The 57,671-nt window shown below is 33.1% G+C and carries 55 protein-coding genes (2 of these 55 cut by a window edge); 26 read left to right on the top strand and 29 right to left on the bottom strand.

Features of this window, described 5'->3' with window-relative positions; translation table 11 throughout:
• The 6 genes from ABJM36_RS05830 to ABJM36_RS05805 form a co-directional block, all read left to right on the top strand.
• On the top strand, positions 1–464 hold the 3' portion of the coding sequence (locus tag ABJM36_RS05830) for a gluconate 5-dehydrogenase (protein ID WP_348450133.1). Its footprint begins 331 nt before the window's first position; 464 of the gene's 795 nt are visible here — the last part of the coding sequence; its start codon lies beyond the left edge, outside the window; its stop codon occupies positions 462–464.
• A gap of 92 nt (positions 465–556) precedes the next feature.
• Entirely contained in the window at positions 557–1,738 is a 1,182-nt protein-coding gene (locus tag ABJM36_RS05825; RefSeq protein WP_348450131.1) for a DUF4861 family protein, read from the top strand.
• 9 nt (positions 1,739–1,747) lie between these two features.
• Positions 1,748–3,160 (top strand): glucuronate isomerase, encoded by a 1,413-nt coding sequence (gene uxaC, locus ABJM36_RS05820; protein ID WP_348450129.1) that lies wholly within the window; start codon positions 1,748–1,750, stop codon positions 3,158–3,160.
• Between the two features lie 23 nt (positions 3,161–3,183).
• The gene (locus tag ABJM36_RS05815; RefSeq protein ID WP_348450127.1) at positions 3,184–4,158 is read left to right on the top strand and encodes a TRAP transporter substrate-binding protein; all 975 of its coding nucleotides are present in this window, start codon (positions 3,184–3,186) and stop codon (positions 4,156–4,158) included.
• Between the two features lie 2 nt (positions 4,159–4,160).
• On the top strand, positions 4,161–4,652 hold the full coding sequence (locus tag ABJM36_RS05810; RefSeq protein WP_348450125.1) for a TRAP transporter small permease: 492 nt from the start codon (positions 4,161–4,163) through the stop codon (positions 4,650–4,652).
• A 2-nt stretch (positions 4,653–4,654) separates the two neighbouring features.
• Entirely contained in the window at positions 4,655–5,959 is a 1,305-nt protein-coding gene (locus ABJM36_RS05805; RefSeq protein ID WP_348450123.1) for a TRAP transporter large permease subunit, read from the top strand.
• 97 nt (positions 5,960–6,056) lie between these two features.
• On the opposite strand, the gene ABJM36_RS05800 is transcribed toward ABJM36_RS05805, so the two are convergent.
• Complete coding sequence (locus tag ABJM36_RS05800; RefSeq protein WP_348450121.1) at positions 6,057–6,527, bottom strand: hypothetical protein; 471 nt, start codon at positions 6,525–6,527, stop codon at positions 6,057–6,059.
• 160 nt (positions 6,528–6,687) lie between these two features.
• Between ABJM36_RS05800 and trxB the strand changes: the two genes are divergently transcribed.
• On the top strand, positions 6,688–7,668 hold the full coding sequence (trxB, locus tag ABJM36_RS05795) for a thioredoxin-disulfide reductase (RefSeq protein ID WP_348450119.1): 981 nt from the start codon (positions 6,688–6,690) through the stop codon (positions 7,666–7,668).
• Positions 7,669–7,745: 77 nt separating this feature from the next.
• Here trxB and ABJM36_RS05790 read toward each other — a convergent pair whose 3' ends face one another.
• The 5 genes from ABJM36_RS05790 to ABJM36_RS05770 all read right to left on the bottom strand — a co-directional run bounded on the left by ABJM36_RS05790 (position 7,746) and on the right by ABJM36_RS05770 (position 12,415).
• Positions 7,746–8,582, bottom strand: coding sequence for a DUF2807 domain-containing protein (locus ABJM36_RS05790; RefSeq protein ID WP_348450117.1), 837 nt, complete (start codon positions 8,580–8,582; stop codon positions 7,746–7,748).
• Positions 8,583–8,727: 145 nt separating this feature from the next.
• A complete protein-coding gene (locus ABJM36_RS05785; protein WP_348450115.1) occupies positions 8,728–9,456 on the bottom strand; it encodes a head GIN domain-containing protein in 729 nt (242 codons plus the stop codon).
• Positions 9,457–9,610: 154 nt separating this feature from the next.
• On the bottom strand, positions 9,611–11,398 hold the full coding sequence (locus ABJM36_RS05780; RefSeq protein WP_348450113.1) for a PspC domain-containing protein: 1,788 nt from the start codon (positions 11,396–11,398) through the stop codon (positions 9,611–9,613).
• Positions 11,395–11,736 (bottom strand): PadR family transcriptional regulator, encoded by a 342-nt coding sequence (locus ABJM36_RS05775; RefSeq protein ID WP_092851718.1) that lies wholly within the window; start codon positions 11,734–11,736, stop codon positions 11,395–11,397. The genes ABJM36_RS05780 and ABJM36_RS05775 overlap by 4 nt, the downstream gene beginning before the upstream one ends.
• Positions 11,737–11,968: 232 nt before the next feature.
• Positions 11,969–12,415, bottom strand: coding sequence for a DUF4870 domain-containing protein (locus ABJM36_RS05770; RefSeq protein WP_348450111.1), 447 nt, complete (start codon positions 12,413–12,415; stop codon positions 11,969–11,971).
• Between the two features lie 159 nt (positions 12,416–12,574).
• Here ABJM36_RS05770 and ABJM36_RS05765 point away from each other — a divergent pair, with 159 nt between their 5' ends.
• The 4 genes from ABJM36_RS05765 (at position 12,575) to ABJM36_RS05750 (ending at position 15,213) form a co-directional block, all read left to right on the top strand.
• Positions 12,575–13,030: a DUF4442 domain-containing protein gene (locus ABJM36_RS05765; protein WP_348450109.1), complete on the top strand. Its 456-nt coding sequence runs from the start codon at positions 12,575–12,577 to the stop codon at positions 13,028–13,030.
• Between the two features lie 124 nt (positions 13,031–13,154).
• Positions 13,155–13,955 carry a TIGR00266 family protein gene (locus ABJM36_RS05760; RefSeq protein WP_348450107.1) on the top strand — a complete coding sequence of 267 codons (801 nt, stop codon included), beginning with the start codon at positions 13,155–13,157 and terminating at the stop codon, positions 13,953–13,955.
• A gap of 226 nt (positions 13,956–14,181) precedes the next feature.
• Positions 14,182–14,499: a hypothetical protein gene (locus tag ABJM36_RS05755; protein ID WP_348450105.1), complete on the top strand. Its 318-nt coding sequence runs from the start codon at positions 14,182–14,184 to the stop codon at positions 14,497–14,499.
• Between the two features lie 516 nt (positions 14,500–15,015).
• Complete coding sequence (locus tag ABJM36_RS05750; RefSeq protein ID WP_348450103.1) at positions 15,016–15,213, top strand: hypothetical protein; 198 nt, start codon at positions 15,016–15,018, stop codon at positions 15,211–15,213.
• A gap of 85 nt (positions 15,214–15,298) precedes the next feature.
• Here the strand turns inward: ABJM36_RS05750 and ABJM36_RS05745 are convergent, their stop codons facing one another.
• The 6 genes from ABJM36_RS05745 to ABJM36_RS05720 all read right to left on the bottom strand — a co-directional run bounded on the left by ABJM36_RS05745 (position 15,299) and on the right by ABJM36_RS05720 (position 21,896).
• A complete protein-coding gene (locus ABJM36_RS05745; RefSeq protein WP_348450101.1) occupies positions 15,299–16,318 on the bottom strand; it encodes a cytochrome-c peroxidase in 1,020 nt (339 codons plus the stop codon).
• A gap of 76 nt (positions 16,319–16,394) precedes the next feature.
• Positions 16,395–17,273: an MbnP family protein gene (locus tag ABJM36_RS05740; protein WP_348450099.1), complete on the bottom strand. Its 879-nt coding sequence runs from the start codon at positions 17,271–17,273 to the stop codon at positions 16,395–16,397.
• A gap of 30 nt (positions 17,274–17,303) precedes the next feature.
• Entirely contained in the window at positions 17,304–19,289 is a 1,986-nt protein-coding gene (locus tag ABJM36_RS05735; RefSeq protein WP_348450097.1) for a TonB-dependent receptor, read from the bottom strand.
• Positions 19,290–19,293: 4 nt separating this feature from the next.
• Complete coding sequence (locus ABJM36_RS05730; protein ID WP_348450095.1) at positions 19,294–20,217, bottom strand: hypothetical protein; 924 nt, start codon at positions 20,215–20,217, stop codon at positions 19,294–19,296.
• 290 nt (positions 20,218–20,507) lie between these two features.
• On the bottom strand, positions 20,508–20,840 hold the full coding sequence (locus ABJM36_RS05725; protein WP_348450093.1) for a hypothetical protein: 333 nt from the start codon (positions 20,838–20,840) through the stop codon (positions 20,508–20,510).
• A gap of 114 nt (positions 20,841–20,954) precedes the next feature.
• Positions 20,955–21,896 carry a LysR substrate-binding domain-containing protein gene (locus tag ABJM36_RS05720; protein ID WP_348450091.1) on the bottom strand — a complete coding sequence of 314 codons (942 nt, stop codon included), beginning with the start codon at positions 21,894–21,896 and terminating at the stop codon, positions 20,955–20,957.
• 103 nt (positions 21,897–21,999) lie between these two features.
• Here ABJM36_RS05720 and ABJM36_RS05715 point away from each other — a divergent pair, with 103 nt between their 5' ends.
• Positions 22,000–22,482 carry a Dps family protein gene (locus ABJM36_RS05715; protein ID WP_348450089.1) on the top strand — a complete coding sequence of 161 codons (483 nt, stop codon included), beginning with the start codon at positions 22,000–22,002 and terminating at the stop codon, positions 22,480–22,482.
• 107 nt (positions 22,483–22,589) lie between these two features.
• On the opposite strand, the gene ABJM36_RS05710 is transcribed toward ABJM36_RS05715, so the two are convergent.
• The 3 genes from ABJM36_RS05710 to ABJM36_RS05700 all read right to left on the bottom strand — a co-directional run bounded on the left by ABJM36_RS05710 (position 22,590) and on the right by ABJM36_RS05700 (position 25,527).
• Positions 22,590–23,303: a LytTR family DNA-binding domain-containing protein gene (locus ABJM36_RS05710; RefSeq protein WP_348450087.1), complete on the bottom strand. Its 714-nt coding sequence runs from the start codon at positions 23,301–23,303 to the stop codon at positions 22,590–22,592.
• Complete coding sequence (locus tag ABJM36_RS05705) at positions 23,300–24,076, bottom strand: histidine kinase (protein ID WP_348450085.1); 777 nt, start codon at positions 24,074–24,076, stop codon at positions 23,300–23,302. The genes ABJM36_RS05710 and ABJM36_RS05705 overlap by 4 nt, the downstream gene beginning before the upstream one ends.
• Positions 24,077–24,540: 464 nt before the next feature.
• Entirely contained in the window at positions 24,541–25,527 is a 987-nt protein-coding gene (locus tag ABJM36_RS05700) for a kelch repeat-containing protein (RefSeq protein WP_348450083.1), read from the bottom strand.
• 266 nt (positions 25,528–25,793) lie between these two features.
• On the opposite strand from ABJM36_RS05700, the gene ABJM36_RS05695 reads away from it, so the two are divergent.
• The 5 genes from ABJM36_RS05695 to ABJM36_RS05675 all read left to right on the top strand — a co-directional run bounded on the left by ABJM36_RS05695 (position 25,794) and on the right by ABJM36_RS05675 (position 35,002).
• Positions 25,794–27,116, top strand: coding sequence for a DUF4270 family protein (locus ABJM36_RS05695; protein ID WP_348450081.1), 1,323 nt, complete (start codon positions 25,794–25,796; stop codon positions 27,114–27,116).
• Between the two features lie 12 nt (positions 27,117–27,128).
• Positions 27,129–28,364, top strand: coding sequence for a hypothetical protein (locus ABJM36_RS05690; RefSeq protein ID WP_348450079.1), 1,236 nt, complete (start codon positions 27,129–27,131; stop codon positions 28,362–28,364).
• A 444-nt stretch (positions 28,365–28,808) separates the two neighbouring features.
• Positions 28,809–32,012: a TonB-dependent receptor gene (locus ABJM36_RS05685; RefSeq protein ID WP_348450077.1), complete on the top strand. Its 3,204-nt coding sequence runs from the start codon at positions 28,809–28,811 to the stop codon at positions 32,010–32,012.
• A gap of 20 nt (positions 32,013–32,032) precedes the next feature.
• Positions 32,033–33,814, top strand: coding sequence for a RagB/SusD family nutrient uptake outer membrane protein (locus ABJM36_RS05680; RefSeq protein ID WP_348450075.1), 1,782 nt, complete (start codon positions 32,033–32,035; stop codon positions 33,812–33,814).
• A gap of 339 nt (positions 33,815–34,153) precedes the next feature.
• Positions 34,154–35,002 carry a prolyl oligopeptidase family serine peptidase gene (locus ABJM36_RS05675; protein ID WP_348450073.1) on the top strand — a complete coding sequence of 283 codons (849 nt, stop codon included), beginning with the start codon at positions 34,154–34,156 and terminating at the stop codon, positions 35,000–35,002.
• Between the two features lie 66 nt (positions 35,003–35,068).
• Here ABJM36_RS05675 and ABJM36_RS05670 read toward each other — a convergent pair whose 3' ends face one another.
• The 7 genes from ABJM36_RS05670 to ABJM36_RS05640 form a co-directional block, all read right to left on the bottom strand.
• A complete protein-coding gene (locus tag ABJM36_RS05670) occupies positions 35,069–35,458 on the bottom strand; it encodes a hypothetical protein (RefSeq protein WP_348450071.1) in 390 nt (129 codons plus the stop codon).
• Between the two features lie 55 nt (positions 35,459–35,513).
• Entirely contained in the window at positions 35,514–36,845 is a 1,332-nt protein-coding gene (locus tag ABJM36_RS05665; protein WP_348450069.1) for a DUF58 domain-containing protein, read from the bottom strand.
• Positions 36,846–36,967: 122 nt separating this feature from the next.
• Positions 36,968–37,327 (bottom strand): DUF805 domain-containing protein, encoded by a 360-nt coding sequence (locus tag ABJM36_RS05660; RefSeq protein WP_348450067.1) that lies wholly within the window; start codon positions 37,325–37,327, stop codon positions 36,968–36,970.
• Positions 37,328–37,395: 68 nt separating this feature from the next.
• A complete protein-coding gene (locus tag ABJM36_RS05655; RefSeq protein ID WP_348450065.1) occupies positions 37,396–38,466 on the bottom strand; it encodes a MoxR family ATPase in 1,071 nt (356 codons plus the stop codon).
• A gap of 2 nt (positions 38,467–38,468) precedes the next feature.
• Positions 38,469–39,674 carry a DUF4350 domain-containing protein gene (locus tag ABJM36_RS05650; RefSeq protein WP_348450063.1) on the bottom strand — a complete coding sequence of 402 codons (1,206 nt, stop codon included), beginning with the start codon at positions 39,672–39,674 and terminating at the stop codon, positions 38,469–38,471.
• Positions 39,674–40,339 carry a hypothetical protein gene (locus tag ABJM36_RS05645; protein WP_348450061.1) on the bottom strand — a complete coding sequence of 222 codons (666 nt, stop codon included), beginning with the start codon at positions 40,337–40,339 and terminating at the stop codon, positions 39,674–39,676. The genes ABJM36_RS05650 and ABJM36_RS05645 overlap by 1 nt, the downstream gene beginning before the upstream one ends.
• A gap of 56 nt (positions 40,340–40,395) precedes the next feature.
• On the bottom strand, positions 40,396–41,385 hold the full coding sequence (locus tag ABJM36_RS05640) for a stage II sporulation protein M (protein WP_348450059.1): 990 nt from the start codon (positions 41,383–41,385) through the stop codon (positions 40,396–40,398).
• Positions 41,386–41,409: 24 nt separating this feature from the next.
• On the opposite strand from ABJM36_RS05640, the gene ABJM36_RS05635 reads away from it, so the two are divergent.
• Both ABJM36_RS05635 and ABJM36_RS05630 read left to right on the top strand, forming a co-directional pair.
• Positions 41,410–42,129, top strand: a complete 720-nt coding sequence (locus ABJM36_RS05635; RefSeq protein WP_348450057.1) for an RDD family protein — start codon at positions 41,410–41,412, stop codon at positions 42,127–42,129.
• Between the two features lie 158 nt (positions 42,130–42,287).
• Positions 42,288–42,896: a trimeric intracellular cation channel family protein gene (locus ABJM36_RS05630; RefSeq protein WP_348450055.1), complete on the top strand. Its 609-nt coding sequence runs from the start codon at positions 42,288–42,290 to the stop codon at positions 42,894–42,896.
• Positions 42,897–42,971: 75 nt separating this feature from the next.
• On the opposite strand, the gene ABJM36_RS05625 is transcribed toward ABJM36_RS05630, so the two are convergent.
• Positions 42,972–43,676: a peptidylprolyl isomerase gene (locus ABJM36_RS05625; protein WP_348450053.1), complete on the bottom strand. Its 705-nt coding sequence runs from the start codon at positions 43,674–43,676 to the stop codon at positions 42,972–42,974.
• Between the two features lie 5 nt (positions 43,677–43,681).
• On the opposite strand from ABJM36_RS05625, the gene ABJM36_RS05620 reads away from it, so the two are divergent.
• The 3 genes from ABJM36_RS05620 (at position 43,682) to recQ (ending at position 47,383) form a co-directional block, all read left to right on the top strand.
• Positions 43,682–44,323, top strand: a complete 642-nt coding sequence (locus ABJM36_RS05620) for a CoA pyrophosphatase (RefSeq protein WP_348450051.1) — start codon at positions 43,682–43,684, stop codon at positions 44,321–44,323.
• A 78-nt stretch (positions 44,324–44,401) separates the two neighbouring features.
• A complete protein-coding gene (locus ABJM36_RS05615) occupies positions 44,402–45,199 on the top strand; it encodes a lysophospholipid acyltransferase family protein (RefSeq protein ID WP_348450049.1) in 798 nt (265 codons plus the stop codon).
• Positions 45,200–45,238: 39 nt separating this feature from the next.
• Positions 45,239–47,383 (top strand): DNA helicase RecQ, encoded by a 2,145-nt coding sequence (gene recQ / locus ABJM36_RS05610; protein ID WP_348450173.1) that lies wholly within the window; start codon positions 45,239–45,241, stop codon positions 47,381–47,383.
• A 16-nt stretch (positions 47,384–47,399) separates the two neighbouring features.
• Here recQ and ABJM36_RS05605 read toward each other — a convergent pair whose 3' ends face one another.
• The gene (locus tag ABJM36_RS05605; protein ID WP_348450047.1) at positions 47,400–48,542 is read right to left on the bottom strand and encodes a fibrinogen-like YCDxxxxGGGW domain-containing protein; all 1,143 of its coding nucleotides are present in this window, start codon (positions 48,540–48,542) and stop codon (positions 47,400–47,402) included.
• Between the two features lie 357 nt (positions 48,543–48,899).
• On the opposite strand from ABJM36_RS05605, the gene ABJM36_RS05600 reads away from it, so the two are divergent.
• The 4 genes from ABJM36_RS05600 to ABJM36_RS05585 all read left to right on the top strand — a co-directional run bounded on the left by ABJM36_RS05600 (position 48,900) and on the right by ABJM36_RS05585 (position 53,462).
• Positions 48,900–49,769 carry a 3-keto-5-aminohexanoate cleavage protein gene (locus tag ABJM36_RS05600; protein ID WP_348450045.1) on the top strand — a complete coding sequence of 290 codons (870 nt, stop codon included), beginning with the start codon at positions 48,900–48,902 and terminating at the stop codon, positions 49,767–49,769.
• A 15-nt stretch (positions 49,770–49,784) separates the two neighbouring features.
• Entirely contained in the window at positions 49,785–50,423 is a 639-nt protein-coding gene (locus tag ABJM36_RS05595) for a GNAT family N-acetyltransferase (RefSeq protein ID WP_348450043.1), read from the top strand.
• A gap of 170 nt (positions 50,424–50,593) precedes the next feature.
• The gene (locus tag ABJM36_RS05590; protein ID WP_348450041.1) at positions 50,594–52,885 is read left to right on the top strand and encodes a DNA topoisomerase 3; all 2,292 of its coding nucleotides are present in this window, start codon (positions 50,594–50,596) and stop codon (positions 52,883–52,885) included.
• Positions 52,872–53,462, top strand: a complete 591-nt coding sequence (locus ABJM36_RS05585; RefSeq protein ID WP_348450039.1) for a pseudouridine synthase — start codon at positions 52,872–52,874, stop codon at positions 53,460–53,462. The genes ABJM36_RS05590 and ABJM36_RS05585 overlap by 14 nt, the downstream gene beginning before the upstream one ends.
• A 220-nt stretch (positions 53,463–53,682) precedes the next feature.
• Here ABJM36_RS05585 and ABJM36_RS05580 read toward each other — a convergent pair whose 3' ends face one another.
• The 5 genes from ABJM36_RS05580 to ABJM36_RS05560 form a co-directional block, all read right to left on the bottom strand.
• Positions 53,683–54,324, bottom strand: a complete 642-nt coding sequence (locus ABJM36_RS05580) for a hypothetical protein (RefSeq protein ID WP_348450037.1) — start codon at positions 54,322–54,324, stop codon at positions 53,683–53,685.
• A gap of 4 nt (positions 54,325–54,328) precedes the next feature.
• Positions 54,329–54,823: an RNA polymerase sigma factor gene (locus ABJM36_RS05575; protein ID WP_348450035.1), complete on the bottom strand. Its 495-nt coding sequence runs from the start codon at positions 54,821–54,823 to the stop codon at positions 54,329–54,331.
• A 222-nt stretch (positions 54,824–55,045) separates the two neighbouring features.
• Positions 55,046–56,863 carry a hypothetical protein gene (locus ABJM36_RS05570; RefSeq protein ID WP_348450033.1) on the bottom strand — a complete coding sequence of 606 codons (1,818 nt, stop codon included), beginning with the start codon at positions 56,861–56,863 and terminating at the stop codon, positions 55,046–55,048.
• A 103-nt stretch (positions 56,864–56,966) separates the two neighbouring features.
• Positions 56,967–57,119 (bottom strand): SsrA-binding protein, encoded by a 153-nt coding sequence (locus ABJM36_RS05565; RefSeq protein ID WP_348450031.1) that lies wholly within the window; start codon positions 57,117–57,119, stop codon positions 56,967–56,969.
• A 378-nt stretch (positions 57,120–57,497) separates the two neighbouring features.
• Positions 57,498–57,671, bottom strand: partial view of a M56 family metallopeptidase gene (locus tag ABJM36_RS05560; protein ID WP_348450029.1) — the 3' portion only. It continues 909 nt past the right edge of the window; the window shows 174 of its 1,083 coding nt (coding positions 910–1,083); its start codon lies off the right edge, out of view — the gene reads right to left on this strand; its stop codon occupies positions 57,498–57,500.

Here is a 57,671-nt window from a genome sequence, read left to right as displayed (position 1 = left end):
ATTTTAAACAGGTTATCGATATCGATTTGGTAAGCCCGTTTATAGTTTCTAAACATGTTGTAAAAGGCATGATTGCTAGAAAAGAAGGTAAGGTTATTAATATTTGCTCTATGATGAGTGAATTAGGTCGAAATAGTGTTGGTGCTTATGCGGCAGCAAAAGGCGGACTAAAAATGTTAACCCAAAATATGGCAACAGAATGGGCAAAGCATAATATACAAGTTAATGGTATTGGTCCTGGGTATTTTGCAACATCGCAAACAGCTCCAATTCGTGTAGAAGGGCATCCTTTTAACGATTTTATTATAAATAGAACACCTGCAGCTAAGTGGGGAGATCCTAATGATTTAGCTGGTGCAGCCATATTTTTGTCGGCTAAAGCAAGCGATTTTGTTAACGGACATATTTTATACGTAGATGGCGGTATATTGGCAACAATAGGAAAACCATCAAACGAAGATTAGTGAATTTTGCGCATAATTCATGCTTTTTTTTATTGTTAAAAGCTGACTTATGCGCTTTACATTTTACTTGTAAAACACTTAAATTTAAACACATGAAAAACATACTATTTTGTGCTTTATTAACTGGAGCTTTTTTTACTCAAAGTTGTAAACAAGAAGCCTCGGGGCATATTTTAACTGTTAAAAATACATTGGATGTTTCACGTTCAAACGAAACGGTTGAGATTAAAAAATCAGATTTAACATTAAAGGAAGGTGAAAGCTTTGAGAAACTAGCGGTTCAAGATGCAACAACTAAAGCTATTTTAGTTTCTCAATTTGTAGATGAAGATCAAGACGGTAATGCTGATGTGCTTTTATTTCAACCAGAATTAGCAGCAAAATCTGAAAAGCAATTTAAGCTTGTATCATCTCAAGGTACTAAAGGGCAAGAAGTAACAGCGTATTGCTATTCTCGATTTGTTCCAGAAAGAACAGACGATTATGCTTGGGAAAACAACAAAGTAGCGTTTAGAACTTATGGACCAGTGGCTCAAAAAATGGTAGAAGATGGTACTAAGGGGGGAACCTTATCTAGTGGTATTGATGCGTGGTTAAAAAAGGTAGACTATCCTATTATCAATAAATGGTATGCAAAAAACCATAAATCCCCTGGAGCTTATCATTTACCTTCACCAGAAGGGTTAGATAATTTTCATGTTGGTGTAAGTCGTGGTGTTGGAGGAACAGCAGTGAAAATTGATACGACCTATTATGTTTCTAAAAACTTTACCGATTGGAAAGTTATTACAACAGGACCGATTAGAACGAGCTTTATTTTAGATTATGCAGACTGGGACGCTAATGGAAAAACGATTTCAGAAAAGAAATACATTTCATTAGATTACGGAAGTAATTTAACAAAATATGAAATTGAAGTAGCAGGTACAAACTCTATTTCTTCAGGTTTAACTTTACATGAAAATGATGGTGTACCAACAGAAAATACTGAAGCTGGATGGGTATCGTATTGGGAGCCACATGGTGATTCTGAGCTTGGTACTGCAATAGTAGTTCCTAATGGAAATATGATATCTTCAGAGTATTTTGTTACAGGTTTAACCGATCAAAGTAATTTATATGCTCAAATAAAAGTGAATCAAGGAAAAGTTGTATTCTATTCAGGATATGGATGGAAAGAAGCCAATGAATTCACTACAAAAGAATCATGGGAAAACTATGTAAAAGATTTTACCTTAAAAATTAATAATCCTTTAGAAATTTCATTGAATTAATAATTGGTTATGAGTACAACATCTTTTATTACTGAGAACTTTTTATTGCAGTCTGAAGTTGCTCAGGTGTTATTCCATGAGTATGCTAAGGATTTACCAATAATTGATTATCATAATCATTTATCTCCAAAAGAAATAGCTGAAAATTTACCTGTAAAAAATATTACTAACGCTTGGTTAAATGGCGACCATTATAAATGGCGTGGTATGCGAGCTAATGGTATCGAGGAAAGGTATATAACAGGTTCTGAAACATCGCAAAAAGAGAAATTTCTAAAATGGGCAGAAACAGTACCATATACCTTAAGAAACCCGTTGTTTCATTGGACGCATTTAGAATTAAAGCGGTATTTCGGTATCGATGATATTCTTAGCTCTAAAACGGCGGATGCCGTTTACGAAAAAGCGAATGCAATTTTAGAAAACAAAACTCCAGCACAGTTATTGCAAGATATGAAGGTTGAAGTTGTTTGTACTACAGATGATCCAACCGACGATTTAAAATACCATAAACAGATTTCTGAAAACGCTAGTATTTCTACCAAAGTGCTTCCAACTTTTAGAGCCGATGCTTTGTTTTTTATAAATACAGACAATTTTTTAAACTATTTGCAGAAACTAGAGGATAGCGCGAACATCAAAATATCTACTTTTACTGATTTTTTAAGTGCTATTGATCAGCGTATAGAATTCTTTAACACCCAAGGGTGCCGCTTATCCGATTTTGGTGTAGGTGAAGTACTAACTATGGTTGAATGCAATGAAGAAGACGTTTCGGGGGTTTTTAATAATAAATTAAAAGGAAGGGGGCTTACTCAAAATGAAGTGAATGCCTATCGTTCATTTTTATTTGTTTATTTAGGTAAAAAATACCACGAATACGATTGGATTCAGCAGTATCATTTAGGGCCAATTAGAAACAATAATTCTAGATTATTAGAGCAAGTAGGCTTAGATGCCGGTGTAGATTCTATTGGGGATTTTCCAATGGCTGAGTTTATGTCTAAATTATTTAATAAACTAAATTCTAGCGATCAATTAGCTAAAACCATTACTTATAATTTAAACCCATCACAAAACGAAGTATTTGCAACAATGATGGGGAACTTTCAAAATTCAGATGTTCCAGGGAAAATGCAATGGGGTTCTGGTTGGTGGTTCTTAGATCAAAAGGACGGCATGGAAAAACAGCTAAACACCTTATCTAACATGGGCTTACTAAGTCGTTTTGTAGGTATGTTGACGGATAGTAGAAGTTTCTTGTCCTTTCCTAGACATGAGTATTTTAGACGAATTTTATGTAACCTATTGGCCGAAGATGTTAATCAAGGGTTAGTACCAAACGATATTGAGTTTTTAGGAAAAATGGTTCAAGATATTTGTTATAATAACGCAGTAAACTACTTTAAATTTAAAAACTAAATTAAAAAAATACCACCACAATTATGATGAATAGAATTTTTTCTTGCCTATTACTGGTGTTTCTTTTTACGGGGTGTAAAGGGAATAGCGATGTGAAAGTTATGTATTTAGCGCATACTTTGCCGCAATCGCACCCTGTTCACAAAGGGATTTTAGAGTTTAAAAAAGCTTTAACAGAAAAGTCAGGAGGTAAAATGGACCTTAAGGTATTCCCTGATGGTCAATTAGGTTCCGAACGTGAGGTTCTAGAACTATTGCAAATTGGAAGTGTTGCGATTACAAAAGTGAGTGCAGCTACTTTATCTAATTTCGTACCTGAATATCATGTTTTAGGAATCCCTTATTTGTTTAGAGATAAACAACACCAATTTGATGTTTTAGAAGGTGAAGTAGGAAAATCTATTTTAGAAAAAGGAAGTAAGTTTTGGCTTAGAGGACTTTGCTATTACGATGCAGGTAGTAGAAGTTTTTATACATCCAATAAAGCTATACGAACTCCTGAAGATTTAAAAGGGCTTAAAATTAGAGTAATGAATAACCAAATGGCTATTAATATGGTGAATGCTTTAGGAGGTTCTGCAACACCAATGGCCTATGGCGAACTCTATACAGCTATTCAACAAGGAGTTGTAGATGGTGCGGAAAATAATCCGCCTTCTTTTGTGTCTTCAAATCATTACGAGGTTAGTAAATATTATACTTTAGATCAGCACTCATCAGTTCCAGATGTTTTACTAATTGGCACTAAATATTGGGAAGGTTTGTCTGAACAAGAAAAAGTTTGGGTACAAGAGGCCGCAGACATTTCAACTCAAGCTCAAAAGAAATTTTGGAGTGATTCTGTAGAGGAATCTATGGCTATAGCAAAAGCGGCCGGAGTAGAAATTATTATACCAGAAAAGTCGTTATTTCAAGAAAAATCAAAATCGGTTTTAGAAGCCTTTCAAAAAGAGCACCCAGAAATGAATGATATTATCAATAAAATAAAAAATCAATAATTATGAAAACAGCAGATGTTCTTTTTAATAAAGTGTGTAGAACTATGGAAATTATCCTGGTTGCTATTTTTGGATTGTTGGTTGTAGATGTATTAGGGCAAGTGTTTTCAAGGTATGTGTTAAATACATCCTTTGCCTTTACAGAGGAACTTGCAAGGTTCTCGTTAATATGGTTATCCATTTTAGGAGCAGCCTATCTTAATGCTAAAAGACAGCATTTATCAATGGATTTTCTTTATCAAAAATTCTCGGAGGGTGGGCGAAAAAAAGCTTTGTATTTTATAGAAGTTTGTATCTTTTTATTTGCATTAATTGTTATGGTAATTGGTGGGTTTAATCTAGTCTATACCACGTTACACCTGGGGCAGTTATCAGGAACGTTAAGAATTCCCTTAGGCTATATTTATGCCATTTTACCAGTAAGCGGTTTGCTTATAATGTGGTTTTCAGTCTATCACATCACAAAAATTAATGCTAACAAAATAACCGATTAAACATGAGTATAGAAGTAATAAGTATCATCGTTTTATTTGCAAGTTTTTTTATATTATTAATGTTAAAAGTGCCAGTTGCTTATAGTATTGGTATCTCTACCACATTAAGTTTGTTACTTAATATCGATAACCTGCCAGGATTAACAACCATTGCACAGCGCATGACAACTGGGATAGATAGTTTTGCACTATTGGCCATACCGTTTTTTGTTTTGGCTGGTGAAATTATGAAGCGTGGTGGAATTGCTAACCGCCTTATCAATTTTGCTAAATCTTTAGTCGCTAGTTTACCAGGAGGTTTGGCTTATGTAAATGTGCTAGCATCTATGTTGTTTGGGGCTATTTCAGGATCTGCAATTGCAGCAACATCTGCCATTGGAAGTATTATGACAGACAGAATGGAAGATGAAGGCTACCCCAGAGAATTTAGTGCGTCGGTTAATATTACCTCGGCAACAACAGGTTTATTAATTCCGCCTAGTAATATATTAATTGTTTACGCCCTTGCCAGTGGCGGCACAGCATCGGTAGCGGCTTTATTTATTGCTGGATATTTACCTGGTATTTTGTTAGGAGTAGCTATAATGGCATATATTGCTTTTGTTGCTATATCTCGAAAGTTTGCTAAAGGAAGTCGTGCGCCTTTATCATTAATATGGACTTATTTTAGAAAGGCCTTTTTTAGCCTTTTATTATTGGTTATTGTTGTAGGTGGTATTGTTGCAGGAATTTTTACAGCAACCGAAGCTTCTGCTATTGCCGTGTTATATGCTGCAGTTTTAGCCTTAGTTTATGGCGATGTAAGTACAAAAGATTTTCCTGATATATTACTTACAAGTGCTAAAACAACGGCAGTGGTTATGTTTTTAATTTGTACATCTATGGCTATGTCTTGGTTGTTTTCTTTTGAGGGTATTCCAGAACTTATAAGTAGCTTTTTATTAGAGCAATTCAGTAATAAAATAGTCATATTTTTAGTAATTAATATCGTATTATTAATAATTGGAACCTTTATGGATATGACGCCAGCGGTACTTATTTTTACTCCTATTTTCTTACCTGTAGTGGTGGCATTAGGTATGGACCCTGTGCATTTTGGTATTGTATTGGTATTAAACTTATGTATTGGTTTATGTACGCCTCCGGTTGGAACAATACTTTTTGTAGGTAGTGGTGTCGCCAATGTATCGGTAACTCAAGTTGTAAAGCCGTTACTGCCATTTTTACTTATTATGGTAATAGTATTGTTGCTAATTACTTATATTCCAGCAATATCAATGTATTTACCTAGGTTGTTTGATTTATAAAAGCCATTGTGCTTTATTTTAAATAATATAATAGGGACTATAAAATAATTATGGTCCCTATTTCTTTTTTAACGGTAATGGGTTTTATAAAGTTAATTTATTCCAATCGAATATAATTTTCAGAAAAAATAGGATGCCCTAAACTATCAATTTCGGTTTGGCTAAATTTATTTTCACCAATAGTAACATTAAAACTAAATTCAGTTCTGTCCTTTATTACTTCATTCATTGATTTAGAGCCGTATTCTAAAATTTCAGTTAATACACCATTGTCAATGGTATACTCGCCATAAGCAAACCAGTCAATGGTATCGAAAATTCTAGTTCTGCTCCACATCACTTTTGTTTTTGAATACATTTTTATTTGTTTATTGGTCTCAGAGGTTAATATGGTGTCTGGTATTCCGTTTTCACCGTAGTTAATAAAACTTACTAGTTTCCAAGCGCCTTCTAAACTATTAATATCATTAACAGCCATAGTAGGCATTTTTTCTGCGGTATCAACTTTAGGTTTGTTGTTACAAGAATATAATAGAATAATACAAATAAATAATGTGAGCTTTTTCATTGTCTTAAGTGTTAGAAGGTTATGTTACTAAAGTTACGAAAAAAACAAATAGGAAACTTTTTATAATTTAGTGTTATCTTATTATAGAAACTGTTGATAACTTAAGTGTAAGGTTTCAATCAAAAATTCTACTTTTGTACTACTAAAATTAATAGGAATTATGTCTGATACAATAGAAAAAGTTAAATGCCTAATTATAGGTTCGGGACCAGCAGGTTATACAGCCGCTATTTATGCTGCTAGAGCAAATATGAGCCCTGTTTTATATCAAGGTACGCAACCAGGAGGACAATTAACAACTACTAATGAGGTTGAAAACTTTCCGGGTTACCCAGAAGGTGTTACAGGTCCAGAAATGATGATGCAATTACAAGCGCAAGCACAACGTTTTGAAGCTGATATTCGCGATGGCTGGATTACAAAAGTGGATTTTTCTGGTGATGTTCATAAGGTTTGGGTTAATGAGGAGAAGGAAATACACTGTGATACTGTAATTATTTCTACTGGAGCATCTGCTAAATATTTAGGGTTAGATTCAGAACAGAAATATTTAAAATTAGGTGGTGGTGTTTCGGCATGTGCTGTTTGTGATGGTTTCTTTTACAGAAACCAAGAGGTGGTTATAGTTGGTGCTGGCGATTCTGCATGCGAAGAGGCTCACTATTTATCTAAGCTTTGTAAAAAGGTAACCATGTTGGTACGTAGAGATGAGTTTAGAGCCTCAAAAATTATGGCTACTCGGGTTAAAAACACCGAAAATATTGAGATTTTGTTTAATACTGAAACTGATGAAGTTTTGGGTGATGGGCAAGTAGTTACTGGTGTTCGCGTTATTAATAATAAAACGAATGAGAAACACGAGATTGAAGCTACTGGATTTTTTGTAGCTATTGGCCACAAACCTAATACAGATATCTTTAAAGGCTTTTTAGAGTTAGATGAAACTGGATATATTATAAATACTCCAGGAACATCTAAAACTAATATAGAAGGTGTTTTTGTGTCTGGTGATGCAGCAGATCACGTGTATAGACAAGCCGTTACAGCAGCTGGTACAGGTTGTATGGCAGCCTTAGATGCAGAACGTTATTTAGCCGCTAAGGATGCAACATTTGAAGTGTCTACGTCCTCTTATAATTAATAAGATTTATAATTATAAAAAAAAAGCCAAGGTCCATGACTTTGGCTTTTTTTTGTTTTAAGAATAAACTGAAAAAATCATTTAACCTTCTTTTGTAATTTTGAAGTATCTGCTAGTTTGTTAATAACAATCTTAGGATTCTGATAAAGATAAATAGAACTAGCTCCAGAGGCTTCAATGGTAATATTGTCTAAAACTTCAAGGTATGCATCGCTACTTATATTACAAATTACGTCACAAGTATTAATTGTAAAGTTTTTTCCATTAAATTCTGTGTGGTTATCTAATTCGGCCTTAACCGTTTTACTTGAACCTTCAACATTAACTGTAGCTCGTTGAAACAAGTTGGCCGAAAAGACAGACGTATTAATTAATGCGTCAATTTTGCTGTTACCGCTCATGGAAATTAAACAGGTTTCGCTAGTTAAATTTAGCTTTACTTTAGATTTATCATCCGTGTCAATAGTAAACATTTTGGATTCGATGGTTAGTCCTGCCTTAGATGATCCTCTAGTTTTTAAAGATCCATTTTCTATATCCATTGTAGATAACGATAATATTTCGGCATTATCAGTTGTCTCAATGTGTTTTAATGCATCATTGTAGGTTACTTTAATATTTAGCTTCTTTTTTGATGTAATTCTTGCCTTTTTATTAAAGGTAAGTACACTATCAATTACTTGAAATTGTATAAAATCATGTAGATTCTCATCCGTTTCAACTTCAACAAAAGGGTTGATATCATAAATTATTTCTACTTCAAAATCTTCATCTAATAAAATAGTGTGAAAAGATTCAATATTTGTTTGTTGTATAGTAACAGTTCTATTGCCCTTAACCTTCTCGGTACTTTGTCCTGAACATAAGGTTATGACCAGTAAACTAAAAAAAAATATGAAGAGAGATTTTTTCATTTGCAAACGAATTAATGGTTGTTAGTGGTATACGTTATATATAAGACCATAATACATGAAATAAGTCACTAACAAATATAGAACAAAAACCACCTCTATCCTTCAATATGGATTGAAATGGTTTAATAGTCAGTTGGTTTGATAGTTATTGTTGTTTTATACTGCCTGCCGAACTATCACTTTTATCTACAGTTTTAGGGTTACCGTAATATTTTACGTCGCCACCGCTAGTAGCTCTGGCTGTTAATTCTTTTGAGGTATTAACAGTTATATCTGCACCGCTAGTTGCTTTTACTTCACTCGATTCTGCCATTAAATCGGCTGCTTTAATGTCGCTGCCGCTTGTAGCTTCAGCATTCAATTTTATAGTTTTACCTGAGAGTTTTAAGTCACTGCCACTTGTTGATTTACAATTTAAAAACGATGTATTTACATCAAGTGTCATATCACTTCCACTGGTCGATTTTAAATCTAAACGCTCAACGCTAATGGTGTTTGTAGAATAGACATCACTACCACTTGTAGATGTAATACTCGATATATCTTTAAAGCTAACATGTACTTTTTTTGCTTTAGCTTTACCAATGGTTTCTTTGGTATGTATTTTTAAAACTCCATTTTCAACTTCGGTTATAATGATGTCGTGTAAGTTTGTGTCGGCTTCAACCCTTATGCTTTCAGTGTCGCTTTGTGTTAAGTAAACGTCCAAACCTTCGGTAGCTTTAATGGCTGTAAAAGATTCAGAAATGTTCCGGTCTTGAGTTGTAATATTGCCGTTTCCTCGAACGCCAGAGTTGTAATTTATATCGAAATTACAGGAAACAAGCATTAAGCTTAATACAGTGGCAACAATGAATTTAATTAGTGTGGTCATGACGATTCGTTTTTTGATTGATGATTAATTTATTGTTTAAATATCCTTTGAAATAGGGGGAGTTAAAAACTTAAATATCTGAAATGTCGATTTTTATTGATGAATTGTTAGTTGAATTAATCCCGACATTATATCGGGATCTTTATAGTATTATTTAATCTTCTGTGTCTATTTCAACCCCTTCAGAATTAATGTTGAGGTTTACTTCTTCAGATTCAGCCTTAATGCCATTTTTATCTATTTTTAAATGGCCTTCATTTGAGTGAATTTCGATGCCTTCGTCATTAATTTTAACGCGAGGCGTGTTCACTTTAATTTTAATATTTTCCTTTGGGCAATCTAAACATGTAGCATCTTCATATATAATTTTCATATAGTGGTTTGTATCATCTCTTGAGATTATATTTCCATTATATGTTCGATAATTTAAGTGCCCTTTTGCGCTATTATTAAAATAGGCCACCGTATTTTCAGGTAAATAAAGAACAACATCAACCTCTTGGTCGCTAAATTTATTATCTGGATGCGTGGTCAAATAAGAATCCAGTAATAAGGTGTTGTTTTTAAAACCGAAATTATAATTAATGTTTTTTGCACGTTCAATAGCACTATCATAATCTCTACCATCGGCACTTTTTCTAATAGCTACTCTAGCAACCGAATCTGTTGTCGATTTTACAATAATATCAATATCGGCAGAGTATAACACTTTATCTCCATTATCGTTATAGGCTAATTTAAAATTATCATGTCTGCCATAATCCGAGTTAAAATTATCATTGTTTACCATTTTAATACTAAGCGTATCGGTTGCAGTAATAGGGAGTTCGGTTTTTTCGGTATAACTTTCCTCGTATGCATGTTCGCTAGCTTGTCTTACACCAAAAATAATTAGCGCTATAATGGAGATAATCCATAAACCAAGTAAAGCGAATTTAGCAAGGTTACCAATCGATTTAAGGTTGTTTATTAAAATCTTTAAACCTAAATAGAATAAGAAAAAGAAAGGAATGCCAACAGCAAAAAAAGCAAATAAAGACACCAACCAAATTGGGGTTTCGCCTGTATTAGCAATTTCTACAAGGTCTAAGCCTGGTATGTGAATTACATCGGCAATACCTACAGAAAATAAAGCTACAATAAGCGCAATTAACGTTGCAGCACTAGCTATAATTAGTAACACTCCAATAAACTTTGAAAACACCTTAAAGAAGAACAAAATAATATCTCCAATGGTTTCAAAAAAAGATCGAGACGACGATTTTATAGAATTCCCCGTTTTCTTAACATCTATATTTTTAGCCGCGTTAGATACCGAGTCCGATACATTTTTTGCAACATCACCAACGGTTTCGGTTACCGTTTCAAAGCCGTCTTTAATTTTTTTTTCAATGTTACTAATGTTAACAGGTTCGCCCGTCATCATAATTTTTTCGGCGGTTGTTTTTGCTTCTGGAACTAAAATCCAAAGTAAAATGTAAAGTAATATACCGGTACCCGCACCAAAAATTAAAAGTATCCATGCCAATCGAATCCATATAGCATCAATACCAAAATAATGCGATAATCCAGAAGATACGCCACCAACATAAGAGTTGTCTGTATCTCTAAAAAGCTTTCTAGATGTGGCCGATTTTGCTCTGTAATTCGACTGTGGCTCATCTTCAAAAATCTCGTCGTCTACTAAGTAATCCTCGGGTTGTCCCATTACCGAGATAACTTCATCCACCTCGGCAATTCTAATAACCTGTTTATCGTTTTGCACGCGCTCATTAAAAAGTTCTGCAATACGCGCTTCAATATCGGCTATAATTTCAGATCGCCCTTGCGAGTCTGTAAACGAACGTTTTATAGCCTCCAGATAGCGTTGCAATTTTAAGTACGCATCCTCATCTATATGAAAAAATATACCTGCTAAATTTATGTTGACTGTTTTATTCATTTCTTTGGTGTTTTTTGGCTTGTTACTATAGTTACTGCGTTGTGTAATTCACTCCAAGTGGTATCTAATTCCTTTAAAAATAATTTTCCGGTTTCGGTTAAACCGTAATACTTTCTTGGTGGTCCAGAGGTCGACTCTTCCCATCTGTAATTTAAAAGTCCTGCGTTTTTAAGTCGGGTAAGCAAAGGGTAAATGGTTCCTTCAACCACCAGCAACTTGGCATCTTTTAAGGTGCTCAGAATTTCTGCTACATAAGCATCATCGTCTTTCAAGACTGATAGTATGCAGAATTCCAAAACTCCTTTACGCATTTGTGCTTTTGTGTTTTCTATCTTCATGTTCTAAAGCGTTTTAATGTTGTGAAACTGTTCATTTTTTGATTGATTTTATTGATGATTATTGATGAAATTTTATTTTGTCACTTCAGATGATTCTGATTTTTAATGGAATTGTATCGAGAATTAGGGCGGCTGTCTGCCTGCCGGCAGGTTACAACAAGGGGAGGGCTTTCCAATGCAATCCCTAAAGCGGGTTTATTCGCCATTCATATTTTTTTTATATCCCATTTATTTACTTTAAAAAATTAATTGTAAACGGGTATTTATAAACCTCACCATCTCTAGCCTTTAAACTAGCCACAACTATTAAGGCTAATTCAATTATAAACCCAATTACAGCAAGCGCTCCTAAAGCACCACCAATGTAAAGTAGGGGCGAAGGTTTGCCAATACTAATACGGAAACTCTCAAAAGCATTAAAATCAATAAAGTCTATACCGCTAAAAATTTTAAAAACAAAAAACGGAATCGTTATGGTCCCTAAAATAATAGCGTATAAAAACACACTTAACTGAAAATTAATAACCTGTTTTCCGTTTCTATCTATAAATTCTGATTTGTCCTTATTCACACTCCATAAAAGAATAGGGCCAATAAAATTCCCAAACGGAATAAAGAACCTACTAAACGTAGATAAATGAATAAAGGTGGCAATGTTTTTTTGATGATTGTCTAACATGATTTTGTTCGAGTTATTTAAAACATATAATAGTTGTTTATGCAAATATATGTCTAAAAGAAGGTACTTTGTTACGCATAGTACTAAAAATTAACATAAAATTAACATTTAGGAATGTGAATTATTTTCATAACTTAGTGAAAAATTAAAACTTATAGCATGGCGTTAACACCTAGTAAATTAAATACTTACACGATGTTTAAGCTTCCTTCGGCATACCTTTGTGGCGTTAGAACTAAACATATCGATTCAGAAAAATGTATAGTAGGTGTTAAATTTAAATGGATAAACCAAAACCCATTTAAGTCTATGTTTTGGGCAGTACAAGGTATGGCAGCAGAGTTTTCAACAGGCGCTTTAATGATAAGTAAGATTCAAGACTCCGGTAAACGGGTGTCTATGTTGGTAACCTCGAACAAAGCTACATTTACTAAAAAAGCTTTGGGTAAAATAATATTTACTTGTATAGATGGAAAGGCGGTAGACGATGTGCTTAAAAAAGCTATTGAAACAGGCGAAGGACAAACCCTTTGGATGGAATCGGTAGGCGTAAATGAACAAGGTGTTGTGGTATCTACCTTTGGTTTTGAGTGGAGTGTTAAGGTAAAGAGTTAAGAGTTAAGTTGTTTGTTGTAAAACCGTTTAGATGATTTACAACTTAACAAAAAACAAAAAAACAAAAATGTAACAAAACCCAAAACAAATCAACATATAAACGAATCAACAAAAAATTAAAAAAATGACATCACACGAAATAGACTATCGTATTTACGGCGAAGAAATGCAATACGTAGAAATTGAACTTGATCCACAAGAAGGCGTTGTAGCCGAAGCCGGAAGTTTTATGATGATGGACGATGGCATTAAAATGGAAACCATTTTTGGCGATGGCTCGCAAAATGATACCGGTTTTTTAGGAAAAATATTAGGGGCAGGAAAACGAATTTTAACAGGTGAAAGTTTGTTTATGACGGCTTTTTATAACGATTTAGTAGGCAAACGTAACGTTTCCTTTGCATCACCCTATCCAGGAAAAATTATTCCAATCGATTTATCACGTTTTGGCGGTAAATTTATATGTCAAAAAGATGCCTTTTTATGTGCAGCAAAAGGCGTAAGCGTAGGTATTGAGTTTTCTAAAAAATTGGGCCGTGGCTTATTTGGTGGCGAAGGCTTTATAATGCAAAAACTAGAAGGCGATGGTATGGCATTTGTGCATGCTGGAGGTACCATGGCTATGAAAGAACTTAAAGTTGGCGAAACGTTACGAGTAGACACAGGCTGCATTGTTGGTTTCGATCAAACTGTAGATTATGATATCGAATTTGTAGGCGGTATTAAAAACACGGTTTTTGGAGGCGAAGGCTTATTTTTTGCCAAATTACAAGGGCCTGGAACTGTTTATATACAATCTTTACCATTTAGTAGGTTGGCAGGTCGTGTGCTAGCATGCGCTCCAAGAGGTGGAGGAAAAGATAAAGGTGAAGGTAGTATTTTAGGTGGAATAGGCGATTTATTGGATGGGGATAACCGGTTTTAAATTATAATTATAAATTTTTATAAAAGGCTGTATTGTTTGATACAGCTTTTTTTTTAGCATGAGTTATTTAACGACGACTCTAAAACCCTAATTTCTGTGGAATTTTAAATGCTTAGATAAACCATTAATTTTATTTGTTTTTCTAATAACCTTGGGCTTGTTTCTCAAAATGAGCATGAAGGGATATATTTAAAATATATAGATTCTGCAAACAATGCGTTAGACAATGATCAAAAAAAAAGCCGCCGTATTTTTAGATTCAATTCCACTGCCTTTAAGTGAAAACATTAAAGGACACCTTTCCTGTTTTTATGAAATTAAAGTATTAATAAATGATAAAAACCAGGAAACGGCTAAACTTTATCAAAATAGCAAATTAGCTTTAAAATATGCCGAAAATGACAAGAATTATGAAATAGTAGGTTGGGCTTCATTTGAACTTTTCTATAATTCATTCTTTGTAAAAAAGACTCAAGTGTGTATAAATACTTGGAAAACGCTCAAAAGTATTACAAGCTTGGTAATAACATTGGTCAAAAAGTAGCTTCATGAAAAATTGATCGTAATAACCAATTATCGACTTAAAAAAATAATGCAAGTGGGTTTTATTTTATAAAAGTGAAAAGCCAAAATAAAGTGTATAGTCAGAAAATAATAATTGAATAGATAATAAGGCGTATAAACTTAGGTTTGCGTTTTGAAAATTATTTGATTGATTAAATTTTAAAGAATATTTAAATTTAGTTAAAACTCTTGGAATACCTTGTGTTGTGGTAGTTGGTTGATCGAAAACAGTTTTAGTTAATTAATCTTGTGTAGTGTACTATGCAAGATTTTTTAATGGAGTTATTAATGGAATAATATTCAAATGAGGGCTTTAATAAAGGTAGATTAGCGTTTGTTTTAAAGGTTTGTTAAGGAACCATAATAAGTTAAGTGTGTTAATTTTCCTTAAATTTATTAAAATTGAGTATTTTTTCACTAAATTTAAGCATGAAATAAGAAAAGGCCTATAAAACAAATTTACTTTTTTATTAAAACCTAAAACCCTGTAAAATTCATGGCAAGAGCAATGCTAGATTACACAAAAACTATACTTAATAAAGTTAGTTTTGACACATCGTTGTTTTGCAAAGAAGTACAAAAGGCATTAAATAGATTGCTGCCTTATGAGATTGAGGAGCTTAAAATTTATATTCATTCTCTTGTATTGCAAAATCCGAATTTAAATCAATGTTTAATTTATTTAAAAACATAAAACAAAAAGCGACTCTAGAGTCGCTTTTTGCATTAAATAAGTAGGTACGTTGAAGAGTTTTCAACGCAAGTTCTGGGATTATTACTTATTGCCCAATAAAATCAGTATCACTTAGTGTTTTCATAAATGAAATAAGATGGGTTTTTTCCGCTTCAGTAAGTGAAATTTTATTTCCATTATCTTTTAAAATAGGGTCTAAGTTTTCAGCTTCTATAACGCCGTTATCTAAATAATCTAGTACTTCTTTTAAAGTCTCAAATTGTCCAAAACTACCATAGGGCGCTGTGTATTCAATATTTCGTAATGAGGGTACACGAAAACGTAAATAATCATCTGCTTCTCTAGTAACTCGCGATCGGCCAGCTTCTTCGCTATCAGGATTTATTGGAAAGCCAATGTTTCTAAAACTTTGATCGGTAAATAACTCGGTACTGTGGCAGCTTATACATTTATCTTTAAAAATTTGATAACCTTGGGTTTCACTTAAGGTAAAAGTTGTACCTTCTTCTCGTATTACTTTGTCGTATTTGCTATTTGCAGAAATTAAAGTGTATTCAAACTGTGCAATGCTGTTAAAAATTCTATCATTGGTAACAGTTTCATCTCCAAAAGCTTTATTAAATAATTCAATATACTCTTGATCGTTTTTAATTTTACCAATAACTTCTAAAATGGAGGAATCCATTTCTTCGTGCGTTATAATAGGCACTAATGGTTGGTTTTCTAAAACTAATGTATTGCCATCCCAGTTATAAAATTGCATAAATGCCATATTTTGAATGGGTGGTGTATTACGTAACCCGATTCTGCCTTCAATACCTATGGCTCTTGTTAGGTTATCTGTAAAGGCATTTGCTTGTATGTGACAACTAGCACACGCAATGGTATTATCTGCACTTAGTCTTTTGTCGTTAAATAATTTTTTTCCGAGCTCTACACCATATTTTGTAGGTGCATTAGTTATTGCGGTAATATTTAAATCGGGAAAACCTTCCGGAATGTTTAGCACTATTTCTGGATTTTCATAAGAAATGGGTTGGTAATCATCATTACTACAAGATGCAAATAATAATAAAACATACATATTTCTTATAAAGTTTTTCATTTGGTAAACGCTTTTTAGAGCTATTAATAATAGCTTCAGCTCGATTTAATTGTCAAGCTGAAGCTGTATTTTAAATTTAATTTTCTACGTTCGTAATTGAGAACATACCTGTAGTATTAGTGTCTCCAGTTCCACCAATGTTGTCAACAAACTTCATCATTTCTGTTGCAGTATGTGCACTTGGTGTTGCGTTGTTAGAAATGTTTTCTGTTGTTACTAAAGTAATAGTATGCGTATCTCCGCTTAAAAATTTATTAAAATCGGCTTTAATAACAATTTTAGGCGCGCTATGACCTACAATTGCCATGGTTGGAAGGTTTAATGTAATATCTCTATACGCATCAACACCTTGAATAAAACTTTCGCCTGTAGTATCATCTGGATCTTCATCAATTGTGCTACCAGAGTGGAAAGACAATGTTTTATTATCGGTATCGTAAAAACCTTCAATTTTAGTAAAACGGTATCCAGTTCCCCATTCCCAGTGCATTTGCGTGTCGTTCTCACCAGCTGCTGCATAAAAGTTAGGGAAACTAACTTCATCTAGTGTGTTTAATGATGTTTTAACGCCTAAGCCAAATTTTATTTGACTATAATCAGCAGTTGGAATATCATTTAAAACGTATTTTAACGTTTCTGTTTTTGCTTGGTTTACTACGGTAGCACCGTTATCTAAATCGTTAACGTTATATGGAATTTCGGTACCATCTTCTTTAATGAGGCGGATGTTACTAATCACATATTTTAATTCTTCAAAGTGGTGTACTTGTCCTTCGGCAGAAGTGTTTCTAGTAGCTTCTGTCGAAGTGGCGTTGCCAAGTACTATAGTTTCATTTCCAAAGGTATTATTAAACTCTAAGGTTACATTGTTAGCTACTAGAGCATTATCATTACTACAAGAAATGATTGCTAATGCGCTAAAAGATAATAATAGGTACTTTTTAAAATTTTTCATTTTTATTTTGTTTGTTGTTATTTTTTTTGATTAAAAGTTTATTTTTAAAGACGTAAATATGTTACGTCCCATTCTAGGGATATTTCCCCAATCGGCATAGGTGCTGTAGTACTCGTTTAAAATATTTTCTGCACCTACTTGGAATACCGTTTTGTAATCTTCTATATAGAAGGTGTAATTTGCGGAGGCATTCCAATTATTGTAAGATGGTGTTTGGTCTTCTCCATATTCCGGACTGTAATTAATTTGCTTGTAATCGCCATTAAGGGACGTTGAAAATCCAAATGTTTGGTGAGAATAATGCAAAGACGTTTGGTAACTTAGCGGGCGTATAAACGGTAAATTATTTTTATTATCATCTAATCCTCGTGCATAGGTAAGCGTACCTTTCCAGTGTAAGCCCTTTAAAACAGTGTAGTTACCATTCAATGAAAAGTTAAATAGGGTAGCATTGTCTAAAGATGTATAACCTTTAACACCAACCGATTGATAGTTCATTGGACTTCCGGCACTTAAAATTCTTCCTATAATATAATCTTGTATATAGAAGTAATTTGCCTTAGCCAAAATGCTACCTTTTTTAGTTTTATAACCTGCAGTGGCATTAATCTCATAAGAAACCTCGTTTTTTAAATCTGGATTACCAATGTAGTCATAACGGTCAAAACTGTTATAAATATAATAGCCATAACCTTCTGAAACCGAAGGAGCTCTGTGCCCATAGCCACCACCAACTGAAAAATTAAATTGGCTGATGTTTAAGTTGTAACCTGCATGTAAACTTGGTAAAAACCTAGTTTTTTCTTGCGATGCACCTGGATGAAAAATTCTGTTAAACTCAATATATTTAGAATAGTTGTAATTAACACCTAAAGCGCCTCCAAAATTAAACTGACTTTTTTCGGAGATATCGTAAGAGTTACTTGTTGAAAGTCCAGCGTATTGTGTGGTAACCCAGGGCCAACTAAAAGCAAACATGGTACGTTCGCTACGGTCTTGTGGGTACATACGCATTTCTGCTATGGATAAATTATCATAAGCATTTAGTTGTATTTCTGAAGCAAACTTTTCCTTTTTAAGATTAATTTTAGAAACCAAACCGTAGGTTGTACTCCAACCAGGCATATCCATATGTACTAAGTTTTCTGGACGTGTGGTATCATCCATATAATGTTCTACTGCATTAAAGTATAATTTAGTATCCCATACTTTGATTACGCCTTTTTCAAAAAATTGTTTGTATGCTATAGATGTAATAAGTGCTCTAGATAAGGATAAATCCATAGGTAGTGCAGGGAAGCCAACATCTGTTGCTTTATCGAAAATGGCATCAACACGTAACGATGATAAATCACTTGTTTTGTACGCTAAGCCCAATGATGAATTGAATTTATCGTACTGCGAGTGGTTAACTTCATCGTTATTTCCATCAGAATAATTTTCTGCTTTTCTATACGATATGCTGCCTTCTGCCACTAGTCTTTCTCCTGAATATGACGCATTACCAAGGTTAAAGAATTGGTTGTTATTAAATTCAAAACCAGTTTGGTAGGCTGCATTCCATTTTCTACTAAGGCCAAACGATGTGCTTTTTCTTTTTAAATCGATACTTCCAGCAACAGTTGCACCATTTAGGCCTCCTGCTTGTCCAGATTGAATATCAATTTCCGCAAGATTATTACTTTCAATATACGATGTAACAGGGTCCATTTTATCTGTACAAGCTCCAAACACATGCATGCCATCAATAGTAATAATAGAACGCTCTGTACTCATATTGTTAAGTAAAGGTTCCCAGGCGTAAGCCCCACGTTTTATAAAGCTAATATTATCAGACGAGGCTAAAAACTCATCAACAGAAACCGCCATTTTCATTTCGGTTTCAATTTTCTTTTTCTTAGCCGCAATAATCACAATTTCATCCAATTGTACGTCCACACTATCCTGTTGCATTTGTAAGTTTTGAGCGCTCACAAATGTGCCAAACAAAAGTATTAGTAATGTAAATCCTTTCATTTTTTTAGAATAATATATCGATGTGTAATTCGCCTTTTTCACCTTCCACTCCTGGTGTAAACTCTGTTGAAACTTCGGTTCCTTTTATGATGTCATCATTTTCATTTTTTAAAATAAAATTCAAGGTCCAATTGCCAGTCATGGTGTAGTTAACAACCCCGTAATATAAACCATCGCTTTCTTGAGTGAGATCTTGATTGTTAGGCGATGAGTGATTTCCCATAGATGGTTCTGGCATTCTCGGGTCTAATAACAAACTGTGATTTTTAACCACGCTATACGAGTATTGTGACGCATCAGGAAATATCCCAGCGCTGCTAGTTGGCTGGTTGTATTTGTATATTCCTGCAACCAAATCGTTTTGTGATACACTTGGTCTTTGTGGGGATACTAACGCTATAAAATAGTGTTCGCCATCGTTACCTGTAAAAGCCGTCATGTTTAAATTTAAATTGTTTTGCTCCGCAATAGTAATAGCATGATTAACAGATGTTACTTCACCATTATCAATAATATCAATGTATAACTCCCAATTTACTATCGAGTCACTTTCGCTAGTAAACACCGCATAGCCTGTATAATAGTCTTCAATGGCGTTATAAACTAAATTATAGGCATGTGGGCAAGATGATTTGTTTCCATTAGCATCGGTTATTATAGGTAAAAACGTAACCTCGGCATCATCCAAACTTTCATTGGTTTGGCTATTGTTAATATTAAGGTGAATTTCGTTGTATCCTTTATATAACGTACCGTTTAAAGCTTCAATGCTAATGGTGTAATTCTCGCTAACTATGGCTGTTACTTCTTCAAATGCTATGAATTCGGTAGTTTCGGTGACTAATTCTGCTTCGTAATCTGTTTTGTCTAGTGTACAAGAAGTAACCACGACAAAAAGTACAAATACAGTAAATTGTATAAGTTTCATTGTTTATTGATTTTTATTTAAAAATGTTAGAGGCAGTGCCTAACTAAATTATACTGGTTATAGTACTGCGTTTAGTTAGTGGAGTACAACTAATATAATTGTATGTTTTACCGCTAAATGAAATCATTAAGGGAACATATTAAATCATGAGTATACACCATAAATGACACTTATAAGCGTGCGTTTTTTGCATGTTAAGTAGTTATATTCTAATTAAGTTTTAAATTAATAGAATACGATACTAGATAATTATTCTGGATTTTTTTTGAGTCCCTTATTTCATGAAGAAACTATGCAAGAGGTGGGTGAAAAATAAAGTTCATATAGTGATACTTGTATATCGTATTATATGACGCGTTTATTTTTGGATTTTGTTCTTCAAGAATAACAAAATCACCGTAATTAATTGTGTTTTGAAAGAACACTATAGATTGCTCAGCTGTGATAGAATGACTATTTTCATTACCAGTTTCAGAATTTGAAGCTTTAGCTAATTCCTTTTTAAGATGGCATTTCCCGTTACAAGCTAACTCTGGCTTGTCTTGGTTTATACAAAGCTCATTTTTTATATAATCGTAAAAAGCAGCATATTCCAATACTGGAATTATAGGCTTGACTAGCAAGAATAAAGCGAATATAAGTGCTGTTGTTTTCACAGAGTCAAAGGTCTTGCTAAATTTTAAAATTTCCTAATATTAAAAATGTATTTATGTTAAATTGTAGATGTTTTTATTCTTTTATTTTTTAGGTAAAGGGCTAATTATTTTTACATTTTGAAATGCAATAGCACCTCTAATAATTCCTGAAATGACATCTTGTAAGGCTTCTATAATTTGCATTTTTAATTCGCTTTTATGATATAGTAAGCTTACTTCCCTTGCAGGCGTAGGTTCGTTAAAGTAATGTAAGTTGGCTTTTTCAGCATCATTAATATCTAAAGTATGCAGGTATGGTAACAGGGTCATGCCTAAGCCTTCGTTGGATAATTTTATAAGGGTTTCAATACTTCCGCTTTCTAATTGGAAATTATCATCCGGCTGATGTTTAAGTGCCTTACATAAATTAATAACGCCATCTCTAAAACAATGCCCATCTTCAAGTAGTAGCATGTCATCAATATCTAAATCGGTAACATCAATTTTGCTATTTGTATGGAGGCGATGTCCTTTTGGTATATAGCTTACAAAAGGTTCAAAATAAAGTACGCGCTCTTTAATGCTGTCATCCTCCAAAGGTGTTGCCGCAATGGCTGCATCTAAATGGCCATCTTTAATTCTGGCAATAATTTCTTCTGTAGTTAACTCTTCAATTTTAAGTTTAACTTTAGGGTGTTTCTTTATAAAACTCTTTAAAAACATAGGTAGCAAAGTAGGCATAACCGTTGGTATAATTCCTAATTTAAATTCGCCACCAATAAAGCCTTTTTGTTGATCGACGATATCTTGTATACGGTAAGATTCGTTAACAATATTTCTAGCCTGATTTACTATTTTTTTACCAACCTCGGTAAGCTCTATGGGTTTTTTACTTCGATCGAAAATTAAAACATCTAATTGATCTTCAAGTTTCTGGATTTGCATACTTAAAGTTGGTTGAGTAACGAAGCATTTTTCGGCTGCTTTAGTAAAGTTTTGGTTTTCGGCAACAGCCAAAACATAGTATAATTGGGTTATGGTCATCAGTATCAATTTAGGCTATAAAAATATAAAAAGTATCAATAAAACTTATAGAAACAGGTGTTAATTATAAATTAAATTTGTGGTAAGAAAATAAATAAAGATTATGACAACATTAAATAGTATAGGATTAGATACCAACAAAACAAAAGGATTAGCAGAAGATTTGAATAGCCTATTGGCTAATTTTCAGATTTATTATCAGAATTTAAGAGGCATTCATTGGAATATTAAAGGTAAACGTTTTTTTGATTTACATGTTAAATTTGAAGAGTTATACACAGATGCGAACGTGAAAGTTGATGAGATTGCAGAACGTATATTAACTTTAGGAGAAACACCTTTACACACGTTCGAAGATTATTCGGCTAAAGCAAGAGTTCCTGTTGGGAAAAATATTTCGGAGGATGAAAAAGCAGTGCGTTTAATAGTAGAATCACTTACCGAACTTTTAAGTATTGAAAGAGCTCTTTTAGAAAAGGCAGGAGATGCCAATGACGAAGGAACAAACTCCATGATGAGTGATTTTATTACTGAACAAGAAAAAACTGTTTGGATGATGAAAGCTTGGTTAAATGAAACCGTCTAACTAAATGGTTAGTTTTTACAATTTACAACTTGATTACTAGCTATTAAAGCGATCTTATTTTAAGGTCGCTTTTTTTATTTTAAAATGTAGAGTTTAAGAAAGTTAAACTAACAATTAATCTTTTTGATAAAATCGTTTTTGTAACTGAATCCTATAGGAATCCATTTTTCGTCGATTATTATTCGATTACGTTGTACCGAGTGAATGTGGTTTATAGATACTATATACGATTTATGGACACGAATAAAGTTTGCTAACCCTAATTTTTCTTCAAAATTCTTAAGGCTGTTTAAAGTTAAAATAGGTTTTTTGTTTACCGTGTGTATTTTAATATAATCCTTTAAACCTTCTATATATTTAATTTCATTAACATTAACCTTTATGTTTTCGTACTCCGATTTTACAAAAATATATTCGGGTTCGCTTCTTGGTTTTTCAATAATGGTGGTTTTTGGCTCTATTTTTTCCGTTATCAGGTTTAACGCTCGCGTGGCCGCTTTTAAAAACCTATGAAATGGTATTGGTTTTACTAAATAATCTATTGCATTTAGGTTAAAACCTTCAACAGCATAATGTGAATAGGCAGTGGTGAATATAAAATGCGGTTGGTATTCTAAGGATTTAATAATGTCGATACCCGAAAAATTAGGCATTTCTATATCTGTAAATATTAGGTCTATTTTTTGTGAATGTAAAATGTTGGCGGCCTCGAAACCGTTGGAGCATGTCGCTACTAATTTTAAAAAGGATATTTTTGAAATAAAATCTTCTAATAACTCTAATGCTAGTGGTTCGTCGTCAATAATAATACAGGTTATCATAGGTTTTTAAGTTTTAAAATTAAATTGACTTCGTAACTGTTTTGCTCTCTATTTATATTGATAGTATGTCGGTTTGGATAGAGTAGTTTTAATCTGTTCTTAATATTTTCTAAGCCTACACCCGAGTTTTCTGTTTTTTGTTGCTGATGCGAAACAGAATTCTGCACATAAAGTTTTAATAAAGCGTCCTCAATAGTAATTTTTATTAAAATATTAGTGTTGCCTTTAAAGTCTGTTCCGTATTTAAAAGCGTTTTCAATAAATGAGATTAATAGTAATGGCTCGATACTAAAGTTTAAATTACCGTGAATATTCATTTTTACATTACTGGAGTCTTTTAAGCGAAGTAGTTGTAATGACATGTAATTTCTTATATAGTCAATTTCTTTTTCTAATGGGACCAAGTCTTTATTGGCTTCATAGATCATATAGCGCATTAAATCTGCCAAAATAACTATGGCATTAGCGGTGTTTTTTGATTGTTTATGTGCTAAAGAATAAATACTATTTAAGGAGTTAAATAAAAAATGTGGATTAAGTTGTGCTTTTAAAAACGATAATTCTGAATTAACTTTTTGCGATTCAATTTCAATACGTTCTTTTTCAGATTTAAACCACTCTAGTCCTAATTTTATACTCGTACTTAATGCGAAAATTAAAAGTAATAAGCCTCCAGAAGGAAAAAAACCTCTAAAATTTATAAGAAAAGGGGAGGAGTTTCTTGGCAACATTGCATTTCGGTTTTCTAGTCTATGCAAATTAATTGGTCGCATAAAATTTGGTTTTGGTAAGAAAACCTCCATAATATGCATGTAAAACAGTCCGAAAGCAAATAGGACAAGGAAAAAAAGTGTTGTTTTTTTATTTAATAATAAATGTGGTACTAATAAGCTGTAATTAAGATAAAAGGCAGATATAAGCAGTCCTGAGCGTACTATAAAGTCTTGCGGTATTATGCCAATTCTAAAATAAATTTGACTGGCGATTATAACCAAAAAAATTATCCATATAAGTATATGGATAATAGTTGGGGGTATCTTTTTAAATTGACTCAATATTAAAAATTTGTTCAAAATTAAGGCGCTTTATTCTTAATAAAATGCTAACAAGTGTTATTCTTTTTATAAAAGAAATAAGGTTAAACAAGTTTTTAATTTATAACACAAATTGTATTTCAAGTTTAACCTTATTATCAACATTAATTAATATTGCTATTAATCATCAATTAATCCTGCTATTAATCGTCCTCGTTTTCTAATTCGTTTGGTCTAAATTCCCAAACATCATCAAAATAATAATTACTACTTCTTCCCATTAAAACAAACGCTTTAGTGTCGAAAGAAAAAGATGACGCGTCTTGTCTTGATGAACCTTCAAATTCAGGTTTTTCTTCCCATGAGTCTGAAAGTGGAGAATATTCCCAGCAAACATTTGTAATAGAACCACTAATACCAGTGGTTAAGTAACCTTTTCCGTTTAATGAAAATGCAGTGCTACTTGTAAATGTTATATAATACTCGTCATCGTCGTCATCTAAATCGGTTAAACTTGTCCAAGTTGTTCCGTCAAAAGAATAAAAATCGTATTCAACACTACCATTGTGAATTCCTGTAGCTATATAGGCAATATCATCTATAACAAAAACCGAGGCATTTTGGCGTTTTTGCCCACCAAAACCAACAACTTGTTCCCAAGTATTTGTGCTAGCATCATATTTATAAAAATCTTTTTGCTCGCTACCATCGTAACCTGTACCAATGTAACCGTATCCATTTATTGAAAAGCCTATGGCACCATATCTTGCAGTACCTCCAAAATCAGCTTTTTGTGTCCATTGGTTGGTATCTGGGTCATATTCCCAAAAATCTTTTAACTCATCGTTACCATCGTATCCTGTTCCCAAGTAACCTTTACCATCTATTGTAAAACCTACGGCTCCACTACGCGCAGTACCAGGGAAATCGGCTTTTTTAATCCAATAATCGCCTTCCGAATTGTACTCCCAAGTGTCAGATAAATAATCATCACCATCATATCCTGTTACTAAATAGCCTTTATCACCTATAGTAAAGCTTACAGCGTTTCCTCTAGAATCTCCATCAAAAGATGAACTTTCTACCCAGTTTCCATACTCATCAGAATCATCATCATCATTGTTACATCCAACAAATAAAATTGATAGGATTGCAAGACATAAAATGCTGCTCTTTTTTAATACATTCATTATTGTTACTGTTTATATTTATTATTAATTCTTCGTTAAATACGTGGCAAATCTATTGGCTACTTGGTTTTAAAACACCACAAAATAGACCAACATGAGATTTTTATCTATGTTACGGCTATTTACATCTATGAAGTGTTTAATGGGTTGAATATTAATATTTTAACATAATATTTACAGTTTCGTCTATAAAATACCTCGATTAGTCTATTTTGATGTGTTAATGGCTTGTGCTACCAATAGTTTTGCTCTTTAAAAAATGGATAATGAGGTTATTTTTGATTAGTAGTTTGAGTTTGTTGTTTATGTTTTCTTGTAGCGAGGAGGTAAATAACTATCCGGTAGGCACCGATTTTATTGATAATGATATAAATATAGTCATAGTCGATACCTTTTCGGTTAAGGCTTTTACTTTTAAGATAGACTCGTTAGTTACATCTAGTACAAGCCGTATGCTTCTAGGAAATTTAAAAGATGAATATTTTGGAGATTTAAATGCCCAAACATATTTTCAAGTAAATAATTCGAATTTTTCTATAAGTTCAGATGCGGTTTATGATTCCATTGGATTAGTGTTAAATTACGACACTTATTATTATGGCGATACGTTACAACCACAAACCTATAAAGTACATCGTGTATTAGAATATTTTGAGCCAGAGGAAGATGTTGATTTTTACAATACATCTAAACTTAAATACGACGAAGAAGCTCTTGGCGAAGTAACATTTACGCCAAGACCTAATAGTGCTACAGATTCTATTTATATTTCTTTAAACACAGTTATCGGTGAAGAAATTTTTAATAAAATTAGAGATAATGAAATTAATAATACCGATGATTTTATCCGGTATTTTTATGGTTTAACAGTAATTCCAGATGCCACAACTAATAGTCATGTGTTAGGATTTAATTTTAAATCGTATTCCGATTTAAACGAAAACAGCTCTATGCGTATATTTTATACCGAAGATAATGGTGATAGTAGTGAAGATAACGATCAAGTTCTAGATTTCTTTATCCCAGATGCTAGTAAACAATTTAATGCTATTTCTACAAATTTAGATAATACGATTATTAGCAGTTTATCGGGTACAGAAGTAAATATATCCAGTGAGGATACCGATCAATTAATTTTTGCACAGGCAGGAACCGGTATATCGGCAAGGATTGAAATGCCTACAATAAAAGACTTAAAAGCACTCTCTCAAGAAAGTACATCTTTAAATGCAGAACTAACCTTTAAACCACTTAAAGGAAGTTACGATGCTACTAAGCCACTAAAGGAGTCACTTGTGGTTTATGTTGTTGATAGTAAGAACAGAATTGTTAGTCAGCTTACCGATTTAGATTCCAATGCAAGTTATGCCGTTTTAAATCAAGATAACAGTGAGTTTGATGAAAACACCTATTATAGTATTGATATGAGTGGTTTTGTTGAATTGATTTTGAATTCTGAATTTGATTTGGATTATGCTATCATGATTCAATTTGAAGATTACGACACGGTGGTTGATACTTTAATAATTGACAATCGAGATGAAGACAACGACAATATTAAGCTAAGCGTAACTTATTTAAATTATTAAATAGCCTTTTAAATGAATAAAATACAAACATTGTTATTGTTAATAGCAGTTATACCCTCATGTTTTTCTCAAAATGATACGAGTACACCTTATTCGTTATTTGGATTGGGGGTAGAAAATAAAACCGCTACAGGAGGATTAACCGGTTTAGGAAACACAGGGATATCTCAAAATAACCCGGGGGAAATAAATTTAATAAACCCTGCTAGTTTAGGAAATATTGAGCAAAAAACTTTTTTATATGAGTTTGGTATTAATGGCGTATATTCTACCCTTGAAACTAGTAATGTAAGCGATAATACTTATGATTTTAATATGTCGCATGCTGTTATGGCATTTCCTATTACCAAAAATGTAGGAATGAGTTTTGGGCTTTTACCATATACCAAAGTAGGCTACGATATTGATATTGAAAACCCAATTGAAGGCTCTACCGATATTTATATTTCTAGAATAACAGGCTCTGGAGGATTAAATAAATTTTACCTATCTAGTGGCGTTCAGGTATTTAATAAGTTGTCGTTTGGTGTCGATTTAGCTTATCTTTTTGGGTCTATAAACCAAGAAACCAATTTGTATTACGACTCTTTTGTAAATATTACAGATGTTAATTATTACCATGGTTTTAAACTAAAAACAGGAGTACAGTATAACCTTGTTAAAAGCGATAATAAAGAAATTACACTAGGTGCCATTTTAGAATTACCTGCTAATTTAGGTGGAGATCAGGTTAGTGATTCGTATAAAACGTCTCTTGGAGGCACTAAAGTAATTATGGATGATAATGTTGAAAGTGATTTGGAAGATTTCGAATTGCCTTTAACCCTAGGGGTTGGTTTAACCACTAAATTAAATAACAATTTAACAACAAGTTTCGATTTTACTAAGTTATATTGGGACAATACAAACCAAGTTCAAAATAGTGAAAGTTACAACAATCAAGATATTTATGCTTTTGGTGCAGAATATTTACCTTCCGATAAAAATAAGTATTGGAGTTTTGTTAAATATAGGTTTGGTTTAAATTATAATACCGGTTTTTTAAATATCTCGAACCAAAAAATTGATAGTTATTTTGCATCCATAGGTTTAGGCTTGCCTTTATCTAACCGATCTACACTAAATTTATCATATTCTTATGGTAGAGAAGGCTCAACAAGTAATAGCCTAGTTCAAGAGAATTTTCATAAAATAACCTTAAACTTAAGTTTTATAGGAAGCTGGTTTAATCAAAGAAAGTACGATTAATAATAATGTTTAAGAGTTTACCTTTAAGTTATATTAAATAAATAACTTTTATTGGTTGCCTATAATAAAATACTACCTTAAAAGTGACCAATTATGGTCACTTTTTTTGTTAATTATTTAATCATTTTATTAACTCTTCATTCTTCAAGGTTTATTTTTGTTTCGATTTATTATCATACATTCATTGGTGGTATAGTCCTACATTGTATTGCTGATTAAATGGTATGTGTTAGTTACTAGTTACACTCAAAATGTGTTGAAAAAATTATAAGAAAAATAATATAATAAAAAAATCAATTATGCTTGGAAAATAGGGGCGTTTAGCTGCTAAATGAATAATATTTTATACGTATTGAGTCATAGTTTATATGTTATAAATCGAATAGAGATTATTTTTGGTTTTAAATAACTTTAAATTATTAAATAACATTTAAAAAAAAATTTATGACTAAACTTAATCAGTTAAAACTGAAATTTTTTGCAAGTCTATTTTGGATAATGGGCTTTCTAACAATGAGTGCATCATCCAATTTGTATGCTGCATCTATTGAGCAAAACAAGACCATTACCGGTACTGTTATAAGTGCCGATGATAATATGGGAATTCCTGGTGTAAATGTATTAGTAAAAGGTACTAATACAGGAGCGGTAACAGATTTTGATGGTAATTATTCTATCGTTGTACCATCAAATGATGCTGTTTTAATTTTCTCATATATAGGATATGTAACCAAAGAAGTTGCTGTAAACGGCAATTCAACAATTAATGTAACATTAGATTCTGATATTGCGGCATTAGACGAGGTTGTGGTAGTTGGTTATGGTTCTGCAAAAAAGGAAACATTAACTGGCGCTGTAGAGCAAGTTAAAGCCGAAGCCTTTGAAGATTTAGCGGTTGGAAGTCCTGCTTTAGCACTGCAAGGTAGAACACCAGGGTTAGTTGTTACACGTACGTCTTCTAGACCAGGAAATGAGGATGTTAACTTCCTTATTAGGGGAACATCGTCTGTTAACGGTATAGACCCTTTAATTGTTATTGATGGTGTGCCAGCAATAAATTCGGCATCTTTTAATGATATGAACCCAAATGACATTGAAAGTATTAGTGTATTAAAAGGTGGTTCTGCATCGGTTTACGGTTCTAGAGCAGCAGGTGGTGTAGTATTAGTTACTACTAAAAAAGGAAAAGGTGAAGTAAAAGTTGATTTTAGCTCTGTGTTAAGAATGGGTACTATAGGTATTAGACCTCCAACACCTACAATGACAGAGTATGGACAAAGTTATCTTGCAGCCGTTGATTCGGATATTGCAGCAGGAAAGGCACCAAGATATTTCTTTTGGAATGATCGTCCAACTTTAGAAAGAATAGCAGCGGGAGAAGAAGGCTATTACGACTTACCAATAAACGGTACAGTATGGTTAGCTGAGGGTAACAGATTTGATGATCTTTTTGGAAATTCATTTTCTAGCCAACACAATTTTAGTGTGTCAGGAGGATCAGAAACGAGTAACTTCCGTATTTCGGCAGGATATGATGAAAATGTTGGTGGACTAAAGGTGGCAGATGATTCTTCTGATAGATATAACTTTGCAGCAAACTATAATGTAGATATTAGTGATAGATTAAGTTTAAACACAAACATTACCTATTTTCATAGACATTTTTCAGGGCCACTAGGAGGGCTAGCAGCAGATGCAGCAGCCTACGATGCGCCATTATTCCCGGCTTACAATGACCAAGGTCAATACTATTCTGTTTTTGGAGGTGTTGATATTGCAGGTCAAAGAAATGCCGTAGCACAGGTTATAGACGGTGGTCGCCAAAACTTTATAGATGAGCAGATGAAAATTTTTGCACAAGCAACCTATAAAATAACAGACAATTTAAATATAGCAGGTTCTTACGCGTTTAGTAAACAAAACAGCGAAGATCAGGAATACAAATTATCAGTTCCACTGTATAGCTGGCAAGGAGATTTTGCAACTTATATTAATGCGCCAAGTACAACCTATATTGAAGAAGAAACAGGTAATGTTACCTATAAAAATTATAAAGGATCTTTAAATTATAGTAACACATTCGGAGACCATAATGTATCAGGATTATTAGCTGTTGAAGCTGAGAAAAATGAAAGTAATGGCCTTAGAGCTAGAAGAACTGGTTTTGTAGATTATGGTGTTTACGATTTAAACTTAGGTGCAACAGACCAAAATATTGTTACCGAAGGTGGTGGTAATACTTGGGGTGCTTACGGTTATATTGGACGTGTAAATTATGATTACAAATCTAAATACTTATTCGAACTTCAAGGTAGAAGGGATGGATCGTCTAGATTTGCTGAAGGTCAAAAATGGTCTAACTACTTTAGTGTTTCTGGTGGTTGGGTTTTAAGCTCTGAGAACTTTTTAAGTAACAGTGATGCTATCTCCTTTTTAAAATTACGTGGTGGTTATGGAGAGTTAGGTAGTACATCTGGCTTTGGTAACTTCGGTTACTTATCAACAGTAGGTTTTGGAAATACGGTTTTCGGACAAACTAATGCTGGACAACAAGTAACATCTATAGCAAGTAGCTTGTTTAGTAATACTACAACTTGGGAACGTATTATTACCAAGGAAATTGGTGTAGATTTTAAATTGTTTAATAATTCTGTTTTTGGTTCTGTAGATCTTTATCAAAAAGATAATAAAGACATGTTAATTAGTCTTGTTTATTCTGATGTACTTGGAACAAATGCTCCACTTACAAATTCTGGAGATTTGCAAACAAAAGGTTGGGAAATTCAATTAGGATGGAGAGGTCAATTAGGTGATTTTGATGTAAGTGTTGCTGCTAATATGAGTGATTCTCGAAATGAAGTTACAAGTTACGATGGAGCCGAAGCGGTTGTAGCAGGTTTAAACCTTGTGGATACTAGTGATAATAATGATGAGAGAGTGGTTGAAGGTAAACCTATTAATTCTTTTTACCTTTATGATACAGATGGTTATTTTGCTAATCAAGCCGAGGTTGATGCCTATTATGCAACCTATTCAGGTGGTATTTTACCAGCTCAAGGTACAAGTGCAGGCTTGGTGCCAGGAGATACAAGAATTGTAGATTCTAATGAAGATGGCGTTATCGATACTAAAGATTTAACTTACCATGGTGATTCTGCGGCACATCATGTTTTTGGATTTAATTTTGATGTTAAATATAAAAACTGGGATTTGGGAGCGTTTTTCCAAGGGGCATTAAATCAAAACATAGTAAGAACAGGTTACTGGGCTGCTCCTTTTCAACAAATTTGGCAAAATCAATCGGCAACTTGGTTAGGAAGAACCTGGACAGAAGATAATCCAAATGCAGAATTCCCTAGATTATCAACACAGGCAAATGTTGCTAATTGGAACTATATTAATAAAGATTTCATGAAACAAAACAATCGATATATGAGATTAAAATCTTTAATAGTAGGATATAATGTAAAAGGTTTGAAAGTAGGAAATACGCCTATTGATAACTTTAGAATTTATTTCTCAGGGAATGATTTATTTGAGTTGACTAGCGTAAAAGATGGTTTTGATCCTGAGTCACAAGCGAGCTCAAATAATGCTACCTATCCGTTTATGCGTACTTGGGCATTAGGATTAAAAGTTTCATTATAACTAATAAAATACAGATACAAATGAAAAAGATATTATATATAATAGTACCATGCATAATGGTGTTTTTTACGTCTTGCGAAGACGAGTTTATAGATTTAACACCGCCAGCTTCAATTACAGATGATGTATATTACAATGAAGCAGAACACTTTTTAACGGGATCAAATAGGTTCTATTCCTATTTAATGGGATGGGGAGACCAAGGTATTTACTCGGATCACGGTTCGGATTTAGTTGGTTTTTTTGAAGGTGGCGATGCACAAGAATATGCTAGAGGCGAAACTCTAGCTCCAGTGGACGACGATTACTATACCGATGCCTACAGTTATATTCGTGATATAAATCTGTTATTAGATAGAGCAGAAGCATACAATGGCGAAGAAAGTATTGCAGAATATGTTGCAGCTTCTAAGTTTCATAGAGCTTATCAGTATTTCTTTTTAGTGCAACGTTTTGGTGGTGTTACTTTAGTAACATCTCCTTTAGATGTAAGCTCAGAAGAATTATCTGCTCCTCGAAATAGTAGATATGAGGTTGTTGCCCAAATTATTGCAGACTTAGATGATGCTATTAATGGCTTACCAAACGAAACAAGTATTGGAGGAGAAGACAAAGGTAAAATTAGTAAAGAAGCTGCAATGGCTTTTAAGGCAAAAGTTTTATTACATGAAGCTACCTGGATGAAATATGTAGGAACTACAACAGATGGAGATGGTGTAAGCTCTGGTGCAGGTAGTGCTGGGTTCGATGCTGCGAATATTACACCTTATTTAGAAGAAGTTGTAACGCTTACAAACTCTGTAATGAGTGCAGATTTTGAGTTATGGAATTACAACGACGTTCTTGATAATTTAAGTTCAAACTTCTTATTTAACCTAGAAGATGGAGGATCTAATCCTGGAGGATTAGATAAGGCAACAAATAAAGAGTATATTTTATATGGTAAGTACGATTTTACATTCAGACAGGCTAATACACTTGTAAGTCATGTTTACGAAGGTAGATTAAAGCCTAGTAGAAAAATGATGGATTTGTTTTTATGTGACGATGGGTTACCAATAGATCAATCTGTTAAATTCCAGGGGTATGCTAATACACCAGATGAGTTTCAAAATAGAGATTACAGAATGAGAGCTTATTTTACGTACCATAAAAACCTAGGTGAAATACCACAGAATGGAGATGTGACTTTAAGCGGAACAAATAATTTTGGTTACTTTAATTCAAAGTTTATGAGTTGGAATTGGAGCACAGAAGATGCTTACAGAGTAACAAAAACCGAATCTTATGATATTCCTTTAATACGTTTAGCAGAAGTATATTTAATGTATGCAGAAGCACTTTACGAATTAAATGGAAGTTTAACTGACAATCAAATGGATGAATCTATAAATCTAATTAAAGCTAGAGCTGGTTTACCGGCAATAAACAATGCTTTTTTAGGAGCTAATAATATGGATATCAAAACAGAGATTAGAAGAGAGCGAGCTATTGAATTATACGCTGAGGCTAATTCTAGATTTAGTGATTTAAAACGTTGGGGAATAGCAGAACAAGAATTAGGTGAAGCCGTTTATGGTGCCGTTATAGAAGGAACTATATACGAAGGTAATGACGAATTATACACTCCTGGTTCTTACAGTCATACTCCAGAAAGCACTATGACAGGAGTAGGTCTTAGAGAATGTTTGGTTGTTCAACCTGCCTCTACGCGTAACTTTAGTAGAGATAATTACTTATTCCCTTTACCAACTTCGCAAGTAGAGTTAGTTGACGAATTATTACAGAATCCTGGGTATTAAGATAATTGGATATTAATTTTTTTAGTTACCAAAACAGCTATAAGTTTTAAACTTATAGCTGTTTTTTTATAAGCTAGTTTTTGTAAACTAAAGCCTTAAATATTATGTCCAATTCTATTTCATCGGTATAAACTTCAAATTTTACTTTGGCAGATCTAAAGGAGCCAAAACTCATCAAATTATTTTATGCTGCACAGAATGTTTTCGGCAAACTATTTTAGCAACAAAAGAGTGTCTATTCAATGAACTACTTGACATTATAAAAAATTTCAGCTACTTTCGTTTCTTGTCCGTTATAGTCACAAAAACTATTTTTGTTTTTAGTCTTAAAACGATGTCATGTCTGAGGAAGCATTAGCACCTAAAAAAATAAGAAACACAATAATGAAACAAATATCAATACTAGTAGTCCTATTTTCAATTACAATTGCTTTCTCATCGTTTCATTATAAAGACGATAAAACATTCGGCGACTATAAAATGAAAGAATTTTCATTTCAAGGGCATGCAGCTAAAATTGTTTTTCCTAGTAAAAAGAACCAAGATAGCAACTGGATTTGGAGAGCAAGATTTTGGGGTACAGAACCGCAAGTAGATAAAGCCTTATTAGATAAAGGGTTTCACTTGGTTTATGTTGATGTCGCCAACTTATTTGGAAACCAAGAGGCTGTAGACCTGTGGGATGATTTTTATGCGTTTTGTACTTCTGAGTTCGGCCTAAATAAAAAGGTTGTTTTGGAAGGTATGAGCCGAGGCGGATTAATAGTCTATAATTGGGCCTCGCAAAACACAGACAAGGTTTTCTGCATTTATGCTGATGCTCCAGTGTGCGATATAAAAAGCTGGCCTGGTGGCCTATTTAACGGAAAAGGTAATGCTCTAGCTTGGAAGACTTGTTTAAATGCCTATAATCTAGATACGACTTCTGTTAAGACGTTTAAAAATATTCCAATAAACAACAGTGTACATCTGGCAAAAGCTGGCATTCCAGTTATTCATGTGTTCGGCGATATGGATGAAGCTGTACCTTATAAAGAAAACACAGCCTTGTTGGCAGAAAAATATAAAGAAGCAGGAGGTTATATAGAGCTAATAAAAAAAGAAGGCGTTGGACATCATCCACATAGTTTAGAAGATCCAAAACCTATTGTAGATTTTATATTGAAACATGTTGGATATAAAGAATAGCAATCAGTATTGTTATAAATAGTATGTCCCTAGTTTTAGGAAACTTGACACTATTATTGTTGCTTTTTATAAATCGCTCTTAGCTTCAATAACGTTTTGGAATGTTGGCGCGTTTTCGGTAATTTTACCTATGCCTTTTTTATTGATTTTTAAAGTGATATCTTTTGTTGTTGTAAATAAAAGCACAGACGAAAAATGGGTTTTAAGGTAAGGTTTTAAAAAAGTGAAAGCCTCATCGAGTGTGAGTTCGCTTTCTTCGTCTTCGGTTTCTCTTGATTGGTAACGTAATTTTACTAAAACTTTAAGGCTTTTATCGGAAGATAATGGTCTAACAAAGATATTTTTTAAGTTAGGTTTACCAATGGTTTTTGCTAAAGTTAATTTGGCAAAACGACCTTCTTGGTAACTTTCTTTTACTTGTTCCCAGAATTCAATAAAGGTTTCTTGATATGGCATAAACTTAGGTTTAATAAAATATTATTTTGAAGCCTCAAAAATAGCATTAAATATTTTATAATAAACCACGAGCCTTAATTTCTAAATATTTATTAATCGTGTCTATGGTCAAATTTTCCGGCGTAGTTAAAATGGAATAAATACCATATTTTTTTAACTCGGTTACAATAAGGCGTTTTTCGAAGGCAAATTTTTCGGCAATGACCTTATCGTAAACTTGCTCGATAGTTTCGGCTTTGTTGTTAATAAGGTTATTAAGCTCGGTGTTTTTAAAAAATACAACCACTAGTAAATGACTTTTTGAAATTGCTTTTAAATAGGGGAGTTGGCGCTCTAAACCATCTAAAGTTTCAAAATTAGTGTACATTAAAATAAGACTGCGTTGAGTGATGTGGCGTTTTATGCTGCCGTATAAACGGCTAAAATCGCTTTCAAAAAAGTCGGTTTTTACATTGTAAAGGGCTTCTGAAATGAGTTGCATTTGCGAACTACGTCTTTCGGCAACTACAACATTTTCAATACGTTTAGAGAATGAAAGCATTCCGGCTTTATCATGCTTTTTTAAAACCACATTACTCATTACTAAGGTTGCATTTATGGCGTAATCTAGAAGACTTAAGCCGTTAAATGGCATTTTCATAATACGGCCTTTGTCGATAATGGAGTAAACGGGTTGCGATTTTTCGTCTTGAAACTGATTGACCATAAGCTGGTTTTTCTTGGCCGTAGCTTTCCAGTTTATAGTGCGTAAATCGTCGCCTAAAACATAATCTTTAATTTGCTCAAACTCCATGGAATGGCCTAAGCGGCGTATTTTTTTTAAGCCGTATACTAATGAATTTTTATTGATGTTTAAAAGCTCGAACTTTTTTAATTGTTTAAAACTCGGGTAGGTTGGCACCATGGATCCGCTATTAAAAGTGAAGCGTTTAGCAACTAAATTTAATACAGATGAAGCGTAAACATTTAAATCGCCAAAGTAGTATTCGCCGCGTTCTGTTGGTTTTAAATGATACCGAATGGATCTTGTTTTACGGGATGAAACAGGTTCTTTAATTTTAAAATCTCTTATTTGAAATTGCTCGGGCACTTCATCAATTACTTCTAGATGAATAGTAAATGGATAATTGTTAGTAATATCAATATGAATCTGATTTTTATCCCCATTTGAGAACTTATCAGGAAGATTTCTTATGGCTTCAATTTTATTTTTTCCTATAAAAACAATTAGGAAGTCTATTATAAATAGTAAGATTAAAACTATAATGGATAATTGAGCAACATTAAACAAAATAGGAGTAAAATAACTTAATGCAAACAAAATTACAATGGCAATGCCAGCATAGAAAAAACGTGCTTGTATGTAGAATGGTTTGAATAGTTTCAAAATGTTTTTTTATTGTTTATAAGTTGTTACGCTGAGATTAGCCGTTACCCAACCGAATTGTGCCGTGGTTTTTTCGAATCTCAATTTCTCTTTACGTATCTCTGCGGTATATTTTTTTTATGTTATTCGTTATCGATTGGTTTTCCGATATCATTTATTTCGTCAAGATTACCAATACCTTTTGGGTTATTTCCATACTCATTTGGCCCTGTATCCCCATCTCCAAAAAGCATCCACAAGCCATAAAATGGTATAATTTGGTACCAACCGCTATTGCTTCTGTCATGGCATCTTTTTGTGCCTTGAGCTAAAAGAAACCATATTAATGGCACCCATATAACAAGAAGTAAAATTGAAAAGGATTCATTCATATTTGCAATAAGAGCTCCGCCCCCTAAATAGAGTAATAAATAGATTAAATAGCTTAATCCGTATTCTGTTCTTCTTATTCTGCCTTCAAATGAAAATGGGTTTTTAAACATATTGTTGAGTTTTAAATTTATATTTAATTGTTTATTTGCTTTGTACCGATTACTACAATTCTAAATTATTAACGTGGTATTTCAACCGTTTCAATAATTTGTTTGATAATTTGCTTGCTAGAAACACCTTCCATTTCGCGTTCTGGAGTTACAATTACTCTATGATGTAAAACAGGAATGGCCGCACGTTTAATATCTTCGGGAGTAACAAAGTCTCTGCCGCTCATAGCTGCAAATGCTTTACTTGATTTTAAAATGGCAATAGATGCTCTTGGCGATGCACCTAAATACAAAAATTGATTGCTTCTTGTGGCTACAATTAGTTGTGCAATGTATTTTAGTAAATGCGTTTCAACTAAAACTTGAGATACTAAATTTTGGTATTCTGTAATTTTTTGGGCTGTTAAAAAAGATTCTATTTTATCGGTTTTAACTCCGTCCTTTAACTCCTGTTCTCGAGATAAAATTTCAATTTCCTCTTCTAAATTAGGGTAGTCAACATCTATTTTAAATAGGAATCGGTCTAGTTGTGCTTCGGGCAATCTATAAGTGCCTTCTTGTTCTATAGGGTTTTGTGTTGCTAATACCATAAATGGAGAGTCTAACTTAAACTTATTACTATCAATCGTAATTTGCTGCTCTTCCATTACCTCGAATAAGGCGGCTTGGGTTTTTGCAGGTGCTCTATTAATTTCGTCTATAAGAATCATGTTAGAGAAAATAGGCCCTTTTTTAAATTCAAATTCAGAATTTTTAAGATTAAAAACCGAAGTGCCTAAAATATCACTCGGCATTAAATCGGGTGTAAATTGTATTCTGCTAAAGCCAACACTTAAAGACTTTGCCAATAATTTGGCGGTAACCGTTTTTGCAACACCAGGAACACCTTCTATTAGGGCGTGTCCATTGGCTAAAAGCGACGCAATAAGCATATCTACCATATCCTTTTGGCCAACTATAATTTTACCAACCTCCTGCTTTATTTTTTCAACATTTGCTTGTAGTTCCGATAGATCTAAGCGGTTTTTAAATTTTATATTTTCGTTTGCATTTAACACGCTATTATCGATGGATGATAATGCATCTTCAGGCTGAATTGGCGTATTTTGTGGTTCTAGTTGTTCGTGGTTCTCGTCCATAATTATTTGGTGTAAAATGCCTCAATGTGTCTGTTGAGCTGTATTAAATTTTCTTCAAAAAACTCATTTTTAGATCGCATTAAATTAATATAGTTTATTAACTTTTTAATGTCTTTTAATTTTTTACCTGTTTTAGCGGCTAGTTTTTCGGTGAATTGGTCATCTAAAACATCGGTGTTTAAATTTAAATCGTGACGGATTTTTTCTAAAAAGTACGTTATTTTTTTATCGATTAAATTTTTGTGGTCTTTGGTGTCAAAGTATAAATTAGAAACCGTTTTTACGAAGGCTACCGTTGTGTTTTGTAGTGGTTTAACTATTTTAATAATGCGTTGCCTGCGTTTAGCGTTAAAAATCATAAATAGTATCCCGAAAACTATAGCTGTATACCACGCCCATTTAAAGGATAATTGCTCTAAAAACCACCCTAGGTTCGATTCCTTTTCAACATCGCCATCGTAACCTGTTTGTATTTTGGTGTAAGAGTCAAAATACACATCATTATCTGGTAAATACGATAAAGCGCCTTCAATATATTGGTAGCGATCTTCTTTTAAAAGATGATAATTAGTAAATATTTTAGGCTCTAAATGCAGAAATATGGTGCCTTCTCCAAAGGGTACTTGTAAAAAGTTAGGGTGTTTGTAATCAATTTTGGAATGCCCTAATACGCTATGGTTTGTTGCATCGAATTCAGAAAAATATTGGTCACTTACATTTCTATCTAGCGTTATGTCTGCAATGTTTACATGTTTTAGCGATAAAAAAGAAATACTATCCTTTTCGTTTTCAATATATTTAACACTGACATTCAATGTGTCATGAATTTTTTGAGGAAAGTAATAATCTGAAAGAAATAGCGTGTTTCCTGCATCAACAAAACTTAGTAACTCATCAATAGAATCATCTTCTAAATAATCAGAATTTCCAATAAGAATATAACTCCCTTTGGCAACATGCTCACCATAACCACCTTCAGAATTGGCACTTAAATAACTTGAAGGTTGGTGGTAAACCGTTCTTACTTTATAACCTTTAAATAATTTAGGGAGCTCCTTATAAAGTACGCTAACACCATAAGGTTTGTTGCTTTTTTCATCAAAAGATTCTTCCCAATCCACTACTTTGGTGCGTTTAACCCCAATAACAATCGATGCTGAAATAACTAGCAAAACAAGAATAAGTATAACAGGTAGTATCTTTTTCATTAATTTACCTGTTTTAAAAAATCAGAGAAATTTTCTTTGGCCTTGTTGTATTTGTCTAGGTTTAGTGGGAATTCGCCATACCAAATGTAATTGTATAAATAAGAGGTGTATTCAAAATTTTTACTAAATGGTTTGTTTTTTACTTCGTTTAAATATTCGTTATTTGTTTTATCATCTTCAAATTTTATATGGTTTTTTAAGCTTAGTGTTTTTAAAACCAAAAGGTAATAGTACCGAATGGCAAGACGGTAATCATTATCGTTTTCGGCATGTTTTATTAATGTTTGAATGTCTGCGTTTTCAATATTTTCAGCTGTTATTTCGCTATAGGTGTTAAGGGCTTTTTTTCTCTTTGAAGTAAATAAACCTGTACCACCTTCGTTAAGTAAAATGTAGACTAAAAACACTACGGCAATAGCAATGGCTATGTAAAATAACCAAGAAATCGGACCCAGATTTAAGCTTAAAGCATCAGTGTTATTTTGCTCCTCTCTTTTAACATCTCCGTTTTTATAATCTTCATAGTCACCAGATCCGGATGGTGTTTTAGAAACTATTTCTGTGCCTTCATAATTATAATTACTACTGTTGTAACGGGTTTTAAAGTCGTTATCAAAAGTTCTTATATACTCTGGTGTTTGGGTAGGGTTTAATCCAAACGACACCTGAAAAACGTTAGTTGTAAGGCATAAAAAAAGAAAGATATGTAGGTGTTTTGTTTTCAAATATGCGACAAACTTAAATTTGGGGTTTTAGTAATTTGTTTTTGTATTTTAAAAGGATAAATTAAATAGTAGTAGCTAATACTACTAAGTGTAATTAAAATAATAGCAATCGATAACCAATGTGGCATAATGTTAGAATAGCGGGTTATAAAGCCCTCTAAAAAACCTGCAGCAAAAGTAAACGGAAAGGTGCTTATTAAAATTTTAATACCTGTTTTGGCGCCTAATTTAAAGGAGGTGTATCTAGAATGTGTTGCCGGAAATAAAATACTAGCACCTAAAATTAAACCCGCAGCACACTCCATAACAATGGCAAAAATCTCCATGGCGCCATGTATCCAAATACCACGAACACTTTCCCAAAGCACACCTTTATCGTAAAAGAAATACTGGAAAGAGCCCAACATTATACAGTTTTTAAACATAATATAAAGTGTACCAATGCCTAAAAACACGCCTAAAACAAAGGCGATTATACCAACTTTTAAATTATTTATGGTAATTCCAATAAAACTGCCCCAATTACTACCACTTTTATAAACAGCTACGGGATCGCCAGCTTCAATGTTTTCTAACGACATATTTACATAGTTATCGCCTAAAACAGACCGTACAAATTCACCATCATTAGCAGCCGAAATAGCACCAATAAAGGTAAATGCAGAAAAAATAATAAAAGCGATATAAATAAATTTTCGGTAATGATAGCAAATTAAAGGTACTTCGGTTTTCCAAAACGAAATAATCCTATAGGTATCTGTACTTTTTGTTTTGTAAATTTTCTGGTAGGCATTTGCCGAAAGCTGATTTAAATAGTCAATTACCTTGCTTTTAGGATAGTAAGTTTGCGCATAGGCCAAATCATTTATAACATGAATGTATTGCGAAGCCAGTTCATCGGGATTGTCAAAATCATTATTAACGATTGCTTTTTCAAAACTCAACCATTTTTCCTTATTTTGCTTGATAAATGCAACTTCTCTCATATATTTGATAAATTAAAATATAAAATGTCAGAGTTACAAATTAACACGACTCAAAATGTAAAAATAAGGTTCAATGCAGCAGGAGCCGGCGAACGCTTATTAGCTTTTATAATTGACATGTCTATTAAAATTGGCTATATGTTGATTTTAAATAGGACATTTGGTGCCTTCGACAGTATGGATCAATGGTCGAAAATAGCTATAAATACGGTGCTTAGTTTTCCTGTTATGTTTTATACCTTGGTTTTAGAATCCGTTTTACAAGGGCAAACCATTGGTAAGCGCCTTCTAAAAATAAGAGTGGTGAAAATTGATGGGTATCAAGCTTCATTTTCAGATTACGTGGTGCGTTGGTTTTTCAGAATTGTTGATGTCTATATTTTCGGACTCGGTTTTTTTGTTATGTTGTTCAATAAAAAAGCCCAACGTCTTGGTGATATGGCTGCCGGAACAGCGGTTATAGCACTAAAGAACAATGTAAATATAAGCCATACCATTCTGGAAAATTTAAAAGACAATTACAAACCAACATATCCAAACGTCATTAAATTGTCCGATAACGATGCTCGAATTATAAAAGAAACCTTTCAAGTGGCACGAAAAGCTAGAGATTATCCAACGTTAATTAAGCTGCGTCAAAAAATTATAGAAGTAGTAGGAATAAAAAATGTTATTCAGAACAACGATATGGAGTTTATTGATGTTATTTTAAAAGATTATAATTTTTATACCCAAAACATGTAATTAGTGAGCGCCTTTTTATTTTTAGGGAGTAACGACAAAGGACGGGTTTTATTTATCGGTTAATTTTATAAAATATTAATCAAAGATTAATTCCTAACGCAAACAATAATCATAATTAATTTAAGTAGAATCAAAATTTTAATACCCAATAAAAAGGAATGTTTTATACCATAGATATTTTAGGAACCATAGCTTTTGCTATTTCGGGCGTATTAATAGCTATAAATAAGCGCATGGATTTATTTGGTATTCTTATTATCGCATTTGTTACGGCCGTTGGAGGTGGGACCCTGCGCGATTTGTTAATAGGAAATACACCAGTGGGGTGGATGAAAGACATCACATATACGTATGTTATTTTAGGGGCCTCCGTTTTTGCAATTCTATTAAGAAGTAAAATTAATTATTTAAGGACCTCACTGTTTTTATTCGATACTATAGGTATTGGTTTATATACGTTAGTAGGTATAGAAAAAGGACTTAACGCAGGCTTGCATCCTGTAATATGTATAGCATTAGGTACTATGACAGCTAGTTTTGGAGGTGTAATTCGAGATATTCTATGTAATGAAATCCCAGTAATTTTCAGAAAAGAAATTTATGCAACCGCCTGTATTTTAGGCGGGGTTACTTATTTTGTTTTGCGAGAATTTCCAATACAGTACAATTATGTTTTTATAATAGCTGGAATTGTGGTTATAGTAACAAGGTTATTAGCTGTTAAATTTAAAATTGCATTGCCTAGAATTTATTCAGATAAAATGTGATTATTTCGTTGCAGATTAAGTACTCAAATAGTTTTTTTAACTTACACCTGCTGGCTTCAGCTTTCCGCTTTACCCTCAATCAATAATTTCAACATTTCTAATAAAAATATTTTTATCAGGCCAATCGCCATCATCGGTCTCAACAGCAGCAATTTTATCAACCACATTCATGCCGCGAATTACGTGCCCAAAAATAGTATAATCACCATCCAAATAGTGGGCGCCACCTTTTTGGCAGACAATAAAAAACTCATAAGGCGATGCTAATTTATGCGGATTTCTAATTTCACTACTTGGCATAGAAATAACACCTCGGTCATGCTTAAACCCGCGTTTAGTATCAGGTGGTAACAAGTATTTTCCAATATACGAACGCTTTCTAGCAGTTTTTATATCATCGCTATTTCCGGCTTGTATCATAAAATTATCTATAACACGATAAAACTGGGTGTCATTAAAATAGCCTTGTTTTGTTAACCAAATAAAGTTAGAACGATGAAATTTGGTTTCGTTATACAACAGAATATCAATTTCACCAAAATCTGTAGTTATACGTACTTTGTTTTCCTTATGGTGTTTGTCGTACTCCAAAAAGAATTCCATAGCGCTTTTAGAATTTAACTTTGGGAATTCGCGTTCCGGTTTTAGAACAGAATCCTTTTTAATTTTTTTTTCAATAGGTTTTTCAACCTCAGTTTTAGGTGTACTTTTCTTTTTAGTTTGTTTATCTTCACAATTGAGAAAAAGAACAAAAAAACAGAAAAATAATACGGCGCGCATAGACTATGAAGTTTGAAGAATTTTTAAAATCAGTTTCAAAAATAAAAAATATACCGCTACCAGCCGAAGCTTCTCACTTTAAAATGGTGCCACTGTTTCGGCAAGAATTATTAAAAAAACAAGAAAAAGCTATAAAAAAGGCCAAACAAGCGGGTGTTTTGGCACTGTTTTATCCCGATAGTTCTAAAGATACTAAGTTCGTTTTAATATTAAGGAACACCTATAAAGGCGTGCATTCGGCACAAATAGCATTCCCTGGTGGTAAATTAGAAAAGCAAGATGCCTCATTGCAAGATACTGCATTAAGAGAAGCTTACGAGGAAGTTGGTGTACATACGGAAACTGTTCAAATAGTTAAAAAAATATCTCAAGTTTATATTCCACCAAGCAATTTTTATGTGCATCCTTTTATAGGAGTTACTGAACATACACCGCGCTTTATTAAGCAAGATGATGAAGTTGAAGCTGTAATAGAGGTAGATTTAGAACATTTTTTAGATGACCGTGCGCTCATTTTAAATAAAGTGAAAACCTCTTATAGTGTTGAAGTTGAGGTGCCTGCATTTAAATTAAATGATTATATCGTTTGGGGTGCAACAGCAATGATGCTTAGTGAAATTAAAGACTTGCTAAAACAACTTTTGTAGTATCCTAGTTTTATTACATTTGCATTCTGAATATAAATTAAATTAAGTAACTTACTAACTAAACCTGAAGCACGATTTATGGGATTATTTAAAAAAAATCCATTCGGACATATATTGTTTTTAAAAAAATGGCTTATTAGAATCTTTGGCGCTTTAACACATAGACGTTTTAGAGGATTTAATGAGTTACAAATTGAAGGGTCTGAAATCATTAAAGATTTACCAGATACTAACGTTTTGTTTATTTCAAATCACCAGACTTATTTTGCCGATGTGGTATCTATGTTCCATGTGTTTAACGCGAGTTTAAGTGGTCGTACAGATTCTATTAAAAACTTGGGTTACATCTGGAATCCTAAATTAAATATTTACTACGTTGCTGCTAAAGAAACCATGAAAGCAGGATTGTTACCTAAAATTTTGGCTTACATGGGGTCGATAAGTATTGAGCGTACTTGGCGATCTGAAGGTAAGGACGTAAAGCGACAGGTTAAAATGAGTGATATTTCTAGTATTGGTAAAGCTCTTGATGATGGTTGGGTAATTACTTTTCCGCAAGGTACAACCACTCCGTTTAAGCCAGTAAGAAAAGGTACTGCTCATATTATTAAAAAATACCAACCTATTGTAGTTCCTATAGTAATTGATGGTTTTAGAAGGTCTTTTGATAAAAAAGGGTTACGAATTAAAAAGAAAAATATCCTACAATCTTTTGAAATAAAGAAGCCTTTAGAAATTGACTATGAGAATGAATCTTTTGATGATATTGTGAAAAAAATAGAATATGCTATAGAGCAACATCCTTCATTTTTAAAGGTAATTTCAAAGAAAGAATTGGAGGCACTAGAGGAATTAAATAAAAAAAGAGAGTGGTAAAACATTAAGTTTTTAATGTTTACACCTCAGGACGCCTTCATGCCCAAAGCAACTATTAATAATCAGTTATTTGATAATCTCAAAACTTACTTTGGTTACGATAGTTTTAGGTTAAATCAGCAACATATTGTTGAGTCTGTTTTAAATAAAAAAGACTGTTTGGTAATTATGCCAACAGGAGGTGGTAAGTCTATATGTTTCCAGCTTCCGGCACTCATGTTTAAAGGGGTAACTATTGTTATTTCTCCTTTAATAGCTTTAATGAAAGATCAAGTAGATGGTTTATTAGCCAATGGTATTGCTGCATCTTTTTTTAATAGTAGTCAATCTCCGGAAGAGCAAGCACAAATTATAGATCGGGTTATTAATGCCGATTTAAAATTACTTTATGTAGCTCCAGAAAGTCTTGCGGGTCTTCAAAATATATTAAATGAAACTTATGTAAGTTGTGTTGCTATTGATGAGGCGCATTGTATATCATCATGGGGACATGATTTTAGACCATCATATCAGCAATTAGGATTTTTAAAATCTACGCTTCCCAATACACCTTTTATAGCTTTAACAGCTACTGCCGATAAGGCAACCCGCGATGATATTAAAAAGCAACTTCGTATTGAACATGCCCAGCAATTCATTTCATCTTTCGACAGGCAAAATATAGCTCTAGAAGTCCGGGTGGCGAACGATAGGATTGCACAAATAGTCAAGTTTATTAAAAGTAGGCCCAATCAATCTGGGATTATATATTGTTTAAGTCGTAAAACGACTGAGCAATTAGCCAAAAAATTAAAAACCAATAAAATTCCTGCGGAAGCTTACCATGCCGGTTTAAATTTCGATAAGCGAAGTAAAATCCAGGAATCTTTCGTTTACGATAAAACCCAAATTGTCTGTGCAACAGTGGCTTTTGGTATGGGGATAGATAAATCGAATGTACGTTGGGTGGTGCATTATAATATGCCTAAAAACATTGAAGGCTATTATCAGGAAATAGGTCGTGGAGGTCGAGATGGATTAAAAGCTCATGCCTTATTGTTCCATAGTTATGCCGATGTTATTCAATTGCGAAATTTTGCTAGCGGAGCTGCCAATGAAGAAGTTCAAATAGCAAAGTTAGACCGCATGAAACAGTTTGCTGAAGCTACAACGTGCAGACGTAAAATTCTTTTAAGTTATTTTGGTGAATTATTGGCCGAAAATTGTGGGAATTGCGATGTTTGCAATAATCCACCACAGTTTTTTGACGGAACTATTATAGCCCAAAAAATTCTTTCTGCAATATATCGATTAAAGGAAAAAGAAGCTATGGGAATGATTATTGATGTGCTTCGGGGTTCGCAAAATGCAGCCGTTTTAGAAAAAGGGTATCATAATGTAAGAACCTTTGGTATAGGGAAAGAAATTTCGTGGAAACACTGGCAACATCTTATCATTCAGCTTATAAATCAAGGGTTTTGTGAAATAGCCTTTCATAAACACAATGCATTACAGTTAACCGAGTTTTCAAAAAATGTATTGTTTGATGGAGCCAAGGTAGCCTTAACAAAACCTGTTGAGATCCCGGAGCTTAAAGCAACGGCTAAAAAAGGCAAGATAACAAGAACAAAAAAGGCTAAACCAAAGTTAAGACAGAAAAAAAACGACGATAGTTTGTTTGAACGCTTACGATTATTGCGTTATAAAATTGCTAAAGAGGAAGATATACCTGCCTATTTGGTGTTTAGTGATGCAACCTTGAAAGAAATAGAACGTGAACGTCCGTTAAGTGATGCAGATTTTTTAAATATTAGTGGGGTAGGGCAACGTAAATTGGAAGTTTATGGCGATGAATTTATAGCAGAAATAACCCGTTTTTTAGGATCTAAAATTAAGAAACCTAAAAAGAGAGATACCACATTGGTAACTTACGATTTATATAAATTAGGACGCTCTATTGAAGAAATCTCTACCGAGCGGAAGCTTGCTGCTACAACCGTTTATTCACATATCGCTAAATTGTATAGCTCTGGTAAGGCTATAAATATTTTTGATTTTGTTTCTAAAAGTGAAGTCGAAGCCGTTAAAAAGGCTAAGGATAAATTAAATAGTCCAAAAGCATTAAGACCCTATTTTGAATACTTTAATGAAGATTTAGATTATTTTAAAATTAGATTAGCTTTAAGCGTTATTGAAAAGGTTTAGTTTTAGTATTCAACTTTTATCTTACAAAAAGCTGAACCTTACTTACTACGGTATTAGGCCCTGGAATACCTCCGCTATAATCGTTTACACTTCCTAAAGAGTACCACCAATTCGCACTATTTACAGCGCCATCTAAATAAGTGTTTTCCAAAGATAATTCCAACCCTCCCCAAAAGCTATCGGTAGTATCTATATATATGGCAACATAACCAGCTACAGGCCTTGTTGGAGAGGCCCCACTTCTAGGGTCAAAAGTTTGACTCCAGTGATTGGTGATTCCTAACCCTGGATAGTGTAGCCTAAATTCATAGGGCGTATTGCTTTTTAACTCGTCAAGTTTACTTAAAATAGAGTATTTATTAGTTGTAATATTAGGTGTTTCGACGTTAAATTCGTTAGCTTCAGCATCATCAGTCCAATAACCTCCAACGGTATTATGATTAAATACTAGAGTCCATCCTCCACCATTATTAGTCATATCACAATAACAGTCATAAGCAGTTTTAGGGCCATTTCCATCAGGGTCAATGGTATAGATGCCATCGGTTGTGAAACCAGCGTTTAAGTATTCCAAACAATTCGATAAAATGGAGGTAACGGTAATATCGGTGCTACACGTATCTCCATTACCTTCAAAAGTAATAGTAAAGGTATCGGTTTGTTCAATAATGGGGGTGCCAGACCCTGTTAATGTAATTTTGTTTAATCCTATATTGGTAAATACACCAGTCCCGGAAAAACTATATCCGTTTATCGTGTTTGTGCTTATAGTGTAAGGTTCTATAACATTAACAAGAACATCTATGGTAATAGTATTATTGCTTTTTAAGGCAGCACCACTAACAAAGGCTCCGGTAGCAGTAGGAGAACTACAATCTAAAGAATTTGTTGCAGCTTCTGTTAAACAGCCAGACCATTTTGATCCATTATAGTATTTAAAACAATTATCATCTAAATTATAAATAAATAAACCTTCAGCAGGATTTTCAATGGCATGAATTTGGCTAGTAGTCATTCTAGGAGGTAAAAATCCTTTAGTAACAGATTGAATATCTAGAATGGATGAAGGATCCGGATTAGTGGTTCCAATACCAACTTGAGAAAAACTATAATTATTGCAAATAAATAAAAATATTAAAGCGTAAGATAGTTTGTGCATTTAAAGAGAATATATCGAATTGAGGATTTGTTTGCATGTAAAAATAGATAAAAAATCACTCACAAAAAACAAATCAAAATTCTTATTTCTCATATGGCAATTATGAAAAAAAACATTATATTGAATTTAATTAATTTACCACTTTTTTTTACATAAAAACAATTGAGATTCCATAGTTAATGGACAAGCTTCGAGGGGTATTCTAAAGTTCTAGTTGGTTTGATGTTAAGTGTGAGATTTAATTCTTAAATGGCGAGTTACTTCGATATCCTTTATTCAGATTTTTTTTAAGTAAACTTTAATCGGTAATTTATTTCTGTTTTTTCGTCTTTTTTGAAATACCTAATGAAATAATTTATGGAGAATAATTTAATTATAAATTTTACCCCAACGGGTATGATTCCAACTAAGAATATGACACCTTATGTCCCTGTTAGTGTTTCAGAAATAGTTGATGATGTCCATAAAGCTTTAGAAATTGGTATTACCATGGTGCATTTACATGCTAGAGATGCAATAACAGGAGCTCCTACCTACAAAAAAGAGGTGTTTGCCGAAATTATTGGAGGCATTAGAAAGTATGCTAAAGAACTTGTTATATGTGTATCATTAAGTGGTAGAGATTTTACAGAGCTAGAACAGCGTAGTGATCCTTTGTTGTTAGATGGTAATTTGAAGCCTGACATGGGGAGTTTAACCCTGAGCTCTTTAAATTTTAACAAGACGGCAAGCATTAATGCTCCAGAAATGGTAATTGATTTGGCAAGAGTGATGAAAGAAAAAGGAATTGTTCCTGAACTTGAAGCTTTTGATATAGGAATGATTAATTATGCTAAGTATTTAGAGCGAAAAAAATTAATTCAACCTCCATATTATTTTAACCTTTTATTTGGAAATATAGCTTGTTCTCAAGCAAACCTTTTGCACTCTGGGGTTATGGTTAATGATCTCCCAAAAGGTTCTCATTGGAGTCTAGCAGGCATAGGAAAGGAGCAGTTAAGAATGAATTCACTTGCAATTGCCATTGGAGGTGGTGTACGGATCGGAATTGAGGATAATATTTGGTATGATACAGCTAGAACTAAATTGGCAACAAATTCAGATTTGCTAAAACGAATTCATTTAATAGCTAACGCAAATGAACGTACGGTAATGTCTTCTAAGGATTTTAGATTAAAATTAAATTTACAAGAAGGACATGGGAAGTACGGAAGGGCAATTAAGTAAATCGTGTTTATGGAAATGAGCAAAGATAAAGTGCCATCAAGTTTAACTAGGTATTGGATAATAGTTAAAAACGGTATGTTTTTATATGGTTTGAGAAATAGGTTGGCTCTAATAGGCCTTGATATTAATCTTTATTATTGGGCTCAAGAAGAGTTTAAAAGATGTGATGTTCCAATAGTAAAAGATGATGTTTCAAAATACACCTTAAAACATTTAAGTATTGATGAAGTTAAATCAATAATTAATCATCACGGCATATTTAATGAAGAAATTATTAGAGGCTTAGAAAATGGTCAATTTTGTGTTGGGTTAGAAAATAATGGTGAAATTGCTTGCTATACATTCGTTGAATTAAATGATTATAATTTTAATGGAAGGTCCTTTAAGTTGAAACCAAATGAAGCATATTTATTAAACATGTGGACGTTTCATAATTATAGAGGGAAAAATTTAGCTCCTTATTTACGTTACAAAGTTTATAGACTGTTGGAAGAACGTGGTATAGATAAAAAATATAGTATCTCTCAGTATTTTAATAAATCATCAATTAAATTTAAAAAGAAATTAAATACCAAAAACCTATATCTTTTCTTAAATGTAACCTTGTTTTGGAAAATTAAATTGAATTTTACCCTAAAAAGATATAAGGTTTAACTCGTTGATAACTCCTAATAACTCCGCTCTAAAATACGCTAGAAAATTTCTATTTTGCACCTTGCATTTAAAAAAAGAATAAGTGAAACTTTCATTACGAGAACTTAACATTAAAGTTATAGATTGTATGGAAGCTACATGTGACTAATTAAAAAAAATAATATCGACACATGAAAGTCTGTATAGCCGAAAAACCAAGTGTTGCCCGCGAAATTGCTACTGTTTTAGGAGCAAATACAAAGCGCGATGGCTTTTTTGAAGGTAATGGTTATGCGGTTACTTATACCTTTGGGCACTTATGTACCTTAAAAGAACCGGTTGATTATAAACCATACTGGAAAAGTTGGGATTTAAATAATTTACCCATGCTTCCTGAAAAATTTGAAGTAAAAGTATCCTCAAACTCTGGAATTAAAAAACAATTTAATATTGTAAAAAGTTTATTTGATAAGGCAGAACTTGTAATAAATTGTGGGGATGCGGGGCAAGAAGGAGAACTTATTCAACGTTGGGTAATGAGTGAGGCTAAGTATAAAGGCGAAGTTAAACGCCTTTGGATTTCATCTTTAACTACCGAGGCTATAAAAGAAGGTTTTCAAAACTTAAAACCAGCAGAGGATTACGATAATTTATACTATGCAGGTTTTTCTAGATCTATTGGCGATTGGTTATTAGGAATTAATGCCACAAGGTTATATACGGTAAAACACGGTGGTTACAAGCAAGTGCTTTCTGTTGGTCGAGTGCAAACACCCACTTTGGCCATGGTTGTTAATCGTTTTAAGGAGATAGAAAATTTTAAACCACAACCCTATTGGGAGTTGCAAACCTTATACCGTGAAACTTTGTTTAGCTATGAAGATGGACGTTTTCTTAAAAAAGAAGATGGTGAAGCTTTAGCAAGCAAGGTAAAGGAAAGTGACTTTGAAATTAAATCGATTAGTAAAAAGAAAGGGAAAGAATATGCACCAAAACTGTTCGATTTAACAGGATTACAGGTGTATTGTAATACCAAATTTGGATTTTCTGCCGATGAAACTTTAAAAATAGTACAAGCTTTATACGAGCGTAAAGTTGTGACTTACCCTAGAGTGGATACCACATTTTTACCAAATGATGTGTACCCAAAGGTGTCAGGAATTCTTCAAAAATTAACCAATTATTCTAAGCTAACCCAACCTTTATTAGGCAAAAAAATAAAAAAATCGTCTCGTGTTTTTAATGATAAAAAGGTAACTGATCACCATGCTATTATTCCAACAGGTATGCAAACGAATTTGCAATACAATCAACAGCAAGTCTACGATATTATTGTAAAGCGATTTATTGCTGTGTTTTATGATGATTGTATAGTGTCGAACACAACGGTTTTAGGACATGCAGCAAAAGTAGTATTTAAAACCACGGGAAAGGAAATTTTAGAAAAAGGCTGGCGTATTGTTTTTGAAGATCCCGATAAAAAACAAAAGGAATCAGGTATTTTACCATCGTTTGAAAAAGGCGAAAAAGGCCCGCATGAGCCCTCGTTTTTAGAAAAAGAAACCAAGCCTCCCAATCAGTTTACAGAGGCTTCTTTATTACGAGCCATGGAAACCGCAGGTAAACAGGTGGATGATGAAGAGTTACGTGATTTAATGAAAGAAAATGGCATTGGTAGACCATCTACACGGGCTAATATTATTGAAACACTTTTTAGACGGAAATACATAAAGCGTAATAAAAAGCAGGTGTTACCTACCGAAACAGGCATTCAGTTGATTGATACCATTAAAAATGATTTGCTAAAATCTGCAGAATTAACCGGCTCTTGGGAGAAACAATTAAAGGATATTGAAAAAGGTGAATATAGCGCTGGTGCTTTTATAAAAAACATGAAGCGCATGGTTGACGCCTTGGTTTATGAAGTGAGAAGTGAAACTAAACGCGCTAACATATCGTATGCCACAACTATAAAAAAGCGTGCCGAGAAAGTTGAAGCTAAAAAAGACGCAGGAATTACTGCTGAAAGTTGCCCGAAATGCAAACAAGGGCAAATTATTAAAGGGAAATCGGCTTATGGCTGTAGCGCTTATAAATCGGGCTGTAATTTTGTAATGCCTTTTAGTTTTTTAGATAAAAAAGTATCTGAAAAACAGTTTTTAAGGTTGCTTACTAAAGGGTCAACAGTTAATTTAAAAGGTTTTAAAACTGACGCAGGAACTGTTGAAGGGTTATTGCGTTTTGATGAAAACTTTAAGTTGAAATTAGAGCCTAAGAAGGTAAAAGCTAAGGCTAAGCCAGATGACTTACTATGTCCGAAATGTAAAAAAGGTTCGGTTATTAAAGGAAAAATGGCCTATGGTTGTAGCGCCTATAAATCAGGATGCGACTTTAAAGTGACCTTTGATGAGGTTAGAGCGAAAATGAACGGACAAACACCAACTAAGGCGCTTGTGTATAGTATTTTAAATGGAAGTATCTAAAATCGAGCATAGACATTTTATAATCTTTAAGCCTTATGGGTATTTAAGTCAGTTTGAAAGTAACGACTCCAAACAACAATCGAAAAAATTTTTAGGACGTTTACATGATTTTCCGGAAGGGATTATGGCTATTGGTAGGTTGGATGAAGCTTCGGAAGGTTTGTTATTGCTCACTACCAATGGTAAAACGAGTGCCTTTATAAATAGCCAGAAAGTGGATAAGGAATATTATGCACAGGTTGATGGCGATATTTCGGAAGCGGCTATTGCGCAATTAAAAACAGGTGTGGCTATTCGTGTTGAAGGCGAGATGTATAAAACCAAGCCGTGTAAAGCTTTTAAACTAGAATCTGCTCCTGAGTTACCTAAACGTGCTAAAAAGATTCGAGATGATAGACATGGACCAACAAGCTGGGTGTCTATAACTTTAAACGAAGGTAAATTTAGACAGGTTAGAAAAATGACTTCTGTGGTTGGCTACCCTACGTTACGTTTGGTTAGGGTTAGAGTAGGAGGTATTCATATAAATAATATGGATGCTGGTGATGTTATTGAGGTGATTGAGTTCGACTTATAAAGTTTGAACTAAAACGGAAATCTAAAGCTAAAGGTTAATTTGTGATGCTAGTTGATATACCCGCGTTAGGGATTGCAGTTGAAAGTTCATAGCCCGACGAAGGAGGTGCGCGGACTTGCAGCCTTTTGACTTCGCTCAAGACGAGCTTTAAGCCCGACCGCTTGTCCTTAGCAGAGTTGAAGGGTGTGGTAACCTGCCTGGCGGCAGGCGCCTAAATACTCTAAGATTCTAATTTTTTTAATTCTTTATAATTGTTGTTTAAGCGCTTTAATAATATGCCGTAAATTAGCCAATAAAACAATAGCAATATGCCAATTACAACGCCTATAACCACTAAGGTAACCATAAAAATAATAGCGTAAAATTTAAATACTTCGCCGTTTGCAGAGGCTATTTCTAGCTTGCTAGCAAATTCAGGATTATGATTAAAATTATAAAAAACACCTATAAATGCTCCAATAAAAAGGGTTGCTAGGTTAAAAATAACATAATGTTTTACGGTTTTTCTAGTTTTTAAGATGTTCTCCATTAGTGTTTTGGAGCTATCTGTAGTTGAGATGTTTTTGTAGTTTTTATAAAACAAAAAGAAAAAATAGATTAATACTGCATAAGTTATTACTGTTATTGGGATTAATATATGATTGATGTTTAATTCGTCTAACTTATTAGAATACGCACTGCCTTTTAATGCGAATGAGAAGGCTAACCAAAACCCAAATTCTAGAAGGCTGATAATAAATATCCATTTTACGATGGAGGACGATTTTTTTAAAATCATCTTATAAATATCGTTGTAGGAAAGCTTAGGGTAATTGTTTTTATCCTTGTTCCAGTCTTTTTTTAATAAATCTAATTCATCCATAATCTTACGGATTTAGTATGGCTTTAAGTTTCGTTTTAATTCTGTTCATTTTTACTCGTGCATTAACGGAACTTATACCAAGTGTTTCACTAATTTCTTTGTAGTCTTTATCTTCTAAATATAGGAAGACTAATGCCTTTTCAATATCGTTTAGTTGATGTACGGCCTTGTATAGGGTTTTTAATTGTTGTTCTTCGGTGTCGTCATAATCTTCTGCCTTTATTTTAAATTCTACGCCTGCGTAATCTTGCGTGTTAATGGTGCGTTTAGACTTTCGGTATAGTGTAATTGCTGTATTTAACCCTACACGATACATCCAAGTACTAAATTTAGCATCGCCACGAAATTTAGGGTATGCGCGCCAAAGTTGTATGGTTATTTCTTGAAATAAATCGTTATGAGCGTCATAATTATTAGTGTACAAATGGCAAACTTTGTGTACAATATTTTGATGCTTTTCTAACAATTCAACAAAACTATGTTCTAGCTCTTTATTCAATGGTGTGGTTTAGTTACTCTATAAGTAGCTTTTAATTTAATAATGTTACAAGTAAGTGAAAATTTTATTTTAGACTATGTTTTTTTTGGAAAATATATATAATTAGGCCGATTTAAAGGCAAAAAAATAGCCGTAAAAAATATTTAATTTAAACGGCTTGGTGCTTAGTTTTTTATGTTTTGCGTACTTTTATTATAGTAACGGACTAGAAATAAAAAAAAACTAATCAATACATTTTAATTTATCGATAAAAAATTCCTTATAGTCTATAAAGTTAATTTCTTTCACGCCTTTAGTGCCTTTTATAACGATAGATTTTATTGGCGAAGTTTTAAGAGTGCTTTTTTGGTCGTTAGTTAATATCGCTTTAAAATGAAAGATATCACCACATTCAATATCCCATGAATGATAAAACGTAATGGTGCGGTTATTTTCTAGGGTGATTTTTAAACTTGAGCGCTGATTAGGCAAGTAAGAGGCGCATCCTAAATCTTCGGATAAATTAAAAAACACATTTGCTTTTATACCTTGTTTGTATAATTCTGCCGTTAATATATTTGTTATACTATAAGGTTCTGTTCTTTTAGTTGTGATATTATAGAATTTGTCATAATCATTAATTTGATAATGACAGGTGTTTTTGAATTCCATTCTTTCGGCTAAGGCAAGGTCTTCTGCGTCTTCTTTTTGAGGCTCGCCATTTAAGGCATTTTGAGCCATAGCTGTGCTTTTTCTTAATGCTTCAAGTTCCTTTCTTTCCTTTTCAATAATTTTAGCAATAGAATCGTTTTGTCTTCTTAATTCAATTAATTGTTGTACTTCTTTTTCTCTTGCTTTAGATATCGAGTCGTATTTGTTTGCTTCTCTAACTTGTTTTCTTATAGCATCCCGTTCTGCTTTAATGGCAGATTCTCTACGTTTTTTAGTCTCGAGTTGTTTTTTCGTTTCAAGGTCTGAAATAGCAGAGGCCGATTTTTTCTTTTGTAATTCTAGTTGTCTTTTAGCTTCCAGCGCTGCTTTTTCTTCCGCTTCTTTTTTCTTTTGCAGTTCTAGTTGTCTTTTAGCTTCCAAGGCTGCTTGTTCTTCCGCTTCTTTTTTCTTTTGTAATTCTAGTTGACGTTTAGCTTCTAGTGCTGCTTGTTCTTTAGCCTCTTTTTGCTTTTGTAGTTCTAGTTTACGTTTAGCTTCCAGCGCTGCTTGTTCTTCAGCCTCTTTTTTCTTTTGTAATTCTAGTTGACGTTTAGCTTCCAGCGCTGCTTGTTCTTCAGCCTCTTTTTTCTTTTGTAATTCTAGTTGACGTTTAACTTCCAGCGCTGCTTTTTCTTCAGCCTCTTTTTTCTTTTGTAATTCTAGTTGACGTTTAGCTTCCAGAGCTGCTTGTTCTTCCGCTTCTTTTTTCTTTTGTAGTTCTAGTTGACGTTTAGTTTCTAGAGCTGCTTTAATTGCCGCTTCTTTTTGTTTTTGTATCTCTATAAGTTGTCTTCTAGCTTCTTCTTCTGCTTTAGCTTTGGCTTCTTTCTCTAATAGAATTTCGTGCTGTCTTTTGGCTTCTTGAGCCGCCTGAATTATAGAGTCGTTTCGTTTTTTTTCAAGAATTTTTCTTTGTTTAATTTCTTCAATTTTTGCTATTGAATCTAAACGCCTTTGTTTGATTTGTTCTAGTTTTTCTTGGGCTTCTCTGGCAATGGATTGCGCTTTTTCTTGTCTTTGCTTTCGTTCCTGAATGGCTTTTTCTCGTTGTTCCTCTTCGTGATCAAAATATAAATCCATCATTTGTTCATTAACAAATAAGTATTGGTCTTTTACAAAACCAACTAAATCTTTATATTTAACCTTATAAGTAAAGTTTCCTAGAAATGCAGTGACAATACATTTTTGGTTTTCATTAAACTCAGCAATAACTTCAGAATTATTAGTTTCTGATTGGTATAGTTTGCCATCTTGAGAAAATTTTGTTGAAATACTAGCTTCTTCTTGGCCGGAAAGTTTCATAGAGAAGCTTAGGAGTATAAGGAGCGATAAGTAAATATACTTAATCATAGGGGGCGTGTTTAGATTTGTGGGACTAATAATTAAACTTTGTAAAAGTACGATATGTAAATAAAAATATTCAAAAATTAAGCCAAAATGCATTTTTCACCTTTTAATCTAATGCGTTTTTGGTTATATAAGCTCTCCAGGCTATAATGGCCAACTGAATTTTTGTCGCTTTGGTGATGTCTAACTTATTTTTAGAATAGCTTGGTAAAATCATTTTGTTAACCTTAGCTAAAAATTTAAATACTTGCTTTTTCACTTTTTCCTTCTATTAATATACAAAAATAGTAAAACTTATTCTAGACTAACTTCAACTTTATTTTTGGTTTTGATAATTGGAAAAATTAAAAGAATTATCTCATTGAGTAATAAGGCAAGTGTAATCAGAGGTTTTGGTTTAAAGATTAGTAAAAAGGATTAATTATTTTAGTGTTTCTTGAAGATATAGGTCTGGAGTTTTAAAAGCCAAGGCATTTGTTTGAAATTTATGAATTTTTACGTGGATTTGAAATTGAAATAATGGTTTCGATTTTAATATGTAAGTAGGTTGCTTGATTTGGGGTGTGGAATTATATTTAAAGATAAAAAAGACACTGATTTGTGAGTGTCTTAAAAATGCGGTTGATTACTTTTATATTTATTCTTTGGTTGTTATTTCTAATACTCCATTTTTGCCTTTATCTCCGTGTTTTTCAATCGCTTTTTCATTTTTAAAAATGTTCATAGATTTAATTGTTTCAGGATTTAAGGATTCTAATACGTCATTGGATATTTCTTTTCCATCTAAAAAAATTATAGGCTTTTCCCTTTT

It is taken from the genome of Algibacter sp. (assembly GCF_039977455.1).
GTDB lineage: Bacteria > Bacteroidota > Bacteroidia > Flavobacteriales > Flavobacteriaceae > Algibacter_B.
Note: the sequence above shows the minus strand (reverse complement) of the source record. Positions and strands in the feature narration are given on the sequence as shown.

What these genes read in the sequence shown, in the direction of transcription:
- ABJM36_RS05705 (WP_348450085.1), bottom strand. Translation starts at nt 24,076, where the DNA reads ATGCGACCAATTAATTTGCATAGACTAGAAAACCGAAATGCAATGTTG.
- ABJM36_RS05620 (WP_348450051.1), top strand. Translation starts at nt 43,682, where the DNA reads ATGAAGTTTGAAGAATTTTTAAAATCAGTTTCAAAAATAAAAAATATA.
- ABJM36_RS05715 (WP_348450089.1), top strand. Translation starts at nt 22,000, where the DNA reads ATGACAACATTAAATAGTATAGGATTAGATACCAACAAAACAAAAGGA.
- ABJM36_RS05785 (WP_348450115.1), bottom strand. Translation starts at nt 9,456, where the DNA reads ATGACCACACTAATTAAATTCATTGTTGCCACTGTATTAAGCTTAATG.
- ABJM36_RS05825 (WP_348450131.1), top strand. Translation starts at nt 557, where the DNA reads ATGAAAAACATACTATTTTGTGCTTTATTAACTGGAGCTTTTTTTACT.
- ABJM36_RS05600 (WP_348450045.1), top strand. Translation starts at nt 48,900, where the DNA reads ATGGAGAATAATTTAATTATAAATTTTACCCCAACGGGTATGATTCCA.
- ABJM36_RS05740 (WP_348450099.1), bottom strand. Translation starts at nt 17,273, where the DNA reads ATGAAAAATTTTAAAAAGTACCTATTATTATCTTTTAGCGCATTAGCA.
- uxaC (WP_348450129.1), top strand. Translation starts at nt 1,748, where the DNA reads ATGAGTACAACATCTTTTATTACTGAGAACTTTTTATTGCAGTCTGAA.
- ABJM36_RS05790 (WP_348450117.1), bottom strand. Translation starts at nt 8,582, where the DNA reads ATGAAAAAATCTCTCTTCATATTTTTTTTTAGTTTACTGGTCATAACC.
- ABJM36_RS05800 (WP_348450121.1), bottom strand. Translation starts at nt 6,527, where the DNA reads ATGAAAAAGCTCACATTATTTATTTGTATTATTCTATTATATTCTTGT.
- ABJM36_RS05570 (WP_348450033.1), bottom strand. Translation starts at nt 56,863, where the DNA reads ATGATTAAGTATATTTACTTATCGCTCCTTATACTCCTAAGCTTCTCT.
- ABJM36_RS05685 (WP_348450077.1), top strand. Translation starts at nt 28,809, where the DNA reads ATGACTAAACTTAATCAGTTAAAACTGAAATTTTTTGCAAGTCTATTT.
- ABJM36_RS05720 (WP_348450091.1), bottom strand. Translation starts at nt 21,896, where the DNA reads ATGACCATAACCCAATTATACTATGTTTTGGCTGTTGCCGAAAACCAA.
- ABJM36_RS05660 (WP_348450067.1), bottom strand. Translation starts at nt 37,327, where the DNA reads ATGTTTAAAAACCCATTTTCATTTGAAGGCAGAATAAGAAGAACAGAA.
- ABJM36_RS05805 (WP_348450123.1), top strand. Translation starts at nt 4,655, where the DNA reads ATGAGTATAGAAGTAATAAGTATCATCGTTTTATTTGCAAGTTTTTTT.
- ABJM36_RS05760 (WP_348450107.1), top strand. Translation starts at nt 13,155, where the DNA reads ATGACATCACACGAAATAGACTATCGTATTTACGGCGAAGAAATGCAA.
- ABJM36_RS05670 (WP_348450071.1), bottom strand. Translation starts at nt 35,458, where the DNA reads ATGCCATATCAAGAAACCTTTATTGAATTCTGGGAACAAGTAAAAGAA.
- ABJM36_RS05735 (WP_348450097.1), bottom strand. Translation starts at nt 19,289, where the DNA reads ATGAAAGGATTTACATTACTAATACTTTTGTTTGGCACATTTGTGAGC.
- ABJM36_RS05590 (WP_348450041.1), top strand. Translation starts at nt 50,594, where the DNA reads ATGAAAGTCTGTATAGCCGAAAAACCAAGTGTTGCCCGCGAAATTGCT.
- ABJM36_RS05810 (WP_348450125.1), top strand. Translation starts at nt 4,161, where the DNA reads ATGAAAACAGCAGATGTTCTTTTTAATAAAGTGTGTAGAACTATGGAA.
- ABJM36_RS05695 (WP_348450081.1), top strand. Translation starts at nt 25,794, where the DNA reads ATGAGGTTATTTTTGATTAGTAGTTTGAGTTTGTTGTTTATGTTTTCT.
- ABJM36_RS05815 (WP_348450127.1), top strand. Translation starts at nt 3,184, where the DNA reads ATGATGAATAGAATTTTTTCTTGCCTATTACTGGTGTTTCTTTTTACG.
- ABJM36_RS05730 (WP_348450095.1), bottom strand. Translation starts at nt 20,217, where the DNA reads ATGAAACTTATACAATTTACTGTATTTGTACTTTTTGTCGTGGTTACT.
- ABJM36_RS05690 (WP_348450079.1), top strand. Translation starts at nt 27,129, where the DNA reads ATGAATAAAATACAAACATTGTTATTGTTAATAGCAGTTATACCCTCA.
- ABJM36_RS05580 (WP_348450037.1), bottom strand. Translation starts at nt 54,324, where the DNA reads ATGGATGAATTAGATTTATTAAAAAAAGACTGGAACAAGGATAAAAAC.
- ABJM36_RS05755 (WP_348450105.1), top strand. Translation starts at nt 14,182, where the DNA reads ATGATCAAAAAAAAAGCCGCCGTATTTTTAGATTCAATTCCACTGCCT.
- ABJM36_RS05750 (WP_348450103.1), top strand. Translation starts at nt 15,016, where the DNA reads ATGGCAAGAGCAATGCTAGATTACACAAAAACTATACTTAATAAAGTT.
- ABJM36_RS05780 (WP_348450113.1), bottom strand. Translation starts at nt 11,398, where the DNA reads ATGAATAAAACAGTCAACATAAATTTAGCAGGTATATTTTTTCATATA.
- trxB (WP_348450119.1), top strand. Translation starts at nt 6,688, where the DNA reads ATGTCTGATACAATAGAAAAAGTTAAATGCCTAATTATAGGTTCGGGA.
- ABJM36_RS05770 (WP_348450111.1), bottom strand. Translation starts at nt 12,415, where the DNA reads ATGTTAGACAATCATCAAAAAAACATTGCCACCTTTATTCATTTATCT.
- ABJM36_RS05700 (WP_348450083.1), bottom strand. Translation starts at nt 25,527, where the DNA reads ATGAATGTATTAAAAAAGAGCAGCATTTTATGTCTTGCAATCCTATCA.
- ABJM36_RS05625 (WP_348450053.1), bottom strand. Translation starts at nt 43,676, where the DNA reads ATGCGCGCCGTATTATTTTTCTGTTTTTTTGTTCTTTTTCTCAATTGT.
- ABJM36_RS05635 (WP_348450057.1), top strand. Translation starts at nt 41,410, where the DNA reads ATGTCAGAGTTACAAATTAACACGACTCAAAATGTAAAAATAAGGTTC.
- ABJM36_RS05650 (WP_348450063.1), bottom strand. Translation starts at nt 39,674, where the DNA reads ATGAAAAAGATACTACCTGTTATACTTATTCTTGTTTTGCTAGTTATT.
- ABJM36_RS05765 (WP_348450109.1), top strand. Translation starts at nt 12,575, where the DNA reads ATGGCGTTAACACCTAGTAAATTAAATACTTACACGATGTTTAAGCTT.
- ABJM36_RS05605 (WP_348450047.1), bottom strand. Translation starts at nt 48,542, where the DNA reads ATGCACAAACTATCTTACGCTTTAATATTTTTATTTATTTGCAATAAT.
- ABJM36_RS05680 (WP_348450075.1), top strand. Translation starts at nt 32,033, where the DNA reads ATGAAAAAGATATTATATATAATAGTACCATGCATAATGGTGTTTTTT.
- ABJM36_RS05615 (WP_348450049.1), top strand. Translation starts at nt 44,402, where the DNA reads ATGGGATTATTTAAAAAAAATCCATTCGGACATATATTGTTTTTAAAA.
- ABJM36_RS05655 (WP_348450065.1), bottom strand. Translation starts at nt 38,466, where the DNA reads ATGGACGAGAACCACGAACAACTAGAACCACAAAATACGCCAATTCAG.
- recQ (WP_348450173.1), top strand. Translation starts at nt 45,239, where the DNA reads ATGCCCAAAGCAACTATTAATAATCAGTTATTTGATAATCTCAAAACT.
- ABJM36_RS05640 (WP_348450059.1), bottom strand. Translation starts at nt 41,385, where the DNA reads ATGAGAGAAGTTGCATTTATCAAGCAAAATAAGGAAAAATGGTTGAGT.
- ABJM36_RS05745 (WP_348450101.1), bottom strand. Translation starts at nt 16,318, where the DNA reads ATGAAAAACTTTATAAGAAATATGTATGTTTTATTATTATTTGCATCT.
- ABJM36_RS05775 (WP_092851718.1), bottom strand. Translation starts at nt 11,736, where the DNA reads ATGAAGATAGAAAACACAAAAGCACAAATGCGTAAAGGAGTTTTGGAA.
- ABJM36_RS05630 (WP_348450055.1), top strand. Translation starts at nt 42,288, where the DNA reads ATGTTTTATACCATAGATATTTTAGGAACCATAGCTTTTGCTATTTCG.
- ABJM36_RS05585 (WP_348450039.1), top strand. Translation starts at nt 52,872, where the DNA reads ATGGAAGTATCTAAAATCGAGCATAGACATTTTATAATCTTTAAGCCT.
- ABJM36_RS05675 (WP_348450073.1), top strand. Translation starts at nt 34,154, where the DNA reads ATGTCTGAGGAAGCATTAGCACCTAAAAAAATAAGAAACACAATAATG.
- ABJM36_RS05710 (WP_348450087.1), bottom strand. Translation starts at nt 23,303, where the DNA reads ATGATAACCTGTATTATTATTGACGACGAACCACTAGCATTAGAGTTA.
- ABJM36_RS05595 (WP_348450043.1), top strand. Translation starts at nt 49,785, where the DNA reads ATGAGCAAAGATAAAGTGCCATCAAGTTTAACTAGGTATTGGATAATA.